Source organism: Halobaculum sp. D14, from assembly GCF_051195135.1.
Classification (GTDB): Archaea; Halobacteriota; Halobacteria; order Halobacteriales; family Haloferacaceae; genus JBNTKA01.
In genome coordinates, this window is sequence record NZ_JBNTKA010000002.1 from 935630 (window position 1) to 992463 (window position 56834).

50 protein-coding genes, 1 tRNA gene and 1 pseudogene (1 of these 52 cut by a window edge) are annotated in these 56834 nt (G+C 71.9%); 24 read left to right on the forward strand and 28 right to left on the reverse strand.

The features are described from left to right. On the reverse strand, positions 1-5 hold the 5' portion of the coding sequence (locus ACQUST_RS10595) for a TatD family hydrolase (protein WP_435128034.1). It extends 844 nt beyond the left edge of the window; the window shows 5 of its 849 coding nt (coding positions 1-5); its start codon is at positions 3-5; the stop codon falls past the left edge of the window. Positions 6-172: 167 nt separating this feature from the next. Between ACQUST_RS10595 and ACQUST_RS10600 the strand changes: the two genes are divergently transcribed. The 11 genes from ACQUST_RS10600 (at position 173) to ACQUST_RS10650 (ending at position 14022) form a co-directional block, all read left to right on the forward strand. Continuing rightward, complete coding sequence (locus ACQUST_RS10600; protein ID WP_435128036.1) at positions 173-1288, forward strand: M24 family metallopeptidase; 1116 nt, start codon at positions 173-175, stop codon at positions 1286-1288. A gap of 38 nt (positions 1289-1326) precedes the next feature. After that, complete coding sequence (locus ACQUST_RS10605) at positions 1327-2742, forward strand: DUF7544 domain-containing protein (RefSeq protein WP_435128038.1); 1416 nt, start codon at positions 1327-1329, stop codon at positions 2740-2742. Between the two features lie 141 nt (positions 2743-2883). Further along, positions 2884-5142, forward strand: coding sequence for an NADP-dependent malic enzyme (locus ACQUST_RS10610; protein WP_435128039.1), 2259 nt, complete (start codon positions 2884-2886; stop codon positions 5140-5142). 186 nt (positions 5143-5328) lie between these two features. After that, positions 5329-5781 carry a type IV pilin gene (locus tag ACQUST_RS10615; protein WP_435128041.1) on the forward strand — a complete coding sequence of 151 codons (453 nt, stop codon included), beginning with the start codon at positions 5329-5331 and terminating at the stop codon, positions 5779-5781. A 140-nt stretch (positions 5782-5921) separates the two neighbouring features. Further along, on the forward strand, positions 5922-7565 hold the full coding sequence (locus tag ACQUST_RS10620; protein ID WP_435128043.1) for an ABC transporter substrate-binding protein: 1644 nt from the start codon (positions 5922-5924) through the stop codon (positions 7563-7565). Between the two features lie 6 nt (positions 7566-7571). Further along, a complete protein-coding gene (locus ACQUST_RS10625) occupies positions 7572-8561 on the forward strand; it encodes an ABC transporter permease (RefSeq protein WP_435128045.1) in 990 nt (329 codons plus the stop codon). Further along, positions 8558-9631 (forward strand): ABC transporter permease, encoded by a 1074-nt coding sequence (locus tag ACQUST_RS10630; protein WP_435128047.1) that lies wholly within the window; start codon positions 8558-8560, stop codon positions 9629-9631. Before ACQUST_RS10625 ends, ACQUST_RS10630 begins: the two co-directional genes overlap by 4 nt. Beyond that, positions 9631-10917 carry an ABC transporter ATP-binding protein gene (locus ACQUST_RS10635; RefSeq protein WP_435128049.1) on the forward strand — a complete coding sequence of 429 codons (1287 nt, stop codon included), beginning with the start codon at positions 9631-9633 and terminating at the stop codon, positions 10915-10917. The genes ACQUST_RS10630 and ACQUST_RS10635 overlap by 1 nt, the downstream gene beginning before the upstream one ends. Further along, positions 10910-12499: an ABC transporter ATP-binding protein gene (locus ACQUST_RS10640; RefSeq protein ID WP_435128051.1), complete on the forward strand. Its 1590-nt coding sequence runs from the start codon at positions 10910-10912 to the stop codon at positions 12497-12499. Before ACQUST_RS10635 ends, ACQUST_RS10640 begins: the two co-directional genes overlap by 8 nt. An 84-nt stretch (positions 12500-12583) precedes the next feature. Then, positions 12584-13534, forward strand: coding sequence for a DMT family transporter (locus tag ACQUST_RS10645; protein WP_435128053.1), 951 nt, complete (start codon positions 12584-12586; stop codon positions 13532-13534). 251 nt (positions 13535-13785) lie between these two features. Then, positions 13786-14022, forward strand: coding sequence for a hypothetical protein (locus tag ACQUST_RS10650; protein WP_435128055.1), 237 nt, complete (start codon positions 13786-13788; stop codon positions 14020-14022). Positions 14023-14144: 122 nt separating this feature from the next. Here ACQUST_RS10650 and ACQUST_RS10655 read toward each other — a convergent pair. From ACQUST_RS10655 to ACQUST_RS10670, 4 genes are all read right to left on the reverse strand, one after another. Beyond that, positions 14145-14219, reverse strand: a tRNA-Val gene (locus ACQUST_RS10655). Between the two features lie 110 nt (positions 14220-14329). Continuing rightward, positions 14330-14599, reverse strand: coding sequence for a ubiquitin-like small modifier protein 1 (locus ACQUST_RS10660; protein ID WP_435128057.1), 270 nt, complete (start codon positions 14597-14599; stop codon positions 14330-14332). A gap of 112 nt (positions 14600-14711) precedes the next feature. Then, on the reverse strand, positions 14712-16088 hold the full coding sequence (locus ACQUST_RS10665) for a potassium transporter TrkA (protein WP_435128059.1): 1377 nt from the start codon (positions 16086-16088) through the stop codon (positions 14712-14714). Continuing rightward, entirely contained in the window at positions 16085-17320 is a 1236-nt protein-coding gene (locus tag ACQUST_RS10670; protein ID WP_435128061.1) for a potassium channel family protein, read from the reverse strand. Before ACQUST_RS10670 ends, ACQUST_RS10665 begins: the two co-directional genes overlap by 4 nt. Before the next feature lie 169 nt (positions 17321-17489). On the opposite strand from ACQUST_RS10670, the gene ACQUST_RS10675 reads away from it, so the two are divergent. Beyond that, positions 17490-18779 carry an NAD-binding protein gene (locus ACQUST_RS10675; RefSeq protein WP_435128062.1) on the forward strand — a complete coding sequence of 430 codons (1290 nt, stop codon included), beginning with the start codon at positions 17490-17492 and terminating at the stop codon, positions 18777-18779. Between the two features lie 19 nt (positions 18780-18798). Here ACQUST_RS10675 and ACQUST_RS10680 read toward each other — a convergent pair whose 3' ends face one another. Continuing rightward, positions 18799-20049, reverse strand: coding sequence for a tRNA (N(6)-L-threonylcarbamoyladenosine(37)-C(2))-methylthiotransferase (locus tag ACQUST_RS10680; RefSeq protein WP_435128064.1), 1251 nt, complete (start codon positions 20047-20049; stop codon positions 18799-18801). 143 nt (positions 20050-20192) lie between these two features. On the opposite strand from ACQUST_RS10680, the gene ACQUST_RS10685 reads away from it, so the two are divergent. Beyond that, the gene (locus ACQUST_RS10685) at positions 20193-21350 is read left to right on the forward strand and encodes a PQQ-binding-like beta-propeller repeat protein (RefSeq protein WP_435128066.1); all 1158 of its coding nucleotides are present in this window, start codon (positions 20193-20195) and stop codon (positions 21348-21350) included. A 122-nt stretch (positions 21351-21472) separates the two neighbouring features. Here the strand turns inward: ACQUST_RS10685 and deoC are convergent. Next, positions 21473-22132: pseudogene (gene deoC / locus ACQUST_RS10690) on the reverse strand (deoxyribose-phosphate aldolase); the annotation flags it as partial. 184 nt (positions 22133-22316) lie between these two features. On the opposite strand from deoC, the gene ACQUST_RS10695 reads away from it, so the two are divergent. After that, positions 22317-23852: an amidohydrolase gene (locus ACQUST_RS10695; protein WP_435128068.1), complete on the forward strand. Its 1536-nt coding sequence runs from the start codon at positions 22317-22319 to the stop codon at positions 23850-23852. 586 nt (positions 23853-24438) lie between these two features. Here ACQUST_RS10695 and ACQUST_RS10700 read toward each other — a convergent pair. Then, positions 24439-25395 carry a winged helix-turn-helix domain-containing protein gene (locus ACQUST_RS10700; protein ID WP_435128070.1) on the reverse strand — a complete coding sequence of 319 codons (957 nt, stop codon included), beginning with the start codon at positions 25393-25395 and terminating at the stop codon, positions 24439-24441. Positions 25396-25481: 86 nt separating this feature from the next. Between ACQUST_RS10700 and ACQUST_RS10705 the strand changes: the two genes are divergently transcribed. Both ACQUST_RS10705 and hmgA read left to right on the forward strand, forming a co-directional pair. After that, complete coding sequence (locus tag ACQUST_RS10705) at positions 25482-26816, forward strand: PQQ-binding-like beta-propeller repeat protein (protein ID WP_435128072.1); 1335 nt, start codon at positions 25482-25484, stop codon at positions 26814-26816. Positions 26817-26916: 100 nt separating this feature from the next. After that, complete coding sequence (gene hmgA / locus ACQUST_RS10710; protein WP_435128074.1) at positions 26917-28128, forward strand: hydroxymethylglutaryl-CoA reductase (NADPH); 1212 nt, start codon at positions 26917-26919, stop codon at positions 28126-28128. A 43-nt stretch (positions 28129-28171) separates the two neighbouring features. Here hmgA and ACQUST_RS10715 read toward each other — a convergent pair whose 3' ends face one another. The 3 genes from ACQUST_RS10715 to icd all read right to left on the reverse strand — a co-directional run bounded on the left by ACQUST_RS10715 (position 28172) and on the right by icd (position 30629). Further along, positions 28172-28540, reverse strand: coding sequence for a hypothetical protein (locus ACQUST_RS10715; RefSeq protein ID WP_435128076.1), 369 nt, complete (start codon positions 28538-28540; stop codon positions 28172-28174). A 120-nt stretch (positions 28541-28660) separates the two neighbouring features. Beyond that, complete coding sequence (locus ACQUST_RS10720; RefSeq protein WP_435128078.1) at positions 28661-29179, reverse strand: DUF5817 domain-containing protein; 519 nt, start codon at positions 29177-29179, stop codon at positions 28661-28663. Between the two features lie 187 nt (positions 29180-29366). Next, positions 29367-30629, reverse strand: a complete 1263-nt coding sequence (gene icd / locus ACQUST_RS10725) for an isocitrate dehydrogenase (NADP(+)) (protein WP_435128080.1) — start codon at positions 30627-30629, stop codon at positions 29367-29369. A gap of 279 nt (positions 30630-30908) precedes the next feature. Here icd and ACQUST_RS10730 point away from each other — a divergent pair, with 279 nt between their 5' ends. Continuing rightward, entirely contained in the window at positions 30909-31766 is an 858-nt protein-coding gene (locus ACQUST_RS10730; RefSeq protein ID WP_435128081.1) for an isoaspartyl peptidase/L-asparaginase, read from the forward strand. A gap of 30 nt (positions 31767-31796) precedes the next feature. On the opposite strand, the gene ACQUST_RS10735 is transcribed toward ACQUST_RS10730, so the two are convergent. The 3 genes from ACQUST_RS10735 to ACQUST_RS10745 all read right to left on the reverse strand — a co-directional run bounded on the left by ACQUST_RS10735 (position 31797) and on the right by ACQUST_RS10745 (position 34832). Further along, a complete protein-coding gene (locus tag ACQUST_RS10735; protein WP_435128083.1) occupies positions 31797-32618 on the reverse strand; it encodes a DUF63 family protein in 822 nt (273 codons plus the stop codon). Between the two features lie 94 nt (positions 32619-32712). After that, on the reverse strand, positions 32713-33537 hold the full coding sequence (locus ACQUST_RS10740) for a DNA-directed RNA polymerase subunit epsilon (RefSeq protein ID WP_435128085.1): 825 nt from the start codon (positions 33535-33537) through the stop codon (positions 32713-32715). 110 nt (positions 33538-33647) lie between these two features. Further along, complete coding sequence (locus ACQUST_RS10745; protein WP_435128087.1) at positions 33648-34832, reverse strand: MFS transporter; 1185 nt, start codon at positions 34830-34832, stop codon at positions 33648-33650. A 139-nt stretch (positions 34833-34971) separates the two neighbouring features. Between ACQUST_RS10745 and ACQUST_RS10750 the strand changes: the two genes are divergently transcribed. Further along, positions 34972-35142 carry an HVO_0758 family zinc finger protein gene (locus ACQUST_RS10750; protein WP_435128089.1) on the forward strand — a complete coding sequence of 57 codons (171 nt, stop codon included), beginning with the start codon at positions 34972-34974 and terminating at the stop codon, positions 35140-35142. Between the two features lie 133 nt (positions 35143-35275). On the opposite strand, the gene ACQUST_RS10755 is transcribed toward ACQUST_RS10750, so the two are convergent. From ACQUST_RS10755 to ACQUST_RS10810, 12 genes are all read right to left on the reverse strand, one after another. Next, positions 35276-36364, reverse strand: a complete 1089-nt coding sequence (locus tag ACQUST_RS10755; RefSeq protein ID WP_435128091.1) for an aldo/keto reductase — start codon at positions 36362-36364, stop codon at positions 35276-35278. Positions 36365-36427: 63 nt separating this feature from the next. After that, positions 36428-37594 (reverse strand): DHH family phosphoesterase, encoded by a 1167-nt coding sequence (locus ACQUST_RS10760; RefSeq protein ID WP_435128093.1) that lies wholly within the window; start codon positions 37592-37594, stop codon positions 36428-36430. Between the two features lie 159 nt (positions 37595-37753). After that, positions 37754-38665, reverse strand: coding sequence for an NAD-dependent epimerase/dehydratase family protein (locus tag ACQUST_RS10765; RefSeq protein ID WP_435128095.1), 912 nt, complete (start codon positions 38663-38665; stop codon positions 37754-37756). After that, positions 38665-39093, reverse strand: coding sequence for a DUF5791 family protein (locus ACQUST_RS10770; RefSeq protein ID WP_435128097.1), 429 nt, complete (start codon positions 39091-39093; stop codon positions 38665-38667). Before ACQUST_RS10770 ends, ACQUST_RS10765 begins: the two co-directional genes overlap by 1 nt. A 55-nt stretch (positions 39094-39148) precedes the next feature. Next, positions 39149-42238, reverse strand: a complete 3090-nt coding sequence (locus tag ACQUST_RS10775) for a DUF7286 family protein (RefSeq protein ID WP_435128099.1) — start codon at positions 42236-42238, stop codon at positions 39149-39151. Further along, positions 42235-42831 carry a DUF7284 family protein gene (locus ACQUST_RS10780; RefSeq protein ID WP_435128101.1) on the reverse strand — a complete coding sequence of 199 codons (597 nt, stop codon included), beginning with the start codon at positions 42829-42831 and terminating at the stop codon, positions 42235-42237. The genes ACQUST_RS10775 and ACQUST_RS10780 overlap by 4 nt, the downstream gene beginning before the upstream one ends. After that, positions 42828-43211 (reverse strand): DUF7285 family protein, encoded by a 384-nt coding sequence (locus ACQUST_RS10785; protein ID WP_435128103.1) that lies wholly within the window; start codon positions 43209-43211, stop codon positions 42828-42830. Before ACQUST_RS10785 ends, ACQUST_RS10780 begins: the two co-directional genes overlap by 4 nt. Beyond that, positions 43201-43704, reverse strand: a complete 504-nt coding sequence (locus tag ACQUST_RS10790) for a DUF7283 family protein (RefSeq protein WP_435128104.1) — start codon at positions 43702-43704, stop codon at positions 43201-43203. The genes ACQUST_RS10785 and ACQUST_RS10790 overlap by 11 nt, the downstream gene beginning before the upstream one ends. 96 nt (positions 43705-43800) lie before the next feature. After that, entirely contained in the window at positions 43801-45618 is a 1818-nt protein-coding gene (locus tag ACQUST_RS10795) for a type II secretion system protein (RefSeq protein ID WP_435128106.1), read from the reverse strand. Beyond that, a complete protein-coding gene (locus ACQUST_RS10800) occupies positions 45615-47570 on the reverse strand; it encodes an ATPase, T2SS/T4P/T4SS family (protein WP_435128183.1) in 1956 nt (651 codons plus the stop codon). Before ACQUST_RS10800 ends, ACQUST_RS10795 begins: the two co-directional genes overlap by 4 nt. Next, on the reverse strand, positions 47537-48214 hold the full coding sequence (locus tag ACQUST_RS10805; protein ID WP_435128108.1) for a DUF7311 family protein: 678 nt from the start codon (positions 48212-48214) through the stop codon (positions 47537-47539). Before ACQUST_RS10805 ends, ACQUST_RS10800 begins: the two co-directional genes overlap by 34 nt. Next, positions 48211-48702, reverse strand: coding sequence for a DUF7310 family coiled-coil domain-containing protein (locus ACQUST_RS10810; protein ID WP_435128110.1), 492 nt, complete (start codon positions 48700-48702; stop codon positions 48211-48213). Before ACQUST_RS10810 ends, ACQUST_RS10805 begins: the two co-directional genes overlap by 4 nt. Positions 48703-48789: 87 nt before the next feature. On the opposite strand from ACQUST_RS10810, the gene ACQUST_RS10815 reads away from it, so the two are divergent. From ACQUST_RS10815 to ACQUST_RS10840, 6 genes are all read left to right on the forward strand, one after another. After that, positions 48790-49869 (forward strand): tubulin/FtsZ family protein, encoded by a 1080-nt coding sequence (locus ACQUST_RS10815; RefSeq protein ID WP_435128112.1) that lies wholly within the window; start codon positions 48790-48792, stop codon positions 49867-49869. Between the two features lie 122 nt (positions 49870-49991). Next, positions 49992-50867 (forward strand): COX15/CtaA family protein, encoded by an 876-nt coding sequence (locus tag ACQUST_RS10820; RefSeq protein WP_435128114.1) that lies wholly within the window; start codon positions 49992-49994, stop codon positions 50865-50867. 130 nt (positions 50868-50997) lie between these two features. Then, positions 50998-51807 carry a basic amino acid ABC transporter substrate-binding protein gene (locus ACQUST_RS10825; RefSeq protein ID WP_435128116.1) on the forward strand — a complete coding sequence of 270 codons (810 nt, stop codon included), beginning with the start codon at positions 50998-51000 and terminating at the stop codon, positions 51805-51807. A gap of 9 nt (positions 51808-51816) precedes the next feature. Beyond that, on the forward strand, positions 51817-52674 hold the full coding sequence (locus ACQUST_RS10830; RefSeq protein ID WP_435128118.1) for an amino acid ABC transporter permease: 858 nt from the start codon (positions 51817-51819) through the stop codon (positions 52672-52674). Positions 52675-52751: 77 nt separating this feature from the next. Continuing rightward, positions 52752-53507, forward strand: coding sequence for an amino acid ABC transporter ATP-binding protein (locus tag ACQUST_RS10835; RefSeq protein WP_435128185.1), 756 nt, complete (start codon positions 52752-52754; stop codon positions 53505-53507). A gap of 54 nt (positions 53508-53561) precedes the next feature. After that, a complete protein-coding gene (locus ACQUST_RS10840; protein WP_435128120.1) occupies positions 53562-54014 on the forward strand; it encodes a hypothetical protein in 453 nt (150 codons plus the stop codon). 61 nt (positions 54015-54075) lie between these two features. Here ACQUST_RS10840 and ACQUST_RS10845 read toward each other — a convergent pair whose 3' ends face one another. Both ACQUST_RS10845 and ACQUST_RS10850 read right to left on the reverse strand, forming a co-directional pair. Further along, on the reverse strand, positions 54076-55131 hold the full coding sequence (locus ACQUST_RS10845; RefSeq protein ID WP_435128121.1) for a zinc-dependent alcohol dehydrogenase family protein: 1056 nt from the start codon (positions 55129-55131) through the stop codon (positions 54076-54078). 108 nt (positions 55132-55239) lie between these two features. Beyond that, entirely contained in the window at positions 55240-56784 is a 1545-nt protein-coding gene (locus tag ACQUST_RS10850; RefSeq protein WP_435128123.1) for a replication factor C large subunit, read from the reverse strand. Positions 56785-56834: the final 50 nt, after the last annotated feature.

Below are 56834 nucleotides of genomic sequence, written 5' to 3' on the forward strand. Positions count from 1 at the left end.
CTCATCACCCGGCCGTCGTTGTCCGCGCCGCATAACGGTGCGGGCTATCGAGCGGCCGCCTCCCCGACCATCGAACGGCCGCCCACCGCGTCGCCGTGAGCCGGGTGACGCGGCCGCGTCGTCGCGAGTGGGATGACGAGGGATTGAAGCCCGGGCGTGCGGTGTCGCCGGTATGGTCGACATCGACGACCGCGAGTCCCGACTGGACCGGTTCCTCGCGGCCGAGGGGTACGAGGCGGCGTGGTTCGCGCGGCCGAACAGCTTCGCGTGGGCGACCGGCGGCCAGAACTGGGTGGACGCGGCCGCCGACGTCGGCGACGCCGCGGTCGGTTACCTCGGCGACGGCGAGTGGACGGTCGTGACGAACAACGTCGAGGCCGAACGCATCGCCGCGGAGGAACTGCCGGCGGCGCTGTCGATGTCCGTGGTCGCGGACGACTGGTACGAGGCGTCGCTCGCGGAGTCGGTGGCGGCGCGGTCGCCGACGCCCGCGGCCGCCGACTTCGACGTGCCCGGACTGGAGTCGGTCGACCCGACGCGGCTCCGCCTCCGCCTCGGCGACGACGACCTGGAGCAGTACCGCGCGCTCGGCGAGGAGGTCGCACTCGCCGTCGAGACCGTCTGTCGGGAACTCGAACCCGGCGACACCGAACACGAGGTCGCCGCGGCGCTCCGAATCTCGCTCGCGTCCCGCAACATCGACGTCCCGGTCGCGCTCGTCGGCGGCTCGGAGCGTGCCCCGGAGTACCGGCACCCGACGCCGACCGACGCGGCGCTCGGCGACTACGCCGTCGTCATCGTCACCGCTCGGCGCGCCGGCCTGCACGCCTCCTGTACCCGGACCGTCGCGTTCGACCCGCCGGAGTGGCTGGAGGCGCGGCACCGCGCCGCACAGCGAGTCGAGACCCGGGCCGTCGCGGCGACGCAGGAGGCCGCCCGAGCCACGGCAGCGGACGACGACCGCGAGGGGACGGCCGGCGACGTGTTCGCGGCGATCCAGGAGGCGTACGCCGACGCCAGCTTCGACGGCGAGTGGCGTCACCACCACCAGGGCGGCGCGACCGGCTACGCGGGCCGGGAGTGGTTCGCGACGCCGGACAGTGACGCGCCGGTCGCACCGGAGGCAGCCTACGCCTGGAACCCGACGGTACAGGGCGCGAAAAGCGAGGACACGGTGTACGTGGACACCGACGACGTCGAGGTGCTGACGGACTCGGGCCGGTGGCCGACCGAGACGGTGGAGGCCGGCGGCCTCACGCTCGAACGTCCCGACGTGCTGTCGAAGTAAGGGGAACCTTCATGTCCCGTTAGTGAATCGTGGCCGATATGTCCTGGCACGCAATCGACGCTGTCGATGACGCCATCGACGCGTCCAAAGGGTTCCTGTTCCCGTTTTCGCTCGGGCGCTGGGCCCGATTAGCCCTCCTCACGCTCCTGCTCGGTGGCGGCGGCGCCGGCGTCCAGCAGGTCATCCGCATCCCGCAGTTCGTGAGCCAGTACGGTTCCGAAACCACCACCAGCGCGACGTCGCTGCTCTCCGGCGGCCCCGCGGCCGGATTCGACGCCGCCGCAGCCCTCCCGCTGCCCTCGGTGCTCGGTCAGGCGCCGGGCCTCCACGAGTTCCTCCCGGCTGCAGTCGGCATCCTCGGGCTCGTGTTCCTCGCGCTGCTGCTCCTGCTCGTCGTCGTGCTCGTCGTCGCCGTGCCGGTGCTCGAATTCGTGTACGTCGACGCGATTCGGCGGGACGAGGTCCGCATCCTCTCGCCGTTCCGGCGCTTCTTCTGGAAGGGAATCCGGCTGCTCCTGTTCCAGCTCGGCGTCACGGTCCTGTTCGCGATTCCGGTCGTCGTAGTCGCTGGCGTCGTCCTGGCCGGCTACGTGTCGGTCGACTCGCTCGGCGTCGGCGCCCTCGTCGCGCTCGCCGTGGTCGCGGTGCTGTACTTCCTGCTGTTCGTGTTCGTCAACCGGGTCACGCGGGAGTTCGTCGTCCCCGCGATGCTCGTCGACGACTCGGGCGTCATCGCCGGCTGGCGGAACGTCTGGCCGCTGCTGCGCGGCCAGCCGAAACAGACCGTCGTGTACGTCCTCATGCACTTCTTCGTCGGGATCGGCGTCAGCATCGGCCGCGGCATCGCCGCGCTGGTCGGGCTCATCGCGGTCGCCATCGTCAGCGCGGTCGTCGGCCTCGCCACCGCCGCCGTCGTCGGCACGACTGACCTCGGCGTCAGTGCCGGCCTGCTCGCCGGCTTCGGCGTCGGCGTCCTGCTGTACCTCGTGTTCGTCGCCGCGCCGCTGTCCGTCCTCGCCGTGACGTACCTGCGCACGTACGAACTCGCGACGCTCGCGGGCTTCGACGACCACTACGACCTCCTGACTCCGTACCGCGAAGACGACGACGCCGGCGGCGCGGGTGAAGCCGGCAGCGGACCGGGCGACGGAGACGGCGGCAGCGGACCCAGCGCGGTCGCCGAACGCGGTGCGAGCGACGAAGCCGGAGTCGGCCCGGCATCCGACGCGTCTCTCGGAGACGAGTCCGTATCCGCCGACGAATCCCCGGACGGCTCGGCGCCCCCTCGGGACTCCGATGAGTTCGGCGACTTCGTACCGGCCACTTTGGACGCCGACGAGTCCGGAGATGCCGACACCGACGCCGACGAGTCCGCAAACGCCGAGTCCATCGACGACGCCGCGGACGAGTCCGCCGGAGCCGACTCCTCCGGCGACGACGAGGACGCAACGTAGCCCATCGTCGCTGAGGCGGCGTGCGGCCGGAACGCCCGTCGACGAGCGCGTCTCCGTCCCGGACGAGTCGGGAGCGGACGACTCGGGGCCGTCCCCGCCGCGCTCGGTAGCTTTTTCCATCACCCCACCGGTTCCTCCGCCATGGGACTGGACGACGACGCACGGGAGTACCACCGGGAGGAGCCGCCCGGGAAGATCGAGATTTCGACGACCAAGCCGACGAACACGCAGCGGGACCTCTCGCTCGCGTACTCGCCGGGCGTCGCGGCGCCGTGTCGCGACATCGCCGCAGACCCCGGCGACGCATACGAGTACACCGCGAAGGGGAACCTCGTCGGCGTCGTCTCGAACGGCTCGGCGGTCCTCGGCCTCGGCGACATCGGCGCGCAGGCGTCGAAGCCGGTGATGGAAGGGAAAGGCGTCCTGTTCAAGCGGTTCGCCGACATCGACGTGTTCGACGTCGAACTCGACGAGTACGACCCGGACGAGATCGTCCGGACCGTCTCGTCGATGGAGCCGACGTTCGGCGGCGTCAACCTCGAGGACATCAAGGCGCCCGAGTGCTTCGAGATCGAGTCGCGGCTCCGCGAGGAGATGGACGTCCCGGTGTTCCACGACGACCAGCACGGCACCGCAATCATCTCCGGCGCCGCGCTGCTCAACGCCGCCGACGTCGTCGACAAGGAGCTCGCCGACCTCGACATCGTCTTCTCCGGCGCCGGCGCGTCCGCCATCGCCACGGCCCGCTTTTACGTGTCGCTCGGCGCCGACGAGGACAACATCACGATGTGCGACTCCAGCGGCATCATCACGGAGGAGCGCGCCGAGTCCGGCGACGTCAACGAGTTCAAGCGGGAGTTCGCGCGCGACGTCCCTGGCGGCGACCTCGCCGACGCGATGGAGGGCGCAGACGTGTTCGTCGGCCTCTCCGTCGGCGGTATCGTCAGCAAGGAGATGGTCCGGTCGATGGCGGACGACCCGGTCATCTTCGCGATGGCGAACCCCGACCCGGAAATCGCCTACGAGGACGCGAAGGCCGCCCGCGACGACACCGTCATCATGGCGACCGGCCGCTCGGACTACCCGAACCAGGTGAACAACGTCCTCGGCTTCCCGTTCATCTTCCGCGGCGCGCTCGACGCCCGCGCGACCGACATCAACGAGGAGATGAAACGCGCCGCCGCGGAGGCGCTCGCGGACCTCGCCCGGCAGGACGTCCCGGACGCCGTCGTGAAGGCGTACGGCGACCAGCCGCTGCAGTTCGGCCCGGACTACGTCATTCCGAAGCCGCTCGACCCGCGCGTCCTCTTCCAGGTCGCGCCGGCGGTCGCGCAGGCCGCGATGGACTCCGGCGTCGCCCGCCGCGACATCGACGTCGACGAGTACACAGAGCGGCTCGAAGCGCGCCTCGGCAAGAGCCGCGAGATGATGCGCGTCGTCCTCAACAAGGCGCGGTCGGACCCGAAGACGGTCGCGCTCGCGGAGGGGACGGACGAGAAGATGATTCGCGCCGCCTACCAGATGCGCGAGCAGGGCATCGCCGACCCGGTGCTGCTCGGCGACCGCGACGACATCGCGGCGACGACCGCGGAACTCGGTCTCGACTTCGACCCGGAGGTCGTCGACCCCGAGGAGGACGAGAAGGCCGACGAGTACGCCGACCGGCTGTACGAACTGCGCAAGCGGAAGGGAATCACGCGGTCTGAGGCCGGCGAACTCGTCTCGCGCGACACGAACTTCTTCGGCTCCGTCATGGTCGAGGAGGACGACGCGGACGCGCTGTTGACCGGGCTCACGCACCACTACCCGAGCGCGCTCCGCCCGCCGCTGCAGGTCATCGGCACCCACGAGGACGCCGAGTACGTCGCCGGCGTCTACATGCTGACGTTCAAGAACCGCGTCGTGTTCTGCGCGGACACCACGGTGAACCAGCAGCCCGACGAGGAGGTGCTCGCCGAGGTGACGAAACACACCGCCGAACTCGCCCGCCGGTTCAACGTCGAGCCGCGCGCCGCGATGCTGTCGTACTCCAACTTCGGCTCCGTCGACAACCCCGGGACGGCGAAGCCGCGCCGCGCCGTCGAGATGCTGCACGACGACCCGGACGTCGACTTCCCGGTCGACGGCGAGATGCAGGCTGACACCGCCGTCGTCGAGGACATCCTGGAGGACACCTACGAGTTCGCGGACCTCGACGGCCCCGCGAACGTCCTGGTGTTCCCGAACCTCGAAGCCGGGAACATCGGCTACAAGCTGCTCCAACGGCTCGGCGGCGCGGAGGCCATCGGGCCGATGCTCGTCGGCATGGACAAGCCGGTGCACGTGATGCAGCGCGGCGACGAAGTGAAGGACATCGTCAACCTCGCCGGCGTCGCCGTCGTCGACGCACAGCAGGAGTAGCCCGCCCGCTCGTCGGTCGGCGAACGTGACGCCGACCCTTCATTTCTCGCCGCCCCGACTGAGACAATCTGATAATCGGAGGCGCGGATTTATATTCAGCCGTCACGCGCGCTCCGACGAGGACACCCGAATCCGTCGGCCGGCCGACCACACGTCCGGTCGACGACGAGGGGGTCAGAGGCACACATGGACTTCAAACAACTCTTCACGGACGACCGCGCCGTCTCGCCGGTCATCGGCGTCATCCTGATGGTCGCCATCACGGTGATTCTGGCCGCCGTCATCGGCACGTTCGTCCTCGGTCTCGGCAACAACCTACAGACGAGCCCGCCGCAGGCATCGTTCGGATTCGACTACACCGAGAACAGCAACGGCTCCGGGTACAACGTCACCGCGACCCATCAGGGGGGAGCGACGCTGAACAGTGATAACGCGAAGAGCGTCAAACTCACGTCGGCGAACGGCGGCTCGGTCTCGTTCTCGCTTCCGGTGAGCGCTGGTGATTCCGCGCAACTGAACGAGTCAAACGGCGGTTCGGGCGCCGACGCAGTGCCCGGGAACACCGGCGTTCGCGTCATCTGGACGTCGTCGGACGGCAAGACGTCGCAGTCGCTCGCGACGGGCAAGACGCCGTCCTGACGCCGCACCGCCGTCTCGATTCTTTTCGGCTCCCGAACCGGAGCCGCGGCTGTCTAGTTCGTTGACGTTTCCCGGTCGCTTGCGGCCGCTGATGAGTCTCGACCCAAGTTTATAAGTCTCCGTCCCTCCACGGACAGGGTATGTCTGGGAATGACACGACGAGACGACGCTTCCTGACAGCGGCGGGAACCGCGGGTGCAGCGGCTCTCGCTGGCTGTTCCGGGGACACGGACTCGACGCCGACGTCCACCGACGACTCCGGCGGTGACACGCCGACGGCGACGCCGGAGCCGCAGACCACGACGGAGCTGCCGGAGCCGTCGACGCGCGAGGGTTACCTGCAGCGCGCGAACCGGCACTGCCACACGCAGGCGCCGTGGACGTTCCTGCACCGGCAGTACTCCGTGTACGGCCTCTCGAACGACATCAACTGGAAGCCGCGGCGCGACGAGCGCGTCGACGCGTACGCCATCGAGCCGGCGACGGACAGCGGCGACAGCGCGACGATGACGCAAACCGCGATGGACTCCGGGCTCGACCCGCAGGACCACCGCGAGACGCCGACGGACAACATCGTCCTGCAGGCGTACGAAGGGCTGCTCGAACGCGACGCGGAAGGGAAGATCATCTCGGTGCTCGCCACCGACTACCAGCGGCTCGGCGAGACGACCGTCCAGTTCACGGTCCGCGACAACGTCTCGTTCCACAGCGGCGACTCGCTGACGCCGGAGGACGTCGCCTACTCCATCAACCGCATCGTCAAGGAGAGCGTCGGCATCGCGTCGCCGCAGGCCGACCAGCTCGTCGGCGTCGCCGGCGCCGCGGTCCAGTCGAGCGGCGACCGCACGGTGAAGGTGAACCTCACGGGCCTGAACCCCATCGTGTTCCAGTCGTTCGCGACGTACTGCGACATCATGAACAAGTCGTGGGTGACGAACCACGACAACGCGTACATCAACCAGAACATGGAGGGGACCGGCCCGTTCAAGCTCGCGAACTACGAGCAGGGCGTCAAGGTCGAGTACACCCGTAACGACGACTACTGGCAGGAGCCCGCGGCGCTGTCGTCGTTCACCATCAACTCGGCGGCGGAGTCGTCGACGCGCGTGAACAAGCTGCTCGGCGGCGAGTCCGACATCGTCGTCAACGTCCCGCCGCAGGAGGTCGGCCGCGTCAACAACAACGAAGGCACGAAGGTGTCCGCGGTGCCGTCCACCCGCGTCATCTTCAACGCGATGCGGTACGACGTCGAGCCGTTCGACGACCCCAAGTTCCGCCGCGCCGTCAACTACGCCGTCGACCTCGACTCCATCATCAAGAACGTCCTGCAGACGTTCGGTGACGCGACGGGGCAGCCGACGCTCGAAGGCTTCTTCGGCTACAACGGCGACCTCGACCCGTACCCGCAGGACAAGGCGAAAGCGGAGGCGCTCGTCGAGGAGTCCGGCTACGCCGGCGCCGAAATCGAGCTGGTGACGCCCATCGGCCGCTACCTGAAAGACGTCGAAATCGCGCAGGCCGTCGCCGCGCAGGTCGACGAGCTGTCGAACGTCTCCGCGAGCGCGAAGCAGGTGGAGTTCTCGACGCTCGTGAGTCAGGTGACCACGGGGAACATCGAGGACAAACCGCATTGGTACCTGCTCGGCTGGGGGAACGCCACGTTCGACGCCATCCAGACGATTCAGCCGCTCCTCGCGAGCGACGGGTCGCTGACGTCGTACAAGAACGACGAGCTCGACCGGCTTCTGAACAAGGCGCAGAGCCTGCCGAGCCAGCCTAACTAGTCGGCCATGGCGTACGGTCGATTTCTTTTGAAACGGGCAGCGCAGGGTATCGGCGTCGTCTGGGGAGTCGTGACTGTCGTGTTCATGCTGCGGTTCATCACGCCGGGCAGCCCCATCGACACGGTGGCGCCGCTGGACGCGAGCCAGGAGACGAGACGGCAGATCGCGCGTGAACTCGGACTGCACAAGCCGCTGTACGTGCAGTACCTCGACTACATCTGGGACCTGCTCCACGGCGACATGGGCTACTCGTACATCTCGGACATCTCGGCGGCCTCGCAGGTGTTCAGTAAGCTCCCGGCGACGGTGGAGCTCGCCGTCGCCGCCAGCATCGTCGCCATCGTCCTGTCGATTCCGCTCGGCGTCATCTCCGCGACGCGGCGCCACCAGCCGGCGGACTACGCGGCGACGACGTTCTCGCTGCTCGGCATCTCGACGCCGAACTTCTGGCTCGGAATCATGCTGGTCTTGATATTCGCGGTGCACTTCAACATCTTCCCGACGAGCGGCCGGGCGTACAGCTTCATGCAGTCGGTCGCAGCCATCACCGGACCGGCGCCGTTCTTCGAGGTCGCGCACGCCTGGCTCGCGTCGCTGGTGTTGCCGGCGATAACGCTCGGCACGTACTTCACCGCGCTCATCACGCGGCTCGTCCGCTCGGAGATGCTCGACGAACTCGGACAGGAGTACGTCCGCGCGACGCGAGCGAAAGGGCTGCCGGAGACGCTGGTGCGGTACAAGCACGTGCTTCGGAACAGCCTCGTCCCCGTCATCACGGTGCTCGGCCTGCAGCTCGGCACGCTCATCGGCGGCGCGGTCATCACCGAGGCCGTGTTCTCGTGGCCCGGACTCGGCACCGCGGTGCTGAACGCCATCAACGCCCGCGACTGGCCGATACTGCAGGGCAGTCTCATCGTCATCGGCGTCAGCTTCGTCGTCGTCAACATCGCCGTCGACGCGCTGTACGCTTACCTGGACCCGCGGGTGGCCGTATGAACCTCGGACCGCTCTCAATCTCGCCGCGCACCGTCCGGAACCTCCGGCGGGAGCTCCGCTCCAGCGGCCTCGCGAAGCTCGGCGTCGTGCTGGTGCTGCTGGTGGTGCTCGTCGCGGTGTTCGCGCCGTTCATCGCTCCGCACAACCCGAAGACGCAGAACCTGGACCGGTCGCAGCTGCCGCCGCTCGGCTTCACCGAGACGACTCAGCAGACGACGACGAAGGTCGTCAACGGCTCCGTCCAGGTCGTCAACGAGACCGTGACGGTGAACGCCACGGCGAAGTACCCGCTCGGCACGAACTCGCTCGGGCAGGGCGTCCTCTCCCGCGCGATTTACGGGGCGCGGACGTCGCTGCTCGTCGGGCTGTTCGGCTGCGTGCTCGCCGCGGTGCTCGGCGTCAGCGTCGGGCTCGTCGCCGGCTACTACCGCGGCCGCGTCGACGACGCGCTGATGCGTGTCGCCGACGTGTCGTTGGCGTTCCCGTCGCTCGTGCTCGCCATCGCGCTCATCGGGCTGTTCAGCCGCTTCCAGGCGGACGTCGCCTACTCCATCCCGGACCCGTTCGTCACGTCCGGGCTGGCCGGCGCGTTCCGCGAGGCCGTCGGCTTACCGACGCCGATGCCCGAGGCGGTGACGCTGCCGACGGTCGTCATCCTCGTCGTCGGCTTCGTCAACTGGGTGTGGTTCGCGCGCATCGCGCGCGGCGAAGCGCTCAGCGTCCGCGAGGAGGAGTACGTGAAGGCGGCGCGCGCCCTCGGCGCGAAGGACGCACGGGTCATCCTCCGGCACGTGCTGCCGAACGCCATCACGCCGATTCTGGTGCTGGCGACGCTGCAGGTCGCCTCCATCATCCTGCTCGAGTCCTCGCTGTCGTTCCTCGGGTTCTCCGGGACGACGCTCAGCTGGGGCTTCGACATCGCGCAGGGCCGCGCGTACCTGTCGTCGTCGTGGTGGATGGCGACGGTGCCGGGGCTCGCAATCGTGCTGTCGGTCATCGGCATCAACCTCGTCGGTGACTGGCTCCGGGACGCCCTCGACCCCGGTATCGAAGGCGAGGGAGGTATGTGATGAGTGACGCTGCTCAGACCGGCGCGCCAGCCGGTCACGACGACGACGTGTTGCGCGTCCGCGACCTCTCCACGCGCTTTTTCACCGAGGAGGGGCAGGTGAACGCCGTCGAGTCCGTCGACTTCGACGTCCGCGACGGCGAAGTGTTCGGCATCGTCGGCGAGTCCGGCTCCGGGAAGTCCGTGACGGCGCTGTCCGTCATCGACCTCGTGGAGTCGCCCGGCCGCGTCACCGACGGCGAAGTGTGGTACCGCGACGCCGACCTCGCGGAGTCGTTCGCCGACCGCGTCCCCGACGCCGTCGACGGCGACTTCGTCGACGTCCTGCGGCTCCCGAAGGCCGCGCGGCGCTCGCTCCGCGGCCCGTCGTTCTCGATGATCTTCCAGGACCCGATGTCGTCGCTGAACCCGTCGGTGACGGTCGGCGAACAGATCGCCGAGGCCGTCGAGGTGCAGCGGCGCGCCTCCGCGAACCCGCGCAGCACGCGCTCGCGGACGCAGGGGTACGGGCTCGGGAAGCTCCTCGCGGACTCGCTGCTGCCGAACCGGTCGTTCGCGTCCAGCGCGAGCCACGAACGCGCCGTCGAACTGCTCGACCAGGTCGGCATCCCCGACCCGGCGGAGCGCGCCGAAGAGTACCCCCACCAGTTCAGCGGCGGGATGCTTCAGCGCGCCATGATCGCGCAGGCGCTCGCCGGCGAACCGGACGTCCTCATCGCGGACGAACCAACCACCGCGCTCGACGTCACGATTCAGGCGCAGATCCTGAATCTGCTGCGCGACCTCCAGGAGGAGGAGGACATGTCGGTCGTCATGATCACGCACGACCTCGGCGTCATCGCGCGGATGTGCAACCGCGTCGGCGTCATGTACGCCGGCCAGATCGTCGAACGCGGCACGCTCGACGACGTGTTCGAGTCGCCGGTGCACCCGTACACCGAGGGGCTGCTCGGCTCCATCCCGGACCTCGACGACCCGGCGTCGCGGCTCGAACCCATCGAGGGGAACGTCCCGTCGCTGCTCGACGAGGAGATGGGCGACCGCTGCTACTTCGCCGACCGCTGCCCGAAGGCGATGCACGACTGTCTCACGCCGATTCCGGAGTACGACGTCGACGACGAAGACCACACCGCCAGGTGCGTCCTCGTCGAACAGGAGTACGACCCGCAGGACGCGCTCGGCGACGACTACTTCGGCGACGCGTCCGGCGACGCAGCGAACGACGCCGCAGGCGACTCGGACGACGCTGCCGCCGGAGCCGACGAGGAGGTGACCGCCGATGACTGACGCGACACCGCAGACCGACGACGCGACCGACGGACAGACCGGCACCGACACGGGCGCCGAACTCGGCGCAGACACCGGGTCGAGCAGCGGCGACGGGCCGCTGTTGCAGGTCCGGAACCTGAAGAAGTACTACTACGAGGGCGACACGCTGTTCAACAGGCTGCTCGGCGGCGAGCCGACCAGCATCAAAGCGGTCGACGGCGTCGACCTCGACGTGGAGAAAGGCGAGACGCTCGGCATCGTCGGCGAGTCGGGCTGCGGCAAGTCGACGACCGGCGAGACGCTGCTGCGGCTCCGCGAGGCCACGGAGGGAACCGTCGAGTTCGACGGCGACGACGTCATGGAGATGAGCGACGCCGAACTCCGGCAGTTCCGCCGCCGCGCGCAGATCGTCTTCCAGGACCCGTTCAGCAGCCTCGACCCGCGGATGACTGTCGGCGACATCGTCACCGAGGGGCTGAAAATTCACGGGCTCCCCGAGGAGCTCCCCGAAAACGACGACCGGTCGAAGCGGGAGTGGCGCCGCGACCGCGCCGGCGAACTGCTCGAACGCGTCGGGCTGTCCGCCGGCCAGGTCGACCGGTACCCCCACGAGTTCAGCGGCGGGCAGCGTCAGCGCGTCGGCATCGCCCGCGCGCTCGCGCTCGACCCCGAGTTCGTGGTGCTCGACGAGCCGGTGTCCGCGCTCGACGTCTCCGTGCAGGCGCAGATTCTGAACCTGCTCGACGACCTCCAGGAGGAGTTCGGGCTGACGTACCTGTTCATCGCGCACGACCTCTCGGTCGTCCGGCACATCTGCGACCGCGTCGCCGTGATGTACCTCGGCGAAGTCGTGGAGACCGCCGACACCGACGAGCTGTTCGAGGAGCCGAAACACCCGTACACGCAGGCGCTCTTGGAGTCGGTGCCGCGCGCCGACGTCTCCGAGCACGGCCGCCGCGTCGACCCGCTGCCCGGCGACGTTCCGTCGCCGCGGAACCCGCCGTCGGGCTGTCACTTCCGGACGCGGTGCCCCGAGGTGATTCAGCCCGTCACCGTCGACATTCCGCAGTCGCAGTTCCGGTCCATCATGGACCTCCGCGACCGGCTCGAACGCGGCGAGTTCGACGCCGACACCGTCCGGGAGACGCTCGTCGAGGACGGCGACCACGACGTCGACGCCGACGCGGACGACAGCGTCGCGTTCAAGCGCGTCGTCCGCGAGGAGTTCGGGCTCGACGGCGTCTCCGGCGCCGCCATGGACACCGTCGAGGACGCGCTCGAAATCCTGGCGAACGGCCGGGAAGACGAGGCCGCAGAGCGGCTCGCCGACGCGTTCGAGTCGCCCTGCGAAACCGAAGAGCCGACGCTCGGCGGCGGCGACCACCCGGTCGCCTGCCACCTGTACGACGAGGACGTCGGCGGCGACGTCGACGCCTCCCCGGGCGACATCGGGCCAGCGATGGGCGCCGTCCAGCAGGTCGGCGCCGCCCCCGACGACGTCGACGTCCCGGTCGGCGACGACGCCGCCGAACCGCAGAACCTCGACGTGCCCGAAGCCGACGACCGACGCGGCTCCGACGACGACGAATCCGGCGCGTAGCCCCGGTACATCGCGTCCTCGGCGCCGTTTCTGCCGGCTGCCCGGAACCGTAACGCTCACCGTCCGGCGCCGGGAATCGGCGGTGTGACTCGGTACCGGAATCTCTCGCTGTTCCTGCTGCTCGCCGCGGTGTGGGGCTCCGCGTTCATGGCCATCAAGGCCGGGCTCGGAACGCCCACCGCGCCCGGCGGCTTCTTCCACACGCCCGTGCTGTTCGCGGCAATTCGCTACGACGTGGCGGGCGTCGTCATGCTCGCGTACGCCGTGGTCGTCGTCGACGACCCGCTGCCGCGCGGCCGCGACCAGTGGCTCACCGTCGCGGTCGGCGCCGTCCTCCTCATCGCCGCGTACCACGCGCTGCTGTTCATCGGCGAAACCGACCCGGCGGTCACCTCTGCGGCCGCCGCGGTCATCGTCTCGCTGTCGCCGGTGCTCACCACCGGGTTCGCGCGGGCGTTCCTCCCGGGTGAGTCGCTGACGGCCGCCGGCGTCGCCGGGACGCTGCTCGGCCTCGTCGGCGTCGCGGTGCTGTCGAACCCCGACCCGGGGAACCTGCTCGGCGGCGGCGTCGTCGCGAAACTCCTCGTGTTCGGCGCGGCCGCCGCGTTCGCGCTCGGCTCCGTGCTCACCCGGCGAATCGACAGCGACCTCGACATCGAGCCGATGGAGGCGTGGTCGATGCTGCTCGGCGCGCTCATCATGCACGTCGCCGGCTACGCCCGCGGCGAACGGCTCGCCGAAATCACGTGGACGCCGGAGGCGCTCGCCGCGCTCGCGTACCTCTCGCTGGCGGCGTCCGCGCTCGGATTCCTCGTCTACTTCGACCTGCTCGACCGGCTCGGACCCGTCGAAATCAACCTCGTCAGCTACGTCGCCCCCGTGTTCGCGGCGCTCGCCGGCTGGCTGTTCCTCGCCGAGACGCCGACCGTCGCGACCGTCGTCGGCTTCGCGCTCATCTTCGGCGGCTTCCTCCTGCTGAAACGCGACGCCATCCGCGCCGAAGTGAGCCGTCTCGGCGCCACCCGCGCCGACTGACCGCTCCCTGCCCGGTCACGCCCAGCGCCACGCGGCGGACTCCGTATTCGCACGCCGGTCGCCGCCCAGTTTCGATGGTGTTCGTCGAACGCGAGACAAAAAGTCACGCGGCTCGATAAACTGTCTCGGGCAGACTGCGGAGTCCGTGAAACGGGGCGCCGCGCCGACAGATACCTGTGAACGGTTCGAAACGAGCCGAACGCTCACGCGGCTATATGGTGTCGACCGTCCCTGGACTAGCCACACCGACGATGACTCCCTCCAGCTTCCCACCGGTGCTCGCCCGCTGCAAGTCAGCCCTCCCTCACGCGTCCCCGAAGACGACGCTGCGCGCCGCCGGCTTCTACGCCGCAATCGCCCTGCCGCTGCTCTACCTGCCCGTCCTGGTCTCCGGGCTCGACACGGCCGAACTGGCGACGCTCGGCGCGCTGCTCGCCGTGAACGCCACGGCGCTCCTGCTCGGACACGGCTACGACGCGGACCACTGACCCAAAACGACCGTCGCTGAGGCGATACAGCACGGTGCTCCGCGCTCAGAACCGTAGCGACGTGCACCTCGACCAGAACGAACCGAATCGCTACGCAACTCGAGACCCTCGCGGAAAATTAGTGGGTTGGGGCAGATTTGAACTGCCGGCCTCCTCCATGTCAAGGAGGTGTCATAACCAGACTAGACCACCAACCCTCGGGGCGTGCTTCTGCAACCAATCGTATCGCGGGTACACAATTGAAGCTTTCGAATCGGCGACGCACCGCCACGCCGTCCCACGCTTTCAGCGGCGGTCGCTGAGCGGCCTATCCGCCGCTGACCGGCGGGAACAGCGCGAGTTCGTCGCCGTCACCCACCGGTTCGTCGAGGGCGTCGTCGCCGACCGGGTCGCCGTTGCGCAGCAGATTGATGTGCTCGCGGAGCTCCCCGTCGTCGGTCAGGACGCGGTCGGCGAGCCCGGGATGCGCCTCCAGAAGCGCGTCCAGAGCGTCGCCCACCGTCTCGGCGTCGTCGTCGACCTCCGGTTCGCGCCCCCCGGCGGCCTCCGCGAGGTCGGCGAACAGCTTCCAGCGCATACGGGTTCGTCGCCCGCCTGCACTCAAGAGGATTGCGCCCCGACGAGCGCCGCCTCCGCCGGCGACGACGACCCCGCCTCCGCCCCGTCGAGGGCTGTCGGCCGCGGTCCGGTCACTGCCCGGACTCGGGCGACTCCGTCCCGCCGTCCGTATTCCCGGCTCCGGCGAGTCGCTCCACTTCGCGCAGCGATTCGGGGCGCGCCACGACGTACAGCGTCTCGCCCGCGCCAAGCATGCGCTTCCGCGGCGGAATCGCCTCCACGGTCCCGTCGGCCGGTTTCACCGCGATGACGGCGCCGGGGACCTCGCTCACCGCCGCGCCCGCCAGCGCGCTCCCCGACTGCAGCGTCACCACGGCCATCGTCTCGTCGGCCGCCCGGAGCAGCGACGCGAACTCGCGGTCGGCGCGCGGCTCCGCCGGCAGCGTCAGCAGCCGGAACTCGCGGTCCGCGTTCAGCGCCGGCGCGTCGGCCTCGTCGACCGCGAGCGTCACCACGTCGCCGGCCGACGCTCGCACCTCCGCGGTCGCGACCCGCGTCGCTTCCGGCGAGGCTTCGGGCTCGTGTTCTGGCGTGGATTCAGGCTCGTGTTCCGTGGGGGATTCCGGCGTCGAGGCGGCTTCCGGCTCGGCCTCGGCCGGCCCGACCGGCGAATTCGAGGTCGTCGGCTGCTGCGACGCCGACTCGGTCTGCTCGGCCGGTTCTGCGGGCTCCGGTGCCGCCCAGACCTGGACGACGTCGCCGGGGCTCACTCCGTTCGGCGGGTCGGCGCGGACCGCGACGGCGCACGTCCCTGGGCCGAGCGTCGGCCCGATTCCGGCGACGCGCATCCCGACCGCGAGGTAGGAGACGTCGCCGTCCTCGAACTCCACGTCGACGTGGCTGACGCCGTACTCCTCTTTGAGTCGCGTCACGAACCGGTCCCGGAACTCCGGGTCGCTGAGTCGCCGCGGGAACACCAGCGTCGTCCCGGCGAGCCGCTCTTTCGTCGCGTCGTCGACCGGGTCGTGTCCCTCCATGTCGTCGATTTCGTCCGGGAGCCGCACCGCCCTCACGCGGCCGAGCGTCCGGACGTACCGGCTCACGTCGCCCTCGACGCGCTCGGCGCCGGCGACCGCGGCGACGTTCACGAACAGGCGGTCCCCGATTCGGCGGCCGACCGGCGCGGCGGCGGCCGCGACCGCGAGGCTGAGCACGTTCTGCACGACGGTCCTGGTCGCGAACGGGTCCGCCGTCCCCGGGATGCCGCCGATGAGCTGCCCGAACAGCGCGCCCGTGTTCAACACCACGGCGACCGAGCCGACGCCGAGCATCGTCGTCAGGCCGCGCGGCACGGCCTCCCGGACGTACCACCGGTAGACCGCGGCGGCGACGAGCGCCACCAGCAGCGAGCCGAGTGCGAACCCGGCGAACATCGCGACCCACCCGGGAGCCGTCACCGGAGCCTGCGCGAACACCGGGCGCAGCGCGGCCGCGTCGGCGGGCGTCACGCCGCCACCTCCGAGCCGAACCGGTCGAGTTCCTCGCGCGTCCCGACGACGATGAGGTCGTCGCCCGCGGCGACGCCGACGTCGCCGCTCGGCGCGATCTGCCACCGGTCGTCCGACTGAACCGCGAGCACCGCGACCTTGTACTCGTCGCGCACCGCCGCCTCCCGCAGCGTCTTCCCGTCGAGTCGGCCGCCGCTGCGCGCCGTGATTCGGCGGAACCGCTTGTTCGCGCGCCGGAGCAGCGACACCAGTTCGAACTCTCGCTGCGTGCCGCGCGACCGGACCGTCAGTCGCTCGACGTCGGCACCGAGGAGCGTCGACGCGTCGCGTCGGTCGACCGCGACCGTGACCCGGCCCGACCCGCCGGTGGTCGTCGGCGACGTCGGTGCCGGGGCCGCCGGCGCCGCCCCCGCTCCGCTGTCCGCCGACGTCGTCGGCGCCGACGCCGGCGCGTCAGCCTTCTTCGCGGCGTCTGACTTCGCGGCGACCACCGTCCCGGCGAACTCGCCGACGTCGGTGACGACGCCGACCTCGTCGCCGCGCGCCATCCCGGTCGGCAGCAGCGCGGGCAGCGACACGGCGCGCTTCCCGGACGGCACCCGCCGCGAGATGTTGCCGACCGGCGGCGCGGCGCTCACCGTCGCCTTCGCCCGCTCGTCCAGCCGGACCGAGACGTCGTCGAGGTCGTACTCGGCTCGAAGCCGGTCTTCGACGGCCTTCTCGAGTTCCGGCAGCGGCAGGTCCGCCGGGAACGTGTCGGTGAACTCACGGAGTTCGGCGCGGAGGTCGGCGGGCAGCGGCGGATACCCCTCCAGGTCCGCGACGTCGCCCGCGACGCTCACTCGGACCTCGCCGCGCGCGCCGGCCAGTTCGACGACGTCGGCGGACAGCGTCCGCTCGGTCAGCGACCGAAGCGACAGCCGCTTCGGCATCGACGCTCCCATCGCGTCGCCCTTCGCGTGCGCGTACAGCGACAGCATCAACACGACGATGATGCCGACCAGGAGCGTCGCCGAATCGCGGACCGTCGGGTCGTTCAGCGCCAGCAGCCCGCCGTTGACGCCGGCGATGGCGAGCGCGAGGACGACGACACCGAATCCGGGGATGGAGACGCTCGTGAAGTACTTGAACAGGAAGCCGAGCCCCCACGCGACCAGCGCCGGGACGATACCGGTGAGCAGGCCGAGGTACACCCCGAGGAGCACCTGCACCGGGAACGACGGAGTAGCCATACCCGGACGCTCCGCGGCCACGCCCAAATTGATACCGGCGCCGCCGTCGCCTCCGCCGTCGCCTGCCGCCTCCACCGCCGCGGCGCCGGTAAGCCGGTCCCGGGGGTCGGCACGTCGGCGTCGCCGGGCAAGGCTGACGGTTAAGTGCACCCACGCGGTGTATCCGACGATGACAGAGTGGCGGGAACGGCTCGGTGGGCGTGCGGCTGTGTGGCTGACGTCGGCGGTGGCGGTACTGTCGGTGGTCGTCGGCATCGCCGGCATCGCCGGCGTGAACGGCCCGCAGGCGACGATTCCGTTCGCGTCGATGCTGCCGGAGCAGGCGTCGGTCGTCGCCGGGTTCACCGGGGCGTTCACCGGGTTCCTGCTGCTGGTCGCGGCCCACGGGCTGCGCCGCGGCTTCCGCGCCGCGTGGCTCGGGTCGCTCTTGTTGCTTCCGCTGACCGGGCTGCAGGGAGTCGTGCAGTCCACGTACCTCGGCGTCCTGCTCGCCGTGCTCTCCGTGGCGTCGCTGCTCGTGCTCGCGGCGAACCGCGGCCTGTTCCAGCGCGAACTCGACCTGACGCCGACGCAGTGGGCCGCGGTCGCCGGACTCGTCGGGTCGCTCGGCTACAGTACCGCCGGCGCGTACGCGCTCAACGACCAGTTCACCAACCTCAACACGCTCACCGACGCCGTCTACTTCTCGGTCGTCACGGCGTCGACGGTCGGCTACGGCGACGTGACGCCGACGTCGATGCTCGCGAAGTGGTTCGCGATGTCGGCGCTCGTATTGAACGTCGCCGCCTTCGCCGTCGCGCTCGGCGTCCTGTTCACCCCCGCCATCGAAGCCCGCCTCACGACCGCACTCGGACGCATGACAGACAGCAACCTCGACCTCCTCGAAAACCACGTCCTCGTGCTCGGCCACGGGGAACTCACGGAACCGCTCATCGAAGAACTCGCGGCCGCCGGCGTCGACTTCCTCATCATCACGCCCGACGAGACCGTCGCCCGCCAGCTCGGCGAACACGACATCGACGTGTTCACCGCGAACCCCTCCGACGAGGAGCCGCTGCGCCGCGCGCACATCGAGTCCGCGCGCGCCGTCGTCGCCGCCACGAACAACGACGCCGAAGACGCGCTCGCCATCCTCACCGCCCGCGAACTCAACCCCGACGTCCCCATCGTCGCGGCGTCGACCGACCGCGAGAACGTCGACAAGCTCCGCCGCGCCGGCGCCGACACCGTCATCTCGCCGGCCTCCATCGGCGGCCACCTCCTCGTCGAGTCCGCGCTGCAGAAGAGCGACTCCGAGGCGGTCGCCCGCGAAATCCTCGAAGAGACCGGCGAGACGGCGCCCGAACCGGTCCCGGAATCGGCGTCCGCTGAAGCGACGCGGCCGGCCGAGTCGACGACGGAATCTGAACCGGACTCCGAGTCGGAGTCCGACGAGCAATCGGGTGACGACGCGGCCTGAACCGCGGGCGCGCGGCGGCTCAGACCGGGTCGCCGAACGCGTACATCGTGTTCTGCCCGGTGACCTCGACGGTGACGAAGTCGCCGGGCTCGACGCCGCGCTCGGCGGCGTTCTGCACGATTATCTGCCGGTAGGCGCCGTCGCGGCACTTCACGGAGTCGGCGGTGCCCTCCTCGACGACGAGCACGTCGCGGGTCGTCCCGACGAGCTCCTCGTAGGCCTCGCCGACGATGTCGCGTTTCGCCTCGCTCATCTCCTTCGACCGCTCCTTCTTCACGGTGCCGCCGAGCCCCTTCATGTCGGCGGCGTCGGTGCCGGGGCGCTTGGAGAACCGGGTGACGTTCACCTTCTCCGGGCGGACCTCCCGGAGCAGCGCCATCGACTGGGCGTGGTCGTGGTCGGTTTCGGTCGGGAAGCCGACGATGAAGTCGGTCGACAGCGTCCAGTGGTCGAGCCGGTCGTCGAACGTCTCGACGACGTCGAGGAACTTGTCGACGCGGTGCTGGCGACGCATGTCTTCGAGGACGTCGTCGCTGCCGGACTGCACCGGGAGGTGGATGAAGTTGTACAGCTTCTCGTTGCGCGCGAACACGTCGACGAGGTCGTCGGCGATGCCGTGGACGCCGCCGGGGTTCGCCATCCCGAGCCGGACCCGGAACTCGCCGTCGATGTCGCAGATGCGGTCGAGCAGCTCCGGGAGCTTCCGTTCGCCGTCGTCCCAGCCGTACACGCCGGTGTCCTGGCCGGTGACGCGGATTTCGGAGGCGCCGGCGTGGACGAGCGCGCGCGCCTTCTCGACGTTCTCTTCGACCGGCGGCGAGTCGATGCGGCCGGTCGCGAACTTCGTGATGCAGTACGAGCAGTTGCTCATGCAGCCGCGGGCGATGGGGAGAATCCCGACTTCGCCATCCAGAATCGGGTCGGTGCCGTCGGCCGGCGTCGGGCACTCGCCGTTCAGCACCGCGTTCGGGACGTCCTCCCAGTGGAGAATCCGGGCGTCGACGCCGGCGTCGCGGAACTCCTCGCCCTGCGCGAGCGCCATGCAGCCGGTGACGATGAGGTCTGCGGTCTCGGATTCGAGCTCTTCGGCGCGGCGCAGCATGTTGCGCTCGGTCTTCTCGACGACCGTGCAGGTGTTGAGGATGGCCACGTCGGCGTCGGCCGGCCCGTCGGCGGGGCGGTGTCCGCCGTCCCGGAGGCGCCGCTCGATTTCGCGGCTCTCACCCCGGTTCGACGTGCAGCCGTACGTCTCGATGTGGTACGTCGCCATTCGGTTGTCGGGAGTTACGGCCGTGAGTGGATAAGGGGTACGGTCCGGCCGCCTCGACGCGGCGACGGCCCGCCCGAACAGGTCACTCCGCGTGAACGTTCGAACCCCAACGGATTAGTTCTCGGTGACGAATCCTCATCTGAATGCCCTCCCGACGCGACGTCCTGGCCGGTCTCTCCGCGGCGGGTGCCGCCGGACTCGCCGGCTGCTCGGGGGGCTCGTTCTCGCCGGGCCGCGACGGGTCGACGGAGTGGCCGGTGCCGGGGTACAACGTCCGCGGGACGAACTACGCGCGGAACGCCGCGGCGCCGCGGACGAAGCCGAGCGAGCGCTGGTCCGCGAAAACCGGGCTGGCGGTCGGGAGAATCGTGGTGGCGGACGGCGCCGTGCTGGTGCCGGCCGCCGACGCGCTGTACGCGTTCGACGTCCGCAGCGGCGACGAGCGGTGGCGGGTGCCGCTGAAGCCGTACGGCGTCGCCGTCGCGGACGGCGTCGCGTTCGTGACGCTGCGGGACGAACCGGCGGTGGTGGCGCTCGCGACCGCGGACGGCAGCGAGCAGTGGCGAACCGAGACCGCCGGGCAGTTCGGGTCCGCGCCGCTCCCGGCGCCGACCAGCGACGTCGTCTTCGCCGGCGACACGACCGGCCGCGTGACGGCGCTCTCCCAGCAGGAGGGCGCGCGCCGCTGGTCGTTCGACGCCTTCACCGGCGTCTACTCGCTGGCCGCCCGGGGCGAGCGGCTGTACGTCGGCACGACCGGCGGAACGGCGTACGAACTGCACGCCTCCGGCGACGCCGTCACGCCGGTGTGGCGCCGGAAGATTCCGGGGACGGTCCGCGGGCTCGCCGTCCAGAACGACTCGGTGTACGTCGGCGCGTTCGGCGGCGGCTTCCTGCGGCTGTTCGGCGGCGCGCACGCCGGCCGGACCGCGTGGCACGCGCCGGACGCGCCGACCGTCACCGACGCCGTCGTGTTCACCGGCGAGTCGGTGCTCGGCGCTGACGGCGGCGGCGTCGCCGCCTACGACGCGGACTCCGGCTCCGAGCGGTGGCGCTGGTCGGCCGACGGGTCGTCCGCCGCCTCCGCGCCCGCGGCGGCCGGCGACACGCTGTACGTCGGCGTCGACGGACGGCTCCGGGCGTTCGAACTCGGCGGCGGCACCGGCGTCGGCCCGTACCGGTTCGGCGCGCAGCGCTGGTCGTACGACGTGCTGCCGCGCTGCGTCGCCGTCGCGGACGGCGCCGTGTTCGCCGCCGCCGACGACGTCCACGGCTCGCCGGGCGTCGTCGCGCTCGAATAGCCCGCAGGGGAGTCGTCGACTCGTCGTCCGCCGCGGTCGACCCGTCAGTAGTCGCCGTCCGCCGATGCGTCCGCGCCGTCGTCCGCGTCAGCGTCGCCGGCTGCGTCCGGGTCCCGCTCGGCGTCCGGGTGGCCGGTGACGATTGCGACGCCGCTCGACGCCCCGATTCGCTCCGCGCCGGCTTCGAGCATCGCGACGGCGTCGTCGTAGCTGCCGACGCCGCCGCTCGCTTTCACGGGCAGGTACTCGCTCATCAGTTCGACGTCCTCCACGGTCGCGCCGCCGTCGGCGAACCCGGTCGACGTCTTCACGAAGTCCGCGTCGGCGTCGCGGGCCGCCTCGCAGGCGCGGCGCTTCTCCTCTGCGGTGAGCAGCGCCGTCTCGATGATGACTTTCACCGGCACCGGGACCGCGGCGACGACCTCCGCGACGTCTTCGCGGACGGCGTCGTACTCGCCGGCTTTCAGCCGACCGACGTTCAACACCACGTCGAGTTCGTCGGCGCCGTCGCTCCACGCCCCCTCGGCCTCGCCGCGCTTCGCCGCGGTGGCGTTCTGGCCGTGCGGGAACCCGACGACCGTCGCGACCGTGACGTCCGGCGCGTACTCGGCGGCGTCGGCGACGTAACACGGCGGGATGCAGGCGTTCATGCCGTACTCGGCGGCGTCGTCGAGGACGCCCACGACGTCGCCCCACGTGGTCGTCGGGCCGAGCACGGTGTGGTCGATGGTCGCCGCGAACGCCGAAAACGAGAGCGAGCGGGGGTCGCTGAAGTCGGTCATGCGCGACTCCACGGCGGCGCGGACGGAAAAGGTGTCGAGTGGCGAACTCGCGGACGCCGGGCCGCCGCGAAGCCGACGCCGGGCCGCCGCCGAGCCGACGCCGGGTCGCCGCCGGGCCGGAGCAGGCCGCGCCGTTCGGCCCGGTTCCCGAACCGTTTTGCCCGCGGCAGCCGCGGAGTCGTGTATGACTGCTGCGGCGGACCTCGTCGTGACGAACGCCGAAATCCACACGCTGGGCGACCCCGACGAGACGCACGAGGCGATGGCGGTCCGCGACGGCCGCGTCGTCAGGCTCGGGTCGACGTACGACGTCGAGTTCCTCGCCGGCGTCGACACCGACACCGTCAACGCCGACGGCCGCGTCGTCCTGCCGGGGTTCATCGACGCCCACACGCACCTGCTGATGACGGGCCGGTCGCTCGTCCACGCGGACCTCTCGGCCGCCGACGACGCCGACGAGGCCGTCGACCTGCTCTGCGACCGCGCCGCCGAACTCGGCGACGACGAGTGGGTGCTCGGCTTCGGCTACGACGAGACCACGTGGACGGACGGCCGGCGGCTCACCCGCGACGACCTCGACGCCGTGTCGGAGACGGCGCCCGTGGTCGCGTTCCGCGAGGACCTCCACGTCGCGTCCGTCAACGGCGTCGTCCTGGACCGCTTCGGCGACGACCTCCCCCCGGCGGACGTCGAAACCGAGGCGGGCGACCCGACCGGCGTCCTCGTCGAGTCCGCCGTCGACCCGATTTACGAGGCCATCGAGCCGGACGCCGACGAGGCCCGCGAACTGCTGACGGCGGCACAGCGGCACGCGAACGAGCGCGGCGTCACCGCCGTCCACGACATGGTCCGGAAGTCGAAGGCGCCCGAGGTGTACCGCGGCCTCGACCTGGACGGCGACCTGTCCGTCCGGGTCCGGCTGAACTACTGGGCGGACCACCTCGACTCGCTCGTCGACGCCGGCCTCCGCACGAACCACGGCAGCGACATGGTCCGTGTCGGCGGCATCAAGTCGTACACCGACGGCTCGCTCGGCGGCCACACCGCGAAGCTCTCCGAGCCGTACGCCGACGCCCCGGACGAGACCGGGCAGTGGGTCGTCTCGCCCGACGAAGTCGCGGACCTCGTCGCCCGCGCCGACGACGCCGGCTTCCAGGTGACGCTGCACGCCATCGGCGACGCCGCCGTCGACGCGGCGCTCGACGCCTACGCCGCCACCGACACCCCCGGCGAGATGCGCCACCGCGTCGAGCACGCCGAACTGTCGAGCGACGACGCCATCGACCGGTTCGCCGACCTCGGCGTCGTCGCGTCGATGCAGCCGAACTTCCACAAGTGGGGGTTCGACGGCGGCCTCTACGACGCGCGACTCGGCGACCGGCGCACCGACGCGAACCGGCTCCCCGCGTACCTCGACGCCGGCGCGCCGCTCGCGTTCGGCTCCGACTGCATGCCGCTCGACCCGCTTCTCGGCGTCCACTACGCCGTCAACGCCCCCTCGGACGGCCAGTCGCTCGGCGTCACCGAGGCGCTCCGCGCCTACACCGCCGGCGCCGCCTACGCCGGCTTCGACGAGGACAGACTCGGGACGCTCGAACCGGGCAAGCGCGCCGACTTCGTCGCGCTCGACGACTCGCCGTGGGACCGGCCCGACCGCATCGACGACGTCGACGTCGCGCTCACCGCCGTCGACGGCGACGTCGTCTACGACGGCCGGTAACCGTCTCGGTAGCGCGACGCAGCAGTTTTAATTGATGGTTCGTTGACTGGCCTGCCGGGTGGTCGCCGAACGGCGCCCGTAGTTCGCTATCGAAGGTGACTGGCGCTGCCGCGAATCGAACGACTCGTACTCGCGGTGTCTAGTGGCAAGGATTATCCGTTGGCTGACCGGAACTCGGCCGGAATGCCCTCCACCCAAACAGCGGGAGCAGCGCCCTTGCTCGTAGGACTGCTGCTCGCGTTCGAATCGGCAGGCGCGATCGTTCAGACCGGACCGTCGATCTGGTCAGTTCCCGGATTCGTCGGTGGTTGTGCTGCGGTCGTCGTCGGTCTCGGACTCCTGCTCGGAAGCGAGTCGTCCGGACGAGAATCGGCCGGAAGCGACCGAGCCACCACGGCCGTTCTCGCGACTGCAGCTATCGCGCTCTGCGTCGGCGCGGCTGTCGCTGTCGCGTAAAACCGCGTGGACCGCTGATTCCACACGTCGCCTTCGAGCTACTGAGTACCTGACAGCGGCGGGTACTCCAGCGACCCGCTGTGTGAATCAGCTGAGCGGTAGCCGATCCGTGCACTGTCTAGCGCGGCGGTCAGGCGTCGAGCGCGGCGGTCCGGTCGTCGCCGGCGGCGTCGGGGTCGGCGTCCTCCGTCACCTCGACGTCGAGCACCGAGAGCGTCTCGTCGAGCGTCACGGACAGCACGTCGCCGTCACACGGGATGTCGAGTCGGACCGTCACGGGGTCGGCGCTTTCGACCGTCGTCCGCTCGTCACTGACACACCAGTCGTGCGTCCAGAACGGCTGGGTCGTCAGGTCGACGCCGCGGTCCGCGTGGAACGTCAACACCGCCGCGGTGTCGAGGAGGTTCAGGCCGACGGCCGAGGTGAGCCGGTTGTCACAGCGGCCGCAGACGTGCCGGACCGCGACCTCCTGGCCGGGCAGTTCCGTGTCGGCGTCGAGTTCGGTCCGCATCTGCCCCATGCACTCGGGGCAGACGCCGTCGGCCGCGAGGCAGTAGTGGTGGCGCACGTGGTGGTGGAACGCGTCGAGGAACTCCGCGGGTCGCCGGCCGTCCAGTCCGCCCGGCGGGAACGAGTAGTGGACGTGCTGCCGGCCGCAGTCGCCGCAGTCGATGGTGAGCCGCTCCTCCGCGTAGGTCGCGCGCAGCGGCCCGCCGCAGGCGTAGCAGTCGCCGGGCGCGTCCACCGGCCCGACCTCCGCGCGGCCCGTGAAGGTGCCGGCGAACACCGACCGGACGACCTTCCAGCCGGGCGTCCGGAACACGTAGCCGTCGTCGGTCTTCCGGACGAAGTGGTCGAGCAGCTGCTTCAGGTGGTAGTTGAAGTGCGCGCTGTCGTCGATGTCGACGCGGTCGTACAGCGCCGAGAAGGGGACCGGCGCGTCCGACTCGCGCTCGACGGTCTCTTCGTGGAGCGCCTGCAGAATCTCGATGCGCGTCTCGTTGCCGAGCAGCGCGAACGCCTCCGCGGGCGCCAGGTCCGCGTCAGCGACGTGGTCGGGGAGGTCGTCCTCCGCGGGGGTGCTCATGGATACCTCGGTATTTCGGCGCCGATACCAAAACGGTTCGGGCGCCGCCACAAACGTATTGGTCTGCGCCGCCGCTACACGGCGGCGTGGTCCCCACGCGACTGACGCGCCGCGGCGCGCTCGCGCTCGCCGGCGGCGCACTGACGACCGGCTGTCTCGACGCCGCGCCGACCAGCGGCGACGCCGACCGGTCCGGAATCGGCGGGACTCCGGACGGCTCGCCGGCCGCACCGGCGGACTGGCCGATGCTCGGCCACGGCCCGGCCCACACCGGCGCGAACCCGGCGCACGCCGGCGGCGAACCGACGAGTCGCCGGCGACGCGCCGTCGACGGCCCGCTGACGACGCCGACCGTGGTCGGCGAGACGGCGTACGTGACGCGCGGCGCGCCGGCCGGCGACGGGCCGCAGGCGACGGTCGAGGCGTACGCGCTCGGCTCCGGCGCCCGTCGCTGGTCGCTCCTGCTGACCCGCGACGGCGACCCGGTCCGGTTCACCTACGCCGCGCCGAACTCCGACCGCAGACCGGTGTACCACGGCGGCCGGCTGTACGTCGCGGTCGACGACCGCGTCGCCGTCGTCGACCCCGGCGGCCCCGAACTGCGCGGGACCACGGAGTCGGTGGAGGCGCTGCCGCTCACCGAGCCGCCGACCGTCGCGGACGCCGGCGTGTTCGCCGGCGGCCCGTCCGGGCTGGCCGCGTTCGACCACGGCGGCGCCCTCCGCTGGACGCTCCCGCGGTCGCCAGACGAGGACAGTTGGCAGCCGGCGCTCGACCGGGGCGCCCGCGTCGCCGCCGTCGGCGACGACGCGGTGTACGTGTCGACCGGCGCGGCGCTCCGCGCGCTCGACCCGGCCGACGGGACGCGGCTGTGGCTGCACGAACCGGACGACCCGTCGGCGACGTCGGTCGTCCTCGCCGGTGACGCGCTGGTCCGCGCCGGCTTCCACGGCGTCGAAGCCGTCGGCCGCGACGGGAGTCGGCGGTGGCTCGCGGAGTGGCCGGGGAACGCGGTCGTTCGGCCGGCGGTCGCGGACGGAACGGTGTACGTCGCCGGGCTCACCGGGCACGTCGCCGCCTACGACCTCGACGGCGACGGCGAGCGCCTGTGGCACCGGAGTCTCCCGCCCGAGCGGTTCGCGCAGGGGACCGTCCCGGCCGTCTCCGACGGCGGACTCCACGTGCTCCGCGTCGACGCCGACGCCGGAACCGTCCGCGTCTACGGGCTGAACCGGGACGACGGGTCGACCGCGTGGACGACCGAGCACGCCGGGACGCGCGCCCGCGGCGTCGTTCCGGCGTCCGGCCGCTACGTGTTCACCACGGAGACGACGCCGCCGGAGCAGCGCGAGTCGTCGACGGTCGGCGCCGGGCAGGACACGACCGGTCGGCTGTGGGTGTCGACGCCGCCGTCGGCGTAGCCGGGGGCCGGGGCGACGCGGCGACCCGCGGCGTCACAGGCCGGCCGGACCGGGTCGGCCAACCGGAAGTAGTTAATCGCGGCGCCCGGACGGTTCGGGCATGAGCGACGCCGAGACACTCGCCGAGCGAGTGCGGGAGGGCGACCTCCGCCTGTACGAACTCGAAGACCACGCCGACGCCGACACCGCCGCGGCGGCCCGACGGCTGCTCGTCGAATCGCACAGCGGCGCCGACCTGTCGACGACCGGCGACTACGCCTTCCCGGCCGAAGCGGCGGCGTCGAACGTCGAGAACATGCTCGGCGCCGTCCAGATTCCCGTCGGCGTCGTCGGCCCGGTCGAGGTCGACGGCGGCGCCGTCTCCGGCGAGCACTACCTGCCGATGGCGACGACCGAGGGCGCGCTGCTCGCGTCCGTCAACCGCGGCTGCGCCGCGCTGAACGCCGCCGGCGGCGCCGGCGCGCGCGTCCTGAAAAACCGGATGACGCGCGCCCCCGCCTTCCGCGTCGCCGACGTCGCCGAGGCCGAGGCGCTCGCGTCGTGGGTCCGCGACAACACCGACGCGCTCCGCGCGGCCGCCGAGGAGACGACGAGCCACGGCGAACTCCGCGAAGTCACGCCGTACGTCGTCGGCAACAACGTCTACCTCCGGTTCGGCTACGACACCAAGGACGCGATGGGGATGAACATGGCGACCATCGCGACCGAGGCGGCCTGCGACGTCGTCGAGGCGGAGACCGCGGCGTCGCTCGTCGCGCTCTCCGGCAACCTCTGTACGGACAAAAAGCCCGCCGCCGTCAACGCCGTCGAGGGCCGCGGCCGCACCGTCGCCGCCGACGTCACCGTCCCGGGCGACGTCGTCGAGGACACCCTGAAAACGTCGCCCGCGGCGGTCGCCGAGGTGAACACGCGGAAGAACCTCGTCGGCTCCGCGAAGGCCGGCGCGCTCGGCTTCAACGCCCACGTCGCCAACGCGGTCGCCGCGATGTTCCTCGCGACCGGCCAGGACCCCGCGCAGGTCGTCGAGGGCGCGAACGCCATCACGACCGCGGAAGAGCGCGACGGCGACCTCTACGTGTCGGTGACGCTCGCCTCGCTCGAAGTCGGGACGGTCGGCGGCGGCACCAAACTCCCGACGCAGTCGGAGGCGCTCGACGTACTCGGCGTCCGCGGCGGCGGCGACCCCGCCGGCAGCAACGCCGACGCGCTCGCGGAAACCGTCGCGGTCGCCGCGCTCGCCGGCGAACTGTCGCTGCTCTCCGCGCTCGCCTCCCGGAACCTCTCGTCGGCGCACGCCAGCCTCGGCCGATAACCGCCGCGTCGCCCGGTTCGGAGCCGTTCGCGCCGGGCCGCGGCTACCGATCGAGCGCCGCGCGCAGCAGCCGCCCTGTGGCCCTGCGGAGTCGGAGCGGGTCGCCCCAGAGGTGCGCGGCGAGCGGGAACTGGAACGCGGCGGCGACGAAGAAGAACGCGCCGAGCCGCGGGTCGACGTAGTGCCACGCGGCGACGCCGGCGCTCCCCTCCCACACCAGAATCGCGTAGGCGGCGCCGCCGTGGAGCGTGCAGAGCACGCCCAGAAGCGCCAGGAACGTCGCGGCGAACAGCAGCGCCCGGTAGTCCGGCCCGGCCGCCGCGCTCGTCGCCTCCGCGGCGCTCCCCGTCAGCGCGGCGACCGCCGCTCCGCCGACCGCGTCGGCCGACGGCACCGCGACGTCGACGACCATGACTCACCGATGTTCACTGTCCGCGATAAGTCCACCGGGCCGGATTTCAGGACGAATTCTGCGGGGCGCGCTGCGCCGTTTCCGGCGCCATTTTTCGGCGTCCCCGCCCGACCGCTCCGCTCACAGCAGCCGGTATTCGCCGCCCGTCTCCGTGGCTTCGCCGCGTCGCGTCAGCCGGTCGAGCAGGTCGCGCGCCGCCGACGCCGGGACGCCGCGGTCGGTCGCGTAGTCCACGACGTCGTCCTCGCCGACCGGGCCGTCCCGGAGCGCGTCGCGCACGATTTCGTCCCGCGGCTTCGACCGGCCGCCGCCGGTGTCGCCCGCCGCGGACACCTCGTCCGCGTCGAGCCCCGACCCTTCGAGGTACTCGCGGTCGTCGATACCCGCCTCTTCGGCCTCCCGCTCCAGCTGTTCGACAGTGCCGGCGCGGTCGAACGCCTCCCGCTCGCCGCGCTTCTCCGCGAGCAGCCGCGCGCGCGCCTGCGCCGCCTCCGACCGGTCGTCCGACTCGAAAAAGCGCCGGAGCTTCCGCGTCTCGTGGGTCGCCCCGCACCGCGGACACGTCGCCGAATCCTGCGCGTCCGGGTCCGACAGCAGCCAGTAGGTCCCGCAGTCCGTACAGCCGACCACCGCGTACATGGCTGTCGCTTCTGCGGCTCCGGGTTTGAACGTTCGCCTCTCCGAACCGGGTCCCGGATGACCGGCCTCCGACCGGCCGGCCGCTGAGCGACGAAGCGACCGCTCGTCGACGCGGTCCGAAAAAGCGTGGAGAGAAGCGCTGCGGGTCGCGGACTGCGGGTCGCGGTCTGCGAGCCGCGGGTCCGGCTTACGCGAGGTCGTAGATGCGGTCGACGACTTCCTCGGCGAACTCGGAGGTGGCGAGCTTCTCGCCGCCCTCGATCTGCCGTTCGAGGTCGTAGGTGACGCGGCCGGAGGAAATCTGCTGTTCGACGGCGTCGCGGACGAGGTCCGCGGCGTCGTTCCAGCCGAGGTAGTCGAGCATTTCGCGGCCCGAGAGAATCATCGCGGTCGGGTTCACCTTGTCCTCGCCGGCGTACTTCGGCGCGGAGCCGTGTACCGGTTCGGCGAGCGCCTTCCCGTCGCCGTAGTTGATGCCGGGCGCGATGCCGAGCCCGCCGATCTGGGCGCCGGCCGCGTCGGACAGGTAGTCGCCGTTCAGGTTCATCGTCGCGATGACGGAGTAGTCCGACGTCCGGGTGAGCAGCTGCTGGAGCATGTTGTCGGCGATGCGGTCTTTCACGACGACCGTGCCGTCGGGCTGCTCGCCGTCGTACTCGTCCCACAGTTCGTCCTCGGTGATGACGTCTTCGCCGTACTCCTCTTCGGCGACCTCGTAGCCCCAGTCGCGGAACGCGCCCTCGGTGAACTTCATGATGTTCCCCTTGTGGACGAGCGTCACCGAGTCGCGGCCGTTGTCGACGGCGTAGTCGATGGCCTGCCGGATGAGGCGCTTCGAGCCGAACTCCGTGATGGGCTTGACGCCGATGCCGACCGGGCCGTCGTGGATGACGTCGTCTTCGCCCATCTCGTCTTCGACGAACTCCTTGACCTGCTGGACCTCGTCGGTTCCGGCCTCCCACTCGATGCCGGCGTAGACGTCCTCGGTGTTCTCGCGGAACGTCACCATGTCCATCTCGCCGGGGTTCTTCACCGGCGACGGGACGCCGTCGAGGTGGTACGTCGGCCGGACGTTCGCGTACAGGTCGAGCGTCTTCCGGAGCGCGACGTTGAGCGACCGGAAGCCGGCGCCGACCGGCGTCGTCAGCGGGCCCTTGATGGCGACGCGGTGCTCTCGGATGGCGTCGACCGTCTCCTCGGGGAGGTTCTCGTCGTACTTCTCGCGGGCGGATTCGCCGGCGAACACCCGCATCCACGCGATGGAGCGGCCGGTCGCGTCGGCGGCGGCGTCCAGTACCTTCTGGGCGGCCGGCCCGACGTCGGTCCCGATTCCGTCCCCGTGAATGATGGGGATGATGGGGTTGTCCGGGACGGACAGCTCGCCGGTTTCCTCGTCGGCGACCGAAATCTTCTCCCCGTCGGCGGGGAGCTCGGCGATGTCGTAGCTCATAGACGTGCGTGCAGATTCCGAAGCGCCCGTAAAATGCCTGCCGTTCTCCGTCTCCGAGGCGGATTCCGCGGCGTTCCGGATGGTACCACCGGATGGCGGCGTCGACGCCGGCGGCGCCGCCCGGCGATTTCGGACGCGGTCGGGTCGCCCGCCGCGGACACCGCGCGCTGCGCCCACCGCGCCGCGCAGCATCGCACGGCAGCGCGCGGCACCGCGCGCCGCGCCGCGTCGCTCACCGATTCCCGGACGCTTTTCTCGTCCACCGGCGGTAGTCGTGGTATGCGCGTCATCTGCCACGGCGGCGCCGGCGGCGCCCCGGACGAACCGAAGCCCCGACAGGCGGTGCTGGACGACGCCGCCTCGACCGGCGCAGCGGAGTCGGACGCCGTCGACGCGGCCGTCTCGGCCGTCGAGGTGCTGGAGGAGTCACCGCGGTTCAACGCCGGCGTCGGCGGCGCGGTGCAGTCGGACGGCGTCGTCCGCACGGACGCCGGCCTGATGACCAGCGACCGGGACGCCGGCGCCGTCGCGTCGATGACCGGCGTCGCCAACGCCGCCGCGGCCGCGCGGGTCGTCATGGCGGAGACGCCGCACGTCCTCGTCGTCGCCGACCACGCCGAGGCGCTCGCCGCCGACTACGGCGTCGACACGGACCGCGACCTGCTCACCGACGAGAGCCGCGAACGGTTCGCGGACGAGGAGCCGCCGGACGGCGGCCCCGCCGACCACCTCGCGTGGCTCCGCGAGCGATTCGGCGGCCACGACACCGTCGGCGCCGTCGCGTACGACCCGGACGCCGACGAGTACGCCGCCTGCACGTCCACCGGCGGCCGCTTCTTCGCGCTCGCCGGCCGCGTCGGCGACGTCCCGCAGATCGGCTCGGGGTTCTTCGCCGCGCCCGCCGGCGGCGCCTCCGCGACCGGCGCCGGCGAGGACATCGCGAAAGCCACGCTCAGCCGGCGCGCCGTCCGCCACCTCGAAGCCGGACTCGACGCGCAGGCCGCCGCGGACCGCGCGCTCGACGAGTTCGGCGAGCTCACCGGCTCGGACGCCGGCGTCATCGTGCTCGGCGACGGCGACGCGGGCAGCGCGTACAACACCGACGGGATGCAGACGAGCGTCGCGACGTCCCGCTGACGAGCGGCGGAAGCGGAAGAAGGAGCCGGGTCAGGCGCCGGAGACCGCGAACAGAATCGCGTTGTGGACGCCGGGTCCGAGTCCGACGGCGGTGACGCCGGCGAGCAGCAGGTACCCCTCGGTCGGTTCGTCCTCGACGACCGGCGCGACCGCAGCGACGACCGCGGCGGCGACGACGAGTTTCACGGCGACGAACAGCCACCCGGCGCCGAGCGCCTCGGCCGTCGGGAGGCCGGCGGCGAACTCGATGATGAGCCGTGACAGCGGCGTGCGTTCGCCGTAGCCGAGCAGGTCGACGCCGACGGCCGTCGTGACGCCGTCCACCGCGTGCGCCGTGACCGCGAGCGCGCCGACCGCGCCCGTCGCGGCCGACTCGGCGTGGACGCGGAACAGCACCGCGGCGGCGACGACGCCGAGCACCGCGCCGCCGACGACGCCGAGCAGCGGGAGCCACGGCGTGAGTGTCCCGTGCGTCGCGCCGTACGCGATCGCGCGCGCGACGACGCCGCCGGCGGCGACGACGCCGACTGCGCCGAGGAGCCGGGCGGCCGCCTCGGCCGAGGTCGTCGAGCGAAGCGCCGCAAGCCACGTCGCGCCGGCGACCGCTGCGGTCGTCAGGTACGCGGACGGCGTCCCGAACAGCGGCGCCGCCGACGCGGGCAGCGCGCCGAGGACGTACAGGGCGTGTCCGGCGGCGCCCGCGACCATCCACGGAACCACCGCGAGCACCTGCGCCGCGCCGAACGCGGGCCGACGCTCACGGAGCGCGTACCCGACGCCGGCGAGCGAAACCGCGAGCGCGACCAGGTAGGGCAGCGGCGGCAGCCCGAACCCTTCGGGGAGAATCGCCATGTGTCGGTCGCTCGCGCGGCGCCGTGAAAGCGTTGCGGTGCGCGGCGCGGCCGCGGCTCCCCCCGAAGTCGCCACGTCCGCTCGCGAGGAATCGTCAGTCGCCGCCGTCCGGCCTCGCGTCCGGTTCGGCGTTCGCGCTGGAGCCCTCGCCCCCGGCCGCGTCGCGGTCGCTCGCCACCTCGGGGATGTTCGGGTCGCGGTTCGGGTTCCGGCCGAGCGCCGCGCCGCGGAGGCCGCGGTCGTCGAGCTGCTCGTCGAGGACGTTGTCGAGGCGGTTTACGTTCGTCGTCGTCATGTCGTACTGGTCGAGCAGCCGCCGGAACGTCTCGTCGGACTTCATCGAAAGCTCCCGGTACCGGTCGTACAGCTCCGTCATCCGGTCGGCGTCGAGTCCGGCGACGTACTCGTCGTCGTGGAGGCCGAGGTAGCGCCGGCGCTCCTCGGCGACGACGTGGTTGACGACGACGAGCGCGACCTTCTCGATGGCGCGCTGGCTCCCGAACGCCGTCAGGTCGAGGCCGTCCATGACGCCGAGGACGCGGTCGCGCTGCCACGGCGTGAGGTCGAGCGTGTCGCAGATGGCCTGCGTGATGCGGAGCCGGTCGAGCCGGTGTGCGCGCTCGGCGTGCCCCTCGGTCGCCGGGTGGCGCTCCTCGTGAAGCCGACGGACTCGCTCGGAAACGTCGGCGTCGCCGCCGCGGGGCCGGCCGATGCGCGTCGCACTCGGCGTGACGACGTCCCAGCGGCGGAGCGTCGTGTCCCGCCGGGCCTCCGCGCGGCCGAGCGACCCCGCGCCCGGCCGGCGGTCGACGCGGCGCTCGGCGGCCCCGGCGTCGTCGGCGTCGACCCAGCCGACGCCGGCGCCGTCCGCGGCTGTCGCCGAGGCGTTCGCGGACGCCGCTGCGTCGCCGTCAGTCACGTCCCGTGGCTGGGTCGGCCTGACTGATGAACCTCACGCTCACCGCGTCGGCTCGGCAGCGGACGCCGCGCTTGAGCGGAAGGAACCCGGAGCGGGCGGTCACGGAGCGGTCACGCGGGGAGTCGGCCGGCGCGCCGCAGGCCGCCGAGCACGACGACGAGCGCGAGGACGACGACGGCGCCGGTCGCGTAGATGACGTCGTAGGCGACGCCGGCGTCGTGGAGCACGCCGACGGCGGAGGAGCCGCCGGCCTGCACGAACATCATGCCGGCCGAGTAGACGGCGTAGGCTGACGCGCGCGTCTCGTCGGGCAGCGTGTCCAGCAGGTACGTGTCCATCGCGGGGAACAGCGAGTGGATGACGTAGCCGAGCACCGCGGAGACGACGACGACCTGGACGACGCCGGAGGCGGCGACGAGCGCGGCGAGCGACGCGGCGAAGGCGGCGAGGATGGCGAGCATGTACGGGACGTGCGGGAACCGGTCCGCGAGCCGGCCGGAGATGAGGAACGCCGGGACGCCGGCGGCGAAGATGACCGTGAGGAGGTTCCGCGCCACCGTCGGGTCGAGGTCCTTCCCGGCTTCGGCGGCGACGTACAGCTCGTAGAAGTTGAAGACGCCCTGCCAGACGAACCCCGTGATGCCGAGGATAACGACGCCGGTGGCGATGGTGGGCCACTCCCGGCGCGCGGCGCCGAACAGGTCGCGGTCGCTTCCGCCGGCATCGGGCAGGTCGGTCGACCGGGCCGCGAGGAACACGAGCAGCGTCACTGTCGCGGCGGCGACGGCGATGGCGACGAAGACGGCGCGCCAGCCGCTGACCAGTCGTAGCTGGAGCGTCAGCGTGACCGTGACGAACGGCGCGGCGACCACGGCTGCGAGCTGGCTCGCGGTGCCGTGGACGCCGACGATGCGGCCGACGCGGTTCGGGAACAGTTCGGAGACGAGCGGGTTCCCGGAGACGAAGTAGGCGCCGGAGGCGAGCCCCATGCCGACCGCGGCGACCATCAGCATCGCGACGGAGGTCGCGCTCGCCGCGAACGCCGCCGCCAGCGTCAGGACGGCGCCGGAGCCCAAGACGACGTGGTGACGCGGCACCTTCGTGAGGAGCCAGCCGACCGGGAGCCGCGGCACCGCGCTGCCGACCCAGACGAGCGTGACGAGGATGCCGGCGGTCCCCTCCGTGATGGTGAACACGCTGATGAACTCCGACAGCAACGGCGCGAACACGACCCTCGCCATGTTGACGAGGAAGACGGCGCCGCAGAGCGTGCCGAACAGGCGGCTGCGAGACACAGCCGGCGGTTCGGAGCGCGCCGAGTCAAACGTTCCGGCTCGCCGCCGCCGCGACCCGTCCGCCGGACGACCGCGGGGCCGAGCCGGCGCCGTCGCCTGCAACGCCGTCTTTTTCCCGGTGCCCGACAGACGTGTCCCCATGAAGTCGACGCGAAAGGGGCTGCGCGACGGCGACCTGGAGAAGGACAACTACGAGCGGCTCGTCTGCGCCGACTGCGGAAAGTCCCTGAAGACCGAGAACCCGCCGGACGAAGTGTACACGATTCGCCGCTGCCCCGAGTGCGGCGCCGAGTACAAGGAGCTTCGCTGACCGACGAACGAACAGACCGCACCGCCCGGTCCCCGCGCCGCGTCACAGCCTCGACCGCTTCTCTCTGACACCCGTCCCGCAGTACCGGCTCCACTCAACGCAGACGCCAGTCGTCAGGCGCGGCTTCGGGTCGCTACTCGAACACGTCGTCGAACGCGCCGGCGCCGAGCGGGTCGAAGGTGCCGGCGGCGACGTTTTCGCGGACGTGCTCGACGCTGCTGGCTCCGACGAGCGCGGCGGTGACGGCGGGCGCGGAGCGCGCGAAGTTGATGGCGCGCTGGGCCGTCGTGTCGCCGGACAGTTCGGCTTCGACGTCCCGCGGCAGCGACGCGGCGAGTTCGCCCTGCCCGAGCGCGGCGGCGGCGAACACGGAGAGGCCTTCGCGGTGGCAGAACTCCAGCGCCGACACCGTCTCGTCGCCGTGGCTGTGCGCGTCGACCGTGAACGCGTCCGCCATCGCGACGTTGAACGGCAGCTGCACGGCGGCGAGGCCGTGGTCGTCGACGCCGACGGCGTCCGCGGCGGCCGCCGCGCGGTCGAGGACGACGCCGAGGTCGAGGTGGCTGTCGTCGCCCGGCGGGACGCGGAACGCCGACCAGGTGGCGACGCCGTACCGGCCGACGTCGCCGGCGGCGCGGCGGCGCTCCAGCGTCTCGAAGGCGGCCTGTAGCTGGTCGTACACGTCGGCTCGGCTGCGCGCTTCGAGCTGCGTCTCGGGGTTGTGGACGTAGTACAGGTCGACTGCGTCGACGCCGATGCGGTCGAGCGACCGGTCGAGCATCCCGTCCACGTAGCCCGGCGCGATGCAGTGGCTGCCGCGCGCGAGCGCCGCCGGGTCGACGACGCCGGTGTCGATGAACTCCCGGCGGACGTACGCGGCGGGGTCCTCGGGGCGGTCGCCGTCGAACGGCAGGAAGCCGGCTTTCGACGCGACGACGACGGAGTCGCGCGCCGCGTCGCTCTCGCGGAGCGCCTCGCCGACGACGCGCTCGCTCCGGCCGCAGCGGTAGTTGCTGGCGGTGTCGACGAGGTTCACGCCGCTGTCGAGCGCGAGCCGAACCGCGTCGCGGTAGTCGTCGTCGACGGCGGCGGTCGGGTCGCCGAGGTACGTGCCGACGCCGACGCTGGAGACGACGCCCGGCCCGAACCGACGGAAGTACGTCCGGCCGAACCGGCCGCCGAAGCGGTCGCGGTACCCCCACGTGCCGCGCGAAGTCGCCATGGTCGGTGTCGGCGCCGTCCGCTCAAAAAGGGCGTGCTCCGTGGCCTGTGCCCGCCGGCCGCGCTACACTTCCCCCGACATCGCCTCGAACAGGCGGTCGACGAGGTCGTCGCCGCGGGGCGCGGTGACCTCGGCCGTGCCGTCGGCCTGCACCGACGGCGGGATCTGGCCGCCGCCCATCCGCGCGTGGCCGCCGGCGGACGCCGACGGGATGTCGTCGACGGCGGCGCCGAGCGCGCGGCCCATGTGGACGCGGTCGTCGCGCGACCGCCCCGACAGGTGGATGGTGCCGTCCTTGTCGCCGAGCACGACGACCGCGGTGACGCCTTCCAGCCCGACGAGTTCGTCTGCGGCCTGCGGAATCGCGTCCGCGCTGGAGACGGCGCCGACGTCGCTGACCGCGAACGACCCGCGGAGCTCTCGGCCGGCGATGGCGCGCGCTTTCACCTCCAGCGTCTCCGTGCTCACCTCCGGGTCCGCGATGCGTTCGAGGCGGTCCTCGTCGACGCCGCCGTGGAGGTAGCCCGCGGCGGCGAAGTCGGCGGCGGAAGCGCCGCGCGTCAGCCGGTTCGTGTCCGAGAGAATCCCGTACAGCAGCCCGGTGGCGACCCGCGTCGGGAGCGCCAGCCCGGACACCTCCGTGTCGTGCGCCTCCGGCGGCACCGGGGTCGCGCCGACCTCCTCGAAGTACTCGGCGACGATGCTGGCGCAGGCGCCGTAGTCGGTGCGGACGTCCGTGAACAGTTCGCCGCTCCCCTCGCCGGGGTGGTGGTCGACGACGGCGAACGGGAGCACGCCGTCGGCGCCGGCGAAGCCGCGCGGCTCGTTGTGGTCGACCAGCACGACCGACTCCGCGGCGAGTTCGGAGACGTGGTCGATTCGGTCCAGGTTGACGTCCAGTACGGTTCGGAACGCCCGGTTCTCCTGGCGCCGAATCTGCCCGGCGAACTGGACGGTCGCGTCGGTGTCGACGGACGCGGCGAGTTCGGCGACGCCGAGCCCGCTCGCCATCGCGTCGGCGTCCGGGTTCGGGTGGAGCAGCACCGAGACGGCGTCCTGCTCGGCGAGCGCGTCCCGGAGCCGTTCGCCGTGCGTCCGGCCGAGCCGGCGGACCAGCAGCGCCGCGACCACCAGGGCGACGACGCCGACGCCGACGGCCGCCGCGAGTTCGGGGTTCGCGGCGAGTCGGTCGGCGAGTCGCTGGAGAGCCCCGCCCCCGAGTTGCAGCATGTCCGAGGCGAGAACCCCCCGGCACAAGAAAGTAACAGACGGTTTATTCCGCGGACTGCGCCGGGTCGACTCCGACGAGTCGCCGACGGCTCCGCGGTGCCCGGCGGCGATGACGCGCCGCGCTCCGGCTCCTCGGCCGCCGCGGGCTCCGCCGCCCGGTCACTCGCCGCTGTAGGCGTCGACCGCCGCGCGGTAGCCCTCGCGGAACGTCGGGTACGCGAACTCGTAGCCGAGCGCGCGGAGCCGGTCGTTGCTGCAGCGTTTGCTGGTCAGAACCCGGCGTTCTGCGGCCGCCGAGAGACCGGCGTCGTCGAGTCGCTCCGCCTTCGTCTGCTTGTCCGGGCGAGCCACGCCGCACTCGTCGGCGAGCCAGTCCGCGAACGACCACTTGTCGACCGGCTCGTCGTCGACGACGAGCACCGTCTCGCCGCGCGCGACGTCCTCGGTGAGCAGGAAGCGCACCGAGCCGGCGGCGTCGTCGCGGTGCACCATGTTCAGGTAGCCGGCGGTGACCGGGCCGTCCAGGTAGCGATGCAGCCGGTACCGGTCGGGGCCGTACAGCCCCGCGAACCGCGCGACGGTCCCGTCGATGCCGTGGTCGGCGGCGACGTCCGTGGCGACCCGTTCGGCCTCGGCGAGCACCGCGGTCTTCTCCGTCGTCGGGTCGAGCGGCGTCTCCTCGTCGACCCAGTCGCCGCCGTGGTCGCCGTACACGCCGGTGCTCGACGTGTACACGAGCCTGTCGGGCACGTCGTCGCGGCCGCCGTACTCCCAGATGACGTTCCGGAGCCCCTCGACGTACACACGCTTCGCCGCGTCGGCGCCGCGGCCGCCGGAACTCGCCGCGAACACGACGGCGTCGGCGTCCGGGAGCGCCGCGAGCGACTCCGGGTCGGTCGCGTCAGCGCGGACCGCGGAGACGGAGCCGTCTGCGGACGCCTCGTCCGCGTCGCGCACCGCGGCGAGCCCGTCGTCCGAGCGCCGGACGCCGGTCACGTCGTGGCCGGCGGCGGCGAGCTGCCTGGCGAGCGCTACGCCGACGTAGCCGCAGCCGACGACGACGACACGCATCAGCGGTCGGCGCGCTCTGCGATGAGCGCCTGTATCGCCGCCAGTTCACCCAGCGTCAGCCGCGTGCGGCCTTCGAGCGCCTGCTGTACCTCCTGACCGGTGAGGTCCGGGTCGATGTTCGCGGCGATGGTGTCCACGTCGAGGATCGCCGTCACCATCTCCATCATCAGGTGGTCGCGGACCTCGTACGCGAGGTCCTCCGCCGGCACGCCCTCCGACGCCGACAGCACCGCGGCGGCGTCTGCGAGCCGCACATCCGATACGTCGCCGGCGGCGATGGCGTCGACCACGGCGTCGTCGACGCCGGTCTCGGCGACGAGCGTCTCCGCGCCGTGTTCGTCGACGACCGCGCCGAGCCGGTCGGCGTACGCGGACAGCAACTCCGCCGGCGTCGACCCAGCAGGGTCGGACACTGCCTCGTGAAGCATACCTCTACTCGCCGGTGCGCGCGGAAAACCGTTGCTCCTCGCGCCGTCCGTCCGTTCACCCGCCCCCGTTGCTGTCCGCTGGACAGGCGGCCGTCGCCGTCGGCGACGGACAGGGCCAGCCGGCGGACCGCTCGTCGGCGTTGCCGTCGACGTCGCCGACGCCGCTCTTCCCGGCGGGGACGACGACGAACACCGCGGTTCGAGTCCGGAACGAGACGCGCTCGGCGCGTCCGAGTCGTTCCGCGTCGCCGTCGCCGTCGACGTCGAGCGCGGCGACCGAGCCGTCCCGGACGTATCGGGCGCCGGCACCCGAGCCGAGCGGGCCGCCGGTGGACGCGGTGACGCTGAACCGCGGATAGACGCCGCGAACCTCGACGTCCCACACGTTCACGGTCGCGTACCAGTACCCCGGGATCGGCGCGACCGGCAGCCCGGCGAGCACACCGGCGAACGTCTCGTTGACGTAGCGCTCTCTCACCGCCGCCACGCCCCGCTCGCCAGCCTTCCTGACGGCGGCGGCGACCAGCGCGTGTCTGACCGATCGGGTTTCGGTGACTGTCGCGTTCGTCATTCCGCGCGGGACCGCGACTCGGCGACTCGTCACTTCGTCCGCGACGGCGACCCGGAGAGCGACGGCGAGCCGGTCCGACTCGACGCCGGAAAGAGCCTCATCCTCGGCGGCCGCGGCCGCAACGACGTTCGCGTACGAGCCGTTCGTCGCGGCGACGGCGCGGACGCCGACGGCGGGCCACCGGTGCTTCGTCGCCTCGACGGCCGTCCGCCGCTCCGCCCGGGTGAGTTGCGTGCGACGGCGAAGCACCGCGTCCGCCCGGTCGTCGACGTCTCGCATCGACTCCGTGACGGCGACGAGGAGCGCGTCGCGGTGCCGGCGGAGCGTCCGGTTCGGCGCCGCGGCGAGCGTCCGGTTCGCCGACCGCAGCGCGCGGGCGCCGACGCGGAACCGCGCCGTCCGGCGAGCCGGAAACACCGCCGACGCGACGGCGTCCGAAGCGTCCCCCGTCGGCAGCGTGAACACGTTCGTGTTGCGCGCGGCGAGCGGGTGGACGCTCGTTCCGGGCGTGACGCTGGATGCCTGTGCCGCGTCGACCGCGGTGAGCGTCAGATAGCCCGGGTCGCCGTGCGGCGTCAAGACGACCGGTCGGTCGAGCCACCGGCCCGCCGGCCGGGGAGCCGGCGCAGTCGCGTCGGCCGCGGTGCGGCTGAGCGCGGCGAGTCTGCCCGCCGCGTCGACGTCGACACCGGCGTCGCGCAGCACTGACCGAAAGGCCCCGTTTCGGTCGGCGGCGGTCGCGCTCCGCTGGTCGAGGGCTTCGACGACGGCGTCGAGATAGGCGGCCCGTGCGGCGACGCGGGCCCGGTCCGCTGCCCCGTCGTACGTCGCGGGCGCGTCCAGTAGTTCGGTGCGGCGAGCGCGGAGGGCCGCGGCGAGTTCGGCGGCGGCGTTCGCACGGCCGGCTGCGAGCTCCGACCGCGACACGGTCGTCGTCACGGCTCGGACCCGGTCGCGAAGCCGCGTTACGTCACGGTACACCCAGTCGCGGAGGCTGGCGGGCCGACTCCCCTGAACCGTCGCGGTCGTCGTGCTGGCACCTCGGCGGGTCGCTCGCTTCGCGAGCCGGTCGACCGCCGCGCTACTCGGCGCGAACCGGTCTCTGGCGCGGCGCTCGACGTCAGCGAGGTTCGGTCCGTCGAACGCGCCGCCGGCACGGAACACGGGCGACGTCGTTCGGGATGGCCCGGGAACCGACGGCCGATACGTGCCTCGAACCGTGACGCGGACTCGGTGCCGGTCGGTCCAGTCTCCGCGGGTGGTTCTCGTCGCGGAGCCGTTGCTCCACGTTCTGACCACCACGTGGTCGACGACGACGGACCGGTCGGCGGCCAGAAACGACGCCGGGTCGGAGGCGTCGCTCGCGGCGTCGCGGTCGACCACCGCGGCCGAGCGGTGGCGCTGTTCGCCGACGAGCGTCCAGTTCGCTCCCGGACCGTCGGGAGTCGGACGTACGCCGCGGGTGGCGCTGACGACCCGGACGCGACGCGTCACCTCGGCCCGGTAGGACGCCGCCAACACCTCGTCGAACCGGTCTTCGAGCAGGGTCACGAACGCGGTGTCGGCGGTGCGGTTCACGCCGACGGTGAACGAGTCCGGCGCGGAAGCCCGGTCGGCGGACCCGTTCACGGAGGCGAACCGGGCTCCGACGCCCGAATCCGGTTGCCGTGCGGCGTCGCTCACGCTGAGGACCGTGTCCGTCCAGCCCGCTTGCCGGGTCCGCGATGCCGCGAGGAGGTCCGTCGCGCCGACGCGCGCGGTCGCTCGGAGCAGCGCGGCACGGCCGTCGGGGTCCGCCCGCCCGAACGCGGCTCGCTGTGCGCGGAGCGCCGCGGCGTTCGTCGACAGTTCGACGTGGCGGTTCGAGAGGACGTTCTCGACCGGGGCGCCGCCCCACTGCGCGAGGCCGCGCGCCTCGGCGACAGCAGTGAGTCGCCAGGTGAGCGCCCGACCCAATCCCGGACGGAACGGGTCCGCGTTCAGCCGCCGCTCGTACCGCTGTACCCGCTGATGCATCGCCAGCACCGGGACGCCGACAGTGACGGTGTACGTCTCCCGGTCAGTCGCGACGACGCGGCCGTTCCGATGCGCGGTCAGGCTGACGTTCCGCACCGTGACGCGAAGCCCGGTCCCGTTGTTCACGCCGTCGACGGAGACTCGTTCGATGGCAATCCGGGCGTCGGCGGGGCCTTCGGGTCGCGGAAGCGACGCGGTGACGTCGACGCCCCCGGTACGCACCGACACCTGTTCGAGCGCGTCCGCGGCACGGACGGCAATTCGGAGACGGAGCGCGTCCCGGAACGGCTGTTCGGGGTCGAGTGCCGCACCAACCGCGGTCTCGGACGGATCGGTCACCGGCGTTCGGGCGGCGGCGCGGGCCGCCCGCGCGGCGGCGACTCTGAGCGCGGGCCTGACAGCCGACTCCGCGCGGTCCACGGCGTCGTCGACCGACCGGTCCTCCGTCACCGGCCCGGCGACGGCGAGCGTGTGGCCGTAGGTGACGCTGCCGAGCAACAGCACGACGCCGACGAGCGCGAACGGGACGCGTCCCCGGCGGTCGGAGCCGAGGGTCACGCGGACCACGTCCTGACGACGATGACGACGCGGCGGTCGCTGACGGCCGTCGTTTCCGCGCCGCCGCGTTCCCCGCCGGCTCTCCCGGCTGTTGGGACGGTGAACCGGGCGGCGTGAACCGCCCCGATGGGCGGCGGGTCCGCGCCGACGACGATGCCCGGTGTCGGCGTCGCCGCGGCTCCGCCGGGGACCGGCTCCCGAATGAGAATCTGCGTTCGCGCGCCGACCGCCTCGGCGACCGCGCCGCGGACTGCACGCCGGAACCCGGCTCGTTCATCGACCCGATTTCCGTTCGCGGTGAACGCCGACCGCGCTGCGGCCGCCGCAAGGAGTTCAGCGAGCGTTCCGTGGGCTGTTCGATTCGAACCAGTCAGTCCGTCACCGCTCGCTGTCTGCCTGCTGCCGCCGCTATCCGGCTGGTATTTCACGGTGGCTGTGCTCGCTGCGAGCAGTTGGACGGTGGCCCCTACCCGGCTGTCCGCACCGGCAGCCACGGGCCCTGTCGCTGCGCCGGCGTCGGCGCCGACGAGAGTGACCGCGGCCGCGCTCACGAGGAGGAGACAGAGCGAAACGTCGACCGCAGTGCTCGTCACGACCACACCTCCACGCGGAGCGTCCCGGGGTCGACGCGGCCCGGAGCGACGCCGACGGAAACCGTTCGCTCGGCCGTTTCGGCGCCGGGCGGAGCCGCCGGACCGACGCGCCAGACGCGGTCTGCGGCTCGGAGCGTGACGCGAACGCGAGCGTCGACCTGAATCGCCTCCGTCGCTGTGTCGAGCGCGTCCGGGCCGACGACGCCGCCGTCCGCGAGCCGCTCGTAGAGCCTGGCGAGCGTCGGTGTCGCTCGGTCCCGCTGCGTCGACGGTGCCGTGTCGGCGAGGACGACGGCGTACGCGCTCACTCCAAGCACGACGGCGAGCGTCGCACCGAGCGCCACGGTCGGTTCTGCGACCGCGCGGGCGTCACTCGACATGGACGAGCGTCACCTCCGTGTCGCCCCAGGCGACGTGCGCGACGAACAGCGTCGCCGTCGGTCCTCCGGCCGACGCTGAACTCCAGGAGACCGCGTCGGCAGCGCGGTCACCGGTTCGGGCCGTTCGAACCGCATCTGCGAACGCCGCGGAGGAGCCGAACGCGGCGGACGGGGGTTCACCGCGTGCGACCGAGACGAGTTGGTCGTGGCTTACGGCGGCGACGACCGAGTCGAACGCGAACGGTGCGTGCGCCACGCCGGCGTCAGACCGCAGCACGACGCCGCGCGGCCCGACCGTGGCCCGGTCGGCTGCGAGCCGAACCTCCGCGGCGGCCGGTGGCTCCGCGGCGGCGACGCGGTCGACGACGTTCGCTGCGGCCGTCGCATCCGGCGGCGGCGCAGTCGGAAGACCGAACGCGGTGCCGAGCGCGGCCGTCGCGACCGCGGCGACGCCGAGCCACGCGTACAGCGAGTCGACGGGTGTGTCGAGCATACCCCGCGGTGGCCTCGTTCCCGTATTTGAATCTACGCAGCCCGCGGGAGCGCCGGCGAGCCGACGGGGTTCGGTGGCGCTCGACGCCGCGGACGCTCAGACGACGAGTGCGGCGGCGACGTAGCCGACGAGGAACGCCCCGGTCGCACAGAGGAGCGCCTCGCCGACGCGGACGCCGACGGTCGCGCGGTCGAGGCCGCGGTCGACGCCGACGGCGAGCGTCGTCAGCGTCGCCGCCATGAGCAGGACGTAGACGCCGACTGCGGGCCCGAGCGTGGATATCGGGAGCGCGCCGGCGCCGACGGCCACCGACGAGTCGACGCCGCCACGCCCTGCACTGGCGGTGACGGCGGCGGTCGATGCGGCTCCGGCGGCGTCGACGGCGGAGAGTCGGGCCGCGAGGGCGACGGAGGCGCCGCCGACGAGCGGCCCGAACACGGCCGCGGTGTCCCGGAGCGTCCCGGTGACGTCCGCGAGGTCGCGCCGGGCGGCGCGCTCGTGTTCGTGCAGTTCGTCGAGGCGCTCGGCGTGCGAGACCAGCGCAGCCCCGGCCGGTCGACCTTCGCGGGCCGCGACCGACAGCAGCGTTCCGGCGGCTCGCAGCCGTCGACCCGTCGCGGCGGCGAACGGCCCTCCGTCCCCGACGAACGCCGTTCGGACGTCGACGCCGAGCGCCCGTCGACGCCGAGCCGCGTCCGCGAACGCGTCGCCGACCGGTCCTGTGAGCGTCGCGCTCACGTACTCGACGGCCGTTTCGACCGACGCACCGTCGGCGACTCGCCGCCCGACGAGCGCCAGCGCGTCCGGGAGTCCGCGCTGGACGGCGGCGACCTCGTCGCGGACCGCTTTCACGGGGCGGAACCAGACGACTGCGGCCGTGCCGACACCGCCGCCGACGGCGACCACCGGCGCCGCCCACGGCGCGGCTACCGCCGACGCGAGCGCGGCGCTCACCGCCGCACTCCCGGCGCCCACGCCGACCGAGCCGACGGCGCGGCGACGCGGCGACGGAAGGCCCGGGTGCGTGGCTGCGACCGACGGAAGGGGGAACGCGACCGGCCGCGCGAGCAGCAACTTCGCGCCGGCGACCACGAGCGCCGCAGGGAGTACCACGTCGTACACCGCGACGAACGCGCCGGCCGTGACGGGCACTCCCGCGGCCGCTGCGGCCGGGAGCACGCCGACGAGCGCCAGCGGCAGGAGCACCCCGAACGCGTACAGCCCGGTGACGGGTGCCCGAAGCTCCCGCGCGAACGATGCCGCCGAATCTCGGAGTTCGGCGTCGACGGCGGCGGTCGCTCGGTCGAGCAAGCGCTCCCTGTGGTCGGACGGCGCGTGCGCGGCCGCGGCGACCAGCGACGCCGCCCTGTCGAGCGCCGGGAACCAGGGCGCCCACGCGGCGGCGAACGAGTCGAGCCCCGACTCCGGCGTCGTCGCCGCTCGTGTGACGGCGCCCGACAGACTCCGGGCGAGCGGCCCCGCCGTCGACTCCGCGGCGAACCGGACTGCGCGCTCCGGAACCGGCCGAAGCCGCATCCCGAGCACGAGCGCGCTGACCAACTCCGACGCGGCGCAGACCGCCCGCGTCCGGCGAACCGCCGCCAGCAGGACCGGCGCACGGTGAACAGCGTGTGCCGCCGCGAGTCCGGCGGCGAGAGCGACCGGCGGTACGGCGAGACGCGGGAAGCCTCCGGCGAGGAACAGCACCGCGGCGACCGCGGGAGCGAGGACGACGCAGAGACCGTACCCGGCTCGAACGACTGTTTCCGCGTCCACCTGCTCGTCTCCATCGAGCGCGTCGAGCGACCGGACGAGTTCGTCGCTCGCCGCCGGCCGAAACGGACAGCACCGGGCGAACAGCCGGACGGCCGCGACCGCGGCGGCAGCAGCATCGCCGCTCCGAGTCCGGCTCACGGCTCTCCGAGCCCCGAAGCCACCGCGGCCCGTCCGGTTCGGCCGTCGTCCGCGAGCGCCTGAATCCTCTCGGCCGATTCGTTCAGCGCGTCCCTGACGTCACGGTACGTCTCGTCGGGCGCCGCGAGCCCGGAGAGCAGCGCGCTGTCGCCGCGGTCGATGACGCCCGTGTCGGCAGCATCTCCGTCTCGGCCGGCCGCTGCGCCGCCGGGGTCGGCGTCGCCGCGCGAGAACAGCGAGACGAACCGGCTGTCCGCGGCCGCGCCGGTTCCGGTGGCTCGCACCTCCTCGACGGCGTCGAGCCGGTGGTCGGCGCCGAGCGTCGCGACGAAGTCGGTCGCGGCGAACGACGACGCCGGAACCCCGAGGTCGGAGACGACGCGTTCGCGGACCGCCGCGGCGCCGGTGCCGTGAATCGTGCCGAGGACGGCGTCCGCGGCGGCGCCGACTCGCATCGCCTCGTACAGCGCCCGCGCCTCCGCTCCCCTGACCTCGCCGACGACGAGCGCGCCGTCGCCGAGGCGCAGCGCGGCCCGGACGGCGTCGGTCGGTGTCAACGCAGCGTCGTCGTCGGTGCCGACGTGGAGCGACTGGACGTCGCGTCCGGCGTCGCACATCGCGGCGACGGGGAGTTCCGGGGTGTCTTCGACGACGACCGTCCGGGCCGCCGGCGGAATCGCCCAGCAGCACGCGGCGAGCGTCGTCGTCTTCCCGGCGCCGCGCGGACCGGCGACGAGTCCGGCGGCGCCGCGTTCTGCCGCCAGCCACAGCAACGCGGCGGCGCGAGCCGGGAGCGACCCGGCGGCGACGAGTCGCGGGAGCGTCCACGGCTCGTCGTCGCGTCGGCGGAACGCGAACCCCGGGCCGTCGCTCGCCGGCGCTGTGACGCCGGCCACGCGAACCGCTCCGGCTGCGGAGCCGCCACCGGCGTCGCTGAACCGGTCGCTGATTGTGGGGAGAGCGGCGTCCGTCGTCGGCGCCGCGCGCGAGAACGACCGGCCGCTCGCCGCACGGACTCGGGAGGCGAGCGTCTCCGCCTCCGCCGCCGTCAGCCTGACGTTCGTCGTCATCGCCTCCCCCGCGACGACGACCCGAACCGGCGCCGAATCGACCGGCGCCGTCAGGTACGCGTCCGTCAGTCTGCCGTCCGCGAACAGGTCCTCGATGACGCCGATTCCGCGGGTGTGTTTCGCGAGAACCGCCGTGAGCGTCTCGACCGGGACGGCCGCGTCGCAGTCCTCAGCGGCAGCCCGGACCGCACGGCCGGCAACGCGGACGCCGTCACTTCCGCGTCCCTGGACGCCGCTTCCGTCGCTGCTGACGGTTCCGTCGGCGAGCGCACGGTAGGCGTCGGTCAGCGTCGACAGCGCGGCGGCGTCGAGCCCGGAACTGGGCGGCGTCACGTGGTAATGCGGCCGAACGCGGCCCGCGTCGTTCGCGTCGTTCACGTCGTAGATGCGGACGGTGGCGCCGGTGTCGAGCACGGTGCGGTCGCGGAGCGTCGATGCCGCGGGCGGTTCCGCGGCGGCGCGGCCGAGCGCGACCGCAGGGGTCGTCGTCGCTCGGAGCACGTCGTCGTAGCCGGCCGCATCGGCCGCGCACGCTGCCAGCCCGGTTTCGGCCGCAAGCCGGTTCACCGGTCCGGCTCGACCGGTCGCCTCACGCGCGACGGCGAGCGGGTCACGGCGTGCGCGGTCGGCGAGTTCGGGGTCGTGGAAGGCCGCCGCGTCGACGAAGCGGCCCGCGGCGAGCAGGAGCGCGGCGGCCCGTCCGTCGTAGACGCGGTCGACGCCTGCGTCGCGGACGCGGACGAGGTCTGCGTCGCGGGCCGCCAGCGCACTGACCACCGACGCTCGGCAGCCCGGCGACGCCGCCAGGTCGCCGCCGCGCGGACAGTCCGCGGCGTCGACGTGGAGCGTCACCCGTTCGCCGCCCGCGCCGGCGCCGTCCACCGGGCTGACCGTACAGCGACAGGCCGAGTCGGTGGCGGAGTCGCCAGCGCCGCCGGCGTCGGAGCCGACGTACCGTCGGAGCGTCTCTGAGAGCCGCATGGGCGCGGTGGTCCCGTTCCAGTACTTGAACTCTCGGACGCGGAGACGACGACTCGCCGGCCATTCCCTTCTCGGTGTGTCACTTCGAGTGTCAGCAGATGAGCGCCCGGCTCAGTGAACACCAGCGCTCCGCCGCTATCGTCCGCAGTCACTCCACCGTCACTCTCCGCCGTCACTCCACCGCCACCCCCCGCTGTTACTCCCTCGACGGCCATCGGTGTGGACAGCCGGCGCGTGACGGTCGGACCGCGCCCGACGGCGTACCTGACGGTCGCTCGGCGACCGGGACACAGCGCGACGAACCGAACCGGAGCGGCAACCAGCGACCGGGCCGGGAGTCGGAGGCCGACCGTGCGGCGAGCGCCGCGCCGACCGGCGTCGACCGCGGATTCCGCGGACAGCAGGTCGGCCGCGGCACGGTCCAGTCGAACAGTCGCCCGGTCGAGTTCCGCGGCTGTTCGTTCGGCGCTGACGGACTCGATGACCGGGAGCGACGCCGCGAGGAGCGCCGCGGTGACGGCGACCGCGAGGACGACGCGAATCACAGCGCGTCGCGGAGCCGAGCGGCGAGGCCGTCGCGGCGCTCGCCGGAGACGCCCGGGTCGTCCGAGCCGCGCTCTCCGGTATCTGTGCCGGCCGCTTCGGCGAGGTCCGCGTCGTCGACGGCGTCGGCTCCGGTGGCGTCTGTCAGCCGCTCCGCCGTCGCGAGCGCGAGGTCCGCGCGGCGTTCGACGTCCCGGTTCACCGCGCGGACTGCGCCGACGTAGCCGCGGAGCGCCTGAACCGCGGCCTCCAGTTCCGTGACGCGGTCGGCCAGCCCGGCGGCCTCGGCTTCGACGGCGTCGAGCCGTTCTGCGGTGGCGGCCGAGTCGAGGAGGTCGTCGGGTGCCGCTTCGCCCGAGAGCGTTCGCTCCACGGCGGACAGCCGGGAGTCGAGGGCCGCGTGGTCGGCGCGGCGGTCGACGCCGGTGTGACTGTTCTCGGCCCCCGCCGGAGCGGATTCGGGCGCGTCGTCGCGGTCGGGTGTGGGCATGCCCCGGGGTGGCTCCGTCATCGCACCTAAAGTTCCGGGGACGCATCCGTGGGAAGATTCAAGCACGGTGGCGCGGAATTACGCGGTATGAAGACGGTCCTCATCGGGGTCGGACAGGCCGGCGGGAAGGTGACGTCCGCGCTGGTCGACTTCGACCGCGAAATGGGGTTCGGTGCAGTGAAGGGCGCGCTCGCCGTGAACAGCGCGACCGCCGACCTCCAGTCCCTCCAACTCGACACGGTGCTCGTCGGCCAAGACCGCGTGAGCGGCCACGGCGTCGGCGGCGACAACGAACTCGGAGCCGAAGTGATGCAGGCTGACGTCGGCGAAGTCATGTCGGCGCTCGACGGCCGCATCACCGCCGAGGCCGAAGCCATCTTCGTCGTCGCCGGGCTCGGCGGCGGCACCGGCTCCGGCGGCGCGCCCGTGCTCGCGAAAGAACTCAAGCGGGTGTACAGCGTCCCGGTGTACGCGCTCGCAATCCTCCCCGGGAAGAGCGAAGGCGCGATGTACCAGGTGAACGCCGGCCGGTCGCTGAAGACGCTGGCGCGCGAAGCCGACTCGACCATCCTCATCGACAACGACGCCTGGCACTCCTCCGGCGAGAGCCTCGAAGAGGGGTTCGACTCTATCAATCAGAGCATCGCGCGGCGCGTCGGCCTCGTGCTCGCTGCCGGCGAAGCCGTCGAAGGCGTCGGCGAGTCCGTCGTCGACACCTCCGAGGTCATCAACACGCTCCGCTCGGGCAGCATCGCGGCGCTCGGCTACGCCGTCGCCGACGCCAGCGACGACCCCGACACGAACATCAACGTCGTGACGAGCGTCGCCCGGAACGCGCTGCTCACCGGGACAAGCCTCCCAGACGCGACGAAGGCCGAAGCGGCGCTGCTCGTCCTCGCCGGGAAGCCCGACCGCATCTCGCGGAAAGGCGTCGAGCGCGCGCGGAAGTGGCTCGAAGAGGAGACCGGGAGCATGGAGGTCCGCGGCGGCGACTTCCCGCTGGACTCCGAGCGGCTCGCCGCGCTCGTCGTCCTCGGCGGCGTCGAGCGCTCCGGCCGCGTCCAGGAGTTCCTCCAGCGCGCGAAGGAGGCACAGGAGCGCGACGAGGAGCCGAGCGACGACGGCGACAAACTGTTCCAGAACGACGAACTCGACAATCTGCTGTGACCGCCGCGAGCGGGCGGCAGTCCGCCGCGTTCGCGGCCGCGGCGCCGTAACAGTTCAGTCGCCCGCGGCGGTTCCGCGCCCGGTTGGACAGCCATAAGTGCCGCCGATACCGAGGTCCGCTGATGACTCGCGCCCCCGACTGGCTCAGCTTCCGTCGGTACGCGGCGTTCACCGCGGGGATGACGCTCACCCTCGTGATGCTCGGCATCTACACGGCCGCGACCGGGTCCGGGCTGGCCTGCGCACAGCAGTGGCCGCTCTGCGACGGCGGCGTCCTCCCGCAGACGATTCCGTCGTTCATCGAGTGGTTCCACCGGCTCTGGGCGATGATCACCGGCTTCCTGATTCTCGGCGTCGCCGCCTGGGCGTGGCGCGCCGGCCGGTCCGCGCGCGAGCGCTGGGCCGCGACCGTCGCGCTGGTGCTCACGCCGCTGCAGGCGATTTTCGGCGCCATCACCGTGACGCTCAACGGGGCGCTTCCGGGCGGCTACTCCGCGCCGATTCACGCCGCGCACTTCGTCACCGGATTCGGCATCTTCGCCGGACTGGCGTACGCGGCGCTGCTCGCGTACGAACGCGACCGCGCCTACACCCGCAGTCTGTTCTCACGGACGCGCGGCGCGCTCGGCGTCGCGTTCGCCGGGCTGCTCGCCGGCGTCCTGTTCTCGCGGCTCCCGCCACTGCTCGCCTACCGGCCGTGGGCGCAGGCCGCCTTCTTCGGCGTGTCGCTCGCGGCGTTCGCCGCGCTCGTCGGCGCGACGCGGTGGCTCGGCGCCGACGGCCACCGGAAACTCCGCGTCGCCACCGCGGCCGCCGCGGCGCTGCTGTTCGTCGGGATGCTGCTCGGCCGCGACCTCGTCTACTACACCGAGACGGTTCGGCTCGTGAACGGCGTCGTCGTCGCTGCCGCCGTCCTCCTGACCGCGGCGGCGCTGTGGACGCTCCGCGGCGTCGACGACGCCGAGTCGGTCGAACGGCTCGGGTCGACGCAGAACTGAGCCGCCCCGGAAAGCCCGACGGAACTCTCGGTTCGCCGCGTTCCGCTGCACGTTCTTGTTCATCAGTGCAGTTCTGCGAGCAGAGACCACCGAAGGCGACTTATATACGTTCGCGTAATAGAGGGATGTCATGGAGAGACGTACGTATCTCAAGTCGACCGGAACCGCTGCGGCAGCGCTCGCGATGGCGGGCTGTCTCGGCGGCGGCGGCAGCGGCAGCAAAACCATCAGTATCGGCTCGGACATCCCGTATCCGCCGTTCGAGTACATGGAGAACGGCGAGCCCGCCGGCTTCGACCCGGCCATCGCGCAGGCCGTGTTCACGGACCAGCTCGGCTACGAGTACTCGTTCAAGGACACCAGCTTCGACGGCATCATCCAGGCGCTGAACAACGGGAACTTCCGCGTCATCATGTCCGCGATGACCATCACGGAAGAGCGCGCCGAGAAGGTCGACTTCTCGGACCCGTACTTCACGGCGTACCAGACCATCGCGGTGCTGCAGAACTCCAGCATTGACGAGAAGTCGGACCTGAAGGGGAAGGCGGTCGGCGTCCAGAAGGGGACGACCGGCGCCGGCGCCGCGGAGGCGCTGAAAGAGGAGCTCGGCGGCGACCTCACCATCAAGCGGTTCGACACCATCGCGTCGGCGTTCAACGCGCTGTTGAACAACCAGGTGTCCGCGGTCATCAACGACAACACCGTCAGCGCCGAGTACGTCAGCAAGAACGACGACGAACTCCGGTTCGTCGAGGGCGACGGCGCCGCCGTCGAAGCCGGCCGCGAGGCCCCGCCGTACCTCACGCTCACCATCGAGGACTACGGCATCGCGTTCCGGAAGGACGACGACGAGCTCCGCAAGGAGGTCAACGACGCGCTCGCGACGATCAAGGAGAACGGGACGTACGACGACATCTACTCGGAGTACTTCGCCGGGTAACTCACGTCGATGGGAACCAGCTACCCTGACGCCGAGGCTGCCGACGACGGCGGACAGCAGTTCGCTTCCGACGAGGCGCTCCGTCGGCTCAGCATGCTGGTCGCCGGGATCGTGACGCTGCTCGTCCTGGCGTTCCTGGCCATCCTCTTTTTCGGCCGGTACATCATCGGCGAGCAGTTCGTCGACTACGCGCTGCTGCAGAAACTCGTCACGCCGCCGTCGGGCTACTACACCGCCTTCTTCAACGTCATCGGCGTCGTCGTCGTGTCGGCTATCACGTCCGTCACCGCCGGCGTGTTCGTCGGGCTCGGCCGCGTCTCGAAGACGCCGTTCACGTCGCGCATCAGCCGGGCGTACGTCGAGTTCTTCCGCGGCACGCCGCTGCTGTTCCAGCTCATCGCGGTGTTCTACGGAATCCCGGCGCTGTTCGGCACCGGCAACTTCCCGATATCGAACTTCGCGTGGCCCGCCGCCATCATCGGACTGACGCTGAACCACGCCGCCTACACCGGCGAAGCCATCCGGGGCGGCATCGAGTCGATTCCGGAGGGCCAGATGGAGGCGGCGCGGTCGCTCGGCATGGGCTACGTCCAGTCGATGCGCGAGGTCATCCTGCCGCAGGCGTGGCGGAACGCCGTGCCGGCCGTCGGCAACGACATGATCATCCTCGTGAAGGACACGTCGCTTCTGACCGTCATCGCGTTCCCGGAACTCATCAGCCAGTGGCAGTACACGTACTCCGACACGTTCGACCCGTGGACGCCGCTGGTCGTCGTCGGCGCGCTCTACCTGCTCATCACGGTGCCGCTGTCGTCCATCGTCCAGCGCGCCGGTGAACTCACCAGCCCCGGCCGGAGGGGTGAGTGACCGTGAGCGACGAAACCGCCGCGGACGACGTCGACGCCGGGGTCACGGCCGGAGCCGACTCGGCGCTCGGCGAAGACGTGTCGGGGAAGCCGTCCCGGACCGGCGAGACGCTGCTCGAATTCGACAGCGTCGACAAGTACTTCGGCGACACCCACGTCCTGAAGGACATCGACCTCGAGATCGACGAGCAGGAGGTCGGCGTCGTCATCGGGCCGTCCGGCTCCGGGAAGTCGACGCTGCTCCGCTGTACGAATCGGCTCGAAGAGATTCAGTCGGGCGAAATCCGGCTGGACGGCACGCCGATCACGGACCCGGACGCCGACATCAATCGGCTCCGGCAGCGCATCGGCATGGTGTTCCAGTCGTTCAATCTGTTCCCGCACCTGACGGCGCTGGAGAACGTCGCGCTCGCGCCGAAGAAGGTGAAGGGCGTCCCGAAAGCGGAGGCGCACGACGACGCACACCGGCTGCTCGAACGCGTCGGCCTCGCGAAGCAGACCGACAAGTACCCGGCGGAGCTGTCCGGCGGGCAACAGCAGCGCGTCGCCATCGCCCGGGCGCTCGCGATGGACCCGCAGGTGATGCTGTTCGACGAGGTCACGTCCGCGCTCGACCCGGAACTGGTCGGCGAAGTGCTGGAAGTGATGCGCGACCTCGCCGACGAGGGGATGACGATGATGGTCGTCACCCACGAGATGGGGTTCGCCCGCGAGGTCGCCGACTCCGTCACGCTGATGGCGGACGGCGAAATCGTCGAGCGGACGCCGCCCGAGCAGTTCTTCGAGGAGCCGACGACCCAGCGCGGCCGGCAGTTCCTCTCGAAGCTGCTGTAGCCGGCCGCCCCTGCGACCACCCTGCTTTTTACGTCGCCGCGCGCACCTCAGTCCGTGCCGAGCAGACGACGCGTCGTCCGTGCGGCGGCGGCCGGACTCGCCGGGGTCGCCGGCTGCGGCCGGTCGCTCCGCGCGAACGACGTCCCCGGCGGGCTGAAGCTCGTGAACCGCCGGACCGAACAGGTCTCCGTGGTCGTCAGGGCCGCGTTGCAGCCGGAGTCGACGCCGGCGTCGCCGACACCGACGCCCGAGGGCGGTCCGTCTCCGCTGTCCGGCGACGAGGTGACGGTGTCCGGCCGGTTCGTGCTGCCCGCGTCGTCGACGCGGTTCTCCCCCGGCTTCTTCGAGCACCCCGGCCGGTACGTCGTCGAGGTGACGTGGAGCGGGCAGCGCGAACGCGAGGAAATCGAGCTGTACCGGACGGTCGGCGGCGGCGTCGGCGTCGACACCGTCGTCGTCCGCGTCGACGACGCGGGCCTGTCGGTGTCGGTGACGCACGTCGACTGAGCCGAACGTCCCTCTCCGCAGGACAGTTCTGTCCCGATCGTGACCCGGCCGGCCGGCGGACTCAGAACGTCAGAACCTCGACGCCTTCGGTCTCGTAACGAGTCATCGCGGCGAGTCGGTCTGACACCTCGTCGAGGCCGACCTCGCGGCCGACGAGGCTCGCCGGGTCGAGGTCGCCGGCCTCGATGAGCCCGAGCAGTTCGTCGTAGCGGGTCGGCGGCATGCCGCGCGCGCCGACGAAGTCGAGTTCCCAGCGCGTCATCACGTCGGTCGGCAGGCTCACCTCGCCCTGCTCGGCGTCCGTCGTCAGCCCGACCTGGACGTGGGTGCCGCGGACGCGCAGACAGTCGACGGAGTTCCGGCAGGTCTCCGCGCGGCCGAGCGCGTCCATCGACACGTCGGCGCCGCCGCCGGTGACCGACTCGATTTCGTCCGGGACCGCCGCGCCGCGGCCGTCGATGGTCACGTCGGCGCCGGCGTCGCGGGCCCGGTCGAGCGCGTCCGTGGAGACGTCGACCGCCGCGACGCGCGCGCCGAGCGCGTCGGCGATGTGAACCGCCGAGAGCCCGACGCCGCCGCAGCCGTGCACCGCCACCCAGTCGCCGCCGTCGACGTCCGCGCGGTGTGCGAGCGCGTGGAACGCCGTCATGAACCGGCAGCCGAGCGCCGCCACGTCCCGCGGCGCGACGCCCTCCGGGAGCGGCATCGCGTTGTAGTCCGCGTGCGGCACGTGCACCCGCTCGGCGAACGCGCCCGGCGCCTCGCGTTCGAAGCCGAGCGCCAGCCCGTCGGTGCAGGTGTTCCCGTGGCCGTTCAGGCACTCGCCGCAGGCGCCGCAGCCGAGGTTGAACGGCACGGCCACGCGGTCGCCCTCGCGGACCGACTCCACCCGGTCCCCGACGGCGACGACGGTCCCCGCCGGTTCGTGCCCGAGGACGAAATCGGTCGGCGCCTGGTCGTCCGCCCACTCGCCGTGACCCATCCACGCGTGCCAGTCCGACCGGCAGATTCCGCACGCCTCGACGTCCACGACGACGCCGTGGGGCGCACACTCCGGCGCCGGCACGTCGGTCACGTCAAGCGGCTCGCCGTACTCGCGGAGGACAGCAGCGTTCATGCCCGCCGGTTCGGAGGACTGACGCAAAAAGCAGTGTGTCGCTCAACCGACCGGACCGGGCGGCGGCGGGACCCCGACGCGACTTTTTCGTTGCTGACGCAGAGGCGGCTACATGAAGTCGGTGAGGCCGGACTGGTCGTCGTCCTCGTCTGCGGCCTCCGGGTCGGCGTCGCCGGCGTCGGCAGCGTCGGCATCGGGAGTCTCGGCGGCGCGTTCACCGCCGGGTCCGGAGTCAGCGGACCCGGCGTCCGCGAGCGTCGCCTGGTCCGCGCCGTCGTCGTCGCCGTCGGCTGACTCGGCGGCTTCGTCGTGGCCGGACCCGGCTGAGTCGTCGGTCGTCGGGACGCCGGCGAACGCGCCGCCGGAGTGTTCCTCCATGCGCTCCGCGCGGAGTTCCTCGGCGTCCTCGACGATGGACTCCACCTTGTTCGTCGTCTCGCCGGAACCGGTGACGAACGAGACGTGCTCGGCGTCGAGGTCGTAGGCGGCCGCCATCAGCACCGTCAGTTCCCGCGGCTTGCAGTGGTGGGTCATCTCGGCGAGGAACGGCAGCACGTCGCGGCGCGCCGTCGCCATCGAGAAGCCGCCGCGCGTCGCGATCTTCCGGACGACGTCGTCGGCGGCGTTCGACGACGAGTGGTAGAACTGCGGCCGCCCCCACCGGGTCCACCCGCCCTTCGTTCCGTCGCGCTCGGCGGCGACGCCGGCCGAGAGGTTGTCGCCGGCGTACCGCCAGTACGAGTAGTTCTGGCTCGCGCGCACGCGGCCCAGCCAGACGTCGGCGTCCGCGAGGTGTTCGTACGCGCGGACCGCCTCCGACGGCTCGTACACCTTCAGCATGTTGTCCTCGATCCACTTCGTCAGGTCGTCCGGGGTCTCGTCGACGTCGTAACTCGACTGCAGCGCCTCCCTCGCGGAGTCGCCCTCCTTCAACACGAGGTCGAGGAACGGGAAGATTCCCATCGACGTGTCCCTGCCGCCGGTGACGACGTCCTCCTCGGTGAGCCGGTCTTTCCCCTCGGCGACGGCCTGCAGGTCGTTGACGGCGCCGCGGAGGTCGCCGGCGTTCCGCTCGGCGATGTGTTCGAGCGCGTCCTCGTCGAACTCGACGTCCTCCTTCCGGCAGATGTCGCGTAGCACCGGGACGATGCTGCGCTTGCCGACGTCGCGGAACTCGATTTCCCGTGTGGCGTTCCGGAGCCCGCGGCTCATGTCGTAGTAGTCGTTCGCGATGAGGACGACGGGCTGGCCGGCGCTCTTCACGAGCGACGTGATGGCGCCGGCGCCGCCGCGGTCGTAGTTCCCGTGGATGTTGTCGGCCTCGTCCAGGATGACGAGCTGTCGGCCGCCGGTGTCGTCGGCGCCGCTCGCGCCGCCGAGCGTCTCGTTGTTGGCGGCGCGGCCCGCGAACCGCTCGATGACGTCCGCGGTCCGCTGGTCGGAGGCGTTCAGCTCGACCGTCTCCCAGCCCTCGTCGTCGGCGAGCGCGTGCGCCGCTGACGTCTTCCCGACGCCGGGGCTGCCGTGCAGCACCACGGCCTCCCGGTGGTCGTCCCACGTGTCCGCCCACTCGCGGAACTGCTCGACAGCCTTGTCGTTCCCCCGGAGTTCCGACAGCGACCGCGGCCGGTATTTTTCCGTCCAGTCGACCATACTCAGTTAGTTTCTGCTGGGTCGCGTTCGCGCTTAGTGGTTCCGACTCG

Coding starts and splice junctions, on each gene's coding strand:
- ACQUST_RS10790 (WP_435128104.1), bottom strand. CDS start 43,704: ATGCTCGACACACCCGTCGACTCGCTGTACGCGTGGCTCGGCGTCGCC.
- ACQUST_RS10610 (WP_435128039.1), top strand. CDS start 2,884: ATGGGACTGGACGACGACGCACGGGAGTACCACCGGGAGGAGCCGCCC.
- ACQUST_RS10660 (WP_435128057.1), bottom strand. CDS start 14,599: ATGCGCTGGAAGCTGTTCGCCGACCTCGCGGAGGCCGCCGGGGGGCGC.
- ACQUST_RS10820 (WP_435128114.1), top strand. CDS start 49,992: ATGACTCGCGCCCCCGACTGGCTCAGCTTCCGTCGGTACGCGGCGTTC.
- ACQUST_RS10830 (WP_435128118.1), top strand. CDS start 51,817: ATGGGAACCAGCTACCCTGACGCCGAGGCTGCCGACGACGGCGGACAG.
- ACQUST_RS10845 (WP_435128121.1), bottom strand. CDS start 55,131: ATGAACGCTGCTGTCCTCCGCGAGTACGGCGAGCCGCTTGACGTGACC.
- ACQUST_RS10810 (WP_435128110.1), bottom strand. CDS start 48,702: ATGCCCACACCCGACCGCGACGACGCGCCCGAATCCGCTCCGGCGGGG.
- ACQUST_RS10675 (WP_435128062.1), top strand. CDS start 17,490: ATGACAGAGTGGCGGGAACGGCTCGGTGGGCGTGCGGCTGTGTGGCTG.
- ACQUST_RS10650 (WP_435128055.1), top strand. CDS start 13,786: ATGACTCCCTCCAGCTTCCCACCGGTGCTCGCCCGCTGCAAGTCAGCC.
- ACQUST_RS10640 (WP_435128051.1), top strand. CDS start 10,910: ATGACTGACGCGACACCGCAGACCGACGACGCGACCGACGGACAGACC.
- hmgA (WP_435128074.1), top strand. CDS start 26,917: ATGAGCGACGCCGAGACACTCGCCGAGCGAGTGCGGGAGGGCGACCTC.
- ACQUST_RS10760 (WP_435128093.1), bottom strand. CDS start 37,594: ATGCTGCAACTCGGGGGCGGGGCTCTCCAGCGACTCGCCGACCGACTC.
- ACQUST_RS10750 (WP_435128089.1), top strand. CDS start 34,972: ATGAAGTCGACGCGAAAGGGGCTGCGCGACGGCGACCTGGAGAAGGAC.
- ACQUST_RS10825 (WP_435128116.1), top strand. CDS start 50,998: ATGGAGAGACGTACGTATCTCAAGTCGACCGGAACCGCTGCGGCAGCG.
- ACQUST_RS10850 (WP_435128123.1), bottom strand. CDS start 56,784: ATGGTCGACTGGACGGAAAAATACCGGCCGCGGTCGCTGTCGGAACTC.
- ACQUST_RS10785 (WP_435128103.1), bottom strand. CDS start 43,211: ATGTCGAGTGACGCCCGCGCGGTCGCAGAACCGACCGTGGCGCTCGGT.
- ACQUST_RS10620 (WP_435128043.1), top strand. CDS start 5,922: ATGTCTGGGAATGACACGACGAGACGACGCTTCCTGACAGCGGCGGGA.
- ACQUST_RS10605 (WP_435128038.1), top strand. CDS start 1,327: ATGTCCTGGCACGCAATCGACGCTGTCGATGACGCCATCGACGCGTCC.
- ACQUST_RS10695 (WP_435128068.1), top strand. CDS start 22,317: ATGACTGCTGCGGCGGACCTCGTCGTGACGAACGCCGAAATCCACACG.
- ACQUST_RS10755 (WP_435128091.1), bottom strand. CDS start 36,364: ATGGCGACTTCGCGCGGCACGTGGGGGTACCGCGACCGCTTCGGCGGC.
- ACQUST_RS10720 (WP_435128078.1), bottom strand. CDS start 29,179: ATGTACGCGGTGGTCGGCTGTACGGACTGCGGGACCTACTGGCTGCTG.
- ACQUST_RS10630 (WP_435128047.1), top strand. CDS start 8,558: ATGAACCTCGGACCGCTCTCAATCTCGCCGCGCACCGTCCGGAACCTC.
- ACQUST_RS10765 (WP_435128095.1), bottom strand. CDS start 38,665: ATGCGTGTCGTCGTCGTCGGCTGCGGCTACGTCGGCGTAGCGCTCGCC.
- ACQUST_RS10735 (WP_435128083.1), bottom strand. CDS start 32,618: ATGGCGATTCTCCCCGAAGGGTTCGGGCTGCCGCCGCTGCCCTACCTG.
- icd (WP_435128080.1), bottom strand. CDS start 30,629: ATGAGCTACGACATCGCCGAGCTCCCCGCCGACGGGGAGAAGATTTCG.
- ACQUST_RS10625 (WP_435128045.1), top strand. CDS start 7,572: ATGGCGTACGGTCGATTTCTTTTGAAACGGGCAGCGCAGGGTATCGGC.
- ACQUST_RS10670 (WP_435128061.1), bottom strand. CDS start 17,320: ATGGCTACTCCGTCGTTCCCGGTGCAGGTGCTCCTCGGGGTGTACCTC.
- ACQUST_RS10635 (WP_435128049.1), top strand. CDS start 9,631: ATGAGTGACGCTGCTCAGACCGGCGCGCCAGCCGGTCACGACGACGAC.
- ACQUST_RS10700 (WP_435128070.1), bottom strand. CDS start 25,395: ATGAGCACCCCCGCGGAGGACGACCTCCCCGACCACGTCGCTGACGCG.
- ACQUST_RS10680 (WP_435128064.1), bottom strand. CDS start 20,049: ATGGCGACGTACCACATCGAGACGTACGGCTGCACGTCGAACCGGGGT.
- ACQUST_RS10715 (WP_435128076.1), bottom strand. CDS start 28,540: ATGGTCGTCGACGTCGCGGTGCCGTCGGCCGACGCGGTCGGCGGAGCG.
- ACQUST_RS10770 (WP_435128097.1), bottom strand. CDS start 39,093: ATGCTTCACGAGGCAGTGTCCGACCCTGCTGGGTCGACGCCGGCGGAG.
- ACQUST_RS10615 (WP_435128041.1), top strand. CDS start 5,329: ATGGACTTCAAACAACTCTTCACGGACGACCGCGCCGTCTCGCCGGTC.
- ACQUST_RS10815 (WP_435128112.1), top strand. CDS start 48,790: ATGAAGACGGTCCTCATCGGGGTCGGACAGGCCGGCGGGAAGGTGACG.
- ACQUST_RS10600 (WP_435128036.1), top strand. CDS start 173: ATGGTCGACATCGACGACCGCGAGTCCCGACTGGACCGGTTCCTCGCG.
- ACQUST_RS10685 (WP_435128066.1), top strand. CDS start 20,193: ATGCCCTCCCGACGCGACGTCCTGGCCGGTCTCTCCGCGGCGGGTGCC.
- ACQUST_RS10730 (WP_435128081.1), top strand. CDS start 30,909: ATGCGCGTCATCTGCCACGGCGGCGCCGGCGGCGCCCCGGACGAACCG.